Annotated in this window: 50 protein-coding genes and 1 pseudogene (2 of these 51 only partly in view); 16 read left to right on the forward strand and 35 right to left on the reverse strand. The window is 49.2% G+C overall.

All coding sequences use genetic code 11. From position 1 onward, the window contains the following. From FB479_RS27085 to FB479_RS27130, 10 genes are all read right to left on the reverse strand, one after another. A protein-coding gene (locus FB479_RS27085) for a peptide ABC transporter substrate-binding protein (RefSeq protein ID WP_142067337.1) crosses the window boundary here: on the reverse strand, nt 1-493 show its beginning. Its footprint begins 1,151 nt before the window's first position; 493 of the gene's 1,644 nt are visible here — the first part of the coding sequence; the start codon lies at nt 491-493; the stop codon falls past the left edge of the window. Nucleotides 494-716: 223 nt separating this feature from the next. Continuing rightward, a complete protein-coding gene (locus tag FB479_RS27090; RefSeq protein WP_106653888.1) occupies nt 717-998 on the reverse strand; it encodes a DUF2325 domain-containing protein in 282 nt (93 codons plus the stop codon). Nucleotides 999-1,032: 34 nt separating this feature from the next. After that, nucleotides 1,033-1,227, reverse strand: a complete 195-nt coding sequence (locus tag FB479_RS27095) for a YezD family protein (RefSeq protein WP_142067338.1) — start codon at nt 1,225-1,227, stop codon at nt 1,033-1,035. Nucleotides 1,228-1,464: 237 nt separating this feature from the next. After that, nucleotides 1,465-2,430 (reverse strand): ABC transporter ATP-binding protein, encoded by a 966-nt coding sequence (locus tag FB479_RS27100; RefSeq protein WP_304488799.1) that lies wholly within the window; start codon nt 2,428-2,430, stop codon nt 1,465-1,467. Continuing rightward, nucleotides 2,420-3,406 (reverse strand): ABC transporter ATP-binding protein, encoded by a 987-nt coding sequence (locus FB479_RS27105; protein WP_142067340.1) that lies wholly within the window; start codon nt 3,404-3,406, stop codon nt 2,420-2,422. The genes FB479_RS27100 and FB479_RS27105 overlap by 11 nt, the downstream gene beginning before the upstream one ends. Before the next feature lie 297 nt (nt 3,407-3,703). Further along, nucleotides 3,704-4,630: an oligopeptide ABC transporter permease gene (opp4C, locus tag FB479_RS27110; RefSeq protein WP_106653883.1), complete on the reverse strand. Its 927-nt coding sequence runs from the start codon at nt 4,628-4,630 to the stop codon at nt 3,704-3,706. A gap of 12 nt (nt 4,631-4,642) precedes the next feature. After that, a complete protein-coding gene (locus FB479_RS27115; protein WP_142067341.1) occupies nt 4,643-5,599 on the reverse strand; it encodes an ABC transporter permease in 957 nt (318 codons plus the stop codon). Between the two features lie 86 nt (nt 5,600-5,685). Continuing rightward, nucleotides 5,686-7,434, reverse strand: a complete 1,749-nt coding sequence (locus tag FB479_RS27120; protein ID WP_106653881.1) for an ABC transporter substrate-binding protein — start codon at nt 7,432-7,434, stop codon at nt 5,686-5,688. A 165-nt stretch (nt 7,435-7,599) separates the two neighbouring features. Then, a complete protein-coding gene (locus FB479_RS27125; protein WP_142067342.1) occupies nt 7,600-8,544 on the reverse strand; it encodes a phosphotransferase family protein in 945 nt (314 codons plus the stop codon). A 32-nt stretch (nt 8,545-8,576) separates the two neighbouring features. Continuing rightward, nucleotides 8,577-9,215 carry a TetR/AcrR family transcriptional regulator gene (locus FB479_RS27130; protein ID WP_142067343.1) on the reverse strand — a complete coding sequence of 213 codons (639 nt, stop codon included), beginning with the start codon at nt 9,213-9,215 and terminating at the stop codon, nt 8,577-8,579. Between the two features lie 119 nt (nt 9,216-9,334). On the opposite strand from FB479_RS27130, the gene FB479_RS27135 reads away from it, so the two are divergent. Beyond that, the gene (locus FB479_RS27135; RefSeq protein WP_142067344.1) at nt 9,335-9,706 is read left to right on the forward strand and encodes a hypothetical protein; all 372 of its coding nucleotides are present in this window, start codon (nt 9,335-9,337) and stop codon (nt 9,704-9,706) included. A gap of 381 nt (nt 9,707-10,087) precedes the next feature. Here the strand turns inward: FB479_RS27135 and FB479_RS27140 are convergent, their stop codons facing one another. The 4 genes from FB479_RS27140 to FB479_RS27155 form a co-directional block, all read right to left on the reverse strand. Continuing rightward, nucleotides 10,088-10,474, reverse strand: coding sequence for a VOC family protein (locus tag FB479_RS27140; protein WP_106653877.1), 387 nt, complete (start codon nt 10,472-10,474; stop codon nt 10,088-10,090). A 281-nt stretch (nt 10,475-10,755) separates the two neighbouring features. Then, nucleotides 10,756-11,547 carry an SDR family NAD(P)-dependent oxidoreductase gene (locus tag FB479_RS27145; RefSeq protein ID WP_142067345.1) on the reverse strand — a complete coding sequence of 264 codons (792 nt, stop codon included), beginning with the start codon at nt 11,545-11,547 and terminating at the stop codon, nt 10,756-10,758. A 168-nt stretch (nt 11,548-11,715) separates the two neighbouring features. After that, entirely contained in the window at nt 11,716-12,708 is a 993-nt protein-coding gene (locus FB479_RS27150) for an AraC family transcriptional regulator (RefSeq protein ID WP_142067346.1), read from the reverse strand. Nucleotides 12,709-12,856: 148 nt separating this feature from the next. Next, nucleotides 12,857-13,921 (reverse strand): CapA family protein, encoded by a 1,065-nt coding sequence (locus tag FB479_RS27155; protein WP_142067347.1) that lies wholly within the window; start codon nt 13,919-13,921, stop codon nt 12,857-12,859. 238 nt (nt 13,922-14,159) lie between these two features. On the opposite strand from FB479_RS27155, the gene FB479_RS27160 reads away from it, so the two are divergent. After that, nucleotides 14,160-16,754 carry a winged helix-turn-helix domain-containing protein gene (locus FB479_RS27160; protein WP_142067348.1) on the forward strand — a complete coding sequence of 865 codons (2,595 nt, stop codon included), beginning with the start codon at nt 14,160-14,162 and terminating at the stop codon, nt 16,752-16,754. Nucleotides 16,755-16,855: 101 nt separating this feature from the next. Here the strand turns inward: FB479_RS27160 and FB479_RS27165 are convergent, their stop codons facing one another. Continuing rightward, nucleotides 16,856-17,626, reverse strand: coding sequence for a 3-hydroxyacyl-CoA dehydrogenase (locus FB479_RS27165; RefSeq protein WP_106653872.1), 771 nt, complete (start codon nt 17,624-17,626; stop codon nt 16,856-16,858). Nucleotides 17,627-17,899: 273 nt separating this feature from the next. Here FB479_RS27165 and FB479_RS27170 point away from each other — a divergent pair, with 273 nt between their 5' ends. After that, nucleotides 17,900-18,988: a DUF418 domain-containing protein gene (locus FB479_RS27170; protein ID WP_142067349.1), complete on the forward strand. Its 1,089-nt coding sequence runs from the start codon at nt 17,900-17,902 to the stop codon at nt 18,986-18,988. 95 nt (nt 18,989-19,083) lie between these two features. Continuing rightward, nucleotides 19,084-19,557, forward strand: a complete 474-nt coding sequence (locus FB479_RS27175; RefSeq protein ID WP_106653870.1) for a GNAT family N-acetyltransferase — start codon at nt 19,084-19,086, stop codon at nt 19,555-19,557. A gap of 57 nt (nt 19,558-19,614) precedes the next feature. Here FB479_RS27175 and FB479_RS27180 read toward each other — a convergent pair whose 3' ends face one another. The 8 genes from FB479_RS27180 to adhP form a co-directional block, all read right to left on the reverse strand. Continuing rightward, nucleotides 19,615-20,637: a tripartite tricarboxylate transporter substrate binding protein gene (locus tag FB479_RS27180; protein ID WP_142067350.1), complete on the reverse strand. Its 1,023-nt coding sequence runs from the start codon at nt 20,635-20,637 to the stop codon at nt 19,615-19,617. Continuing rightward, entirely contained in the window at nt 20,627-22,153 is a 1,527-nt protein-coding gene (locus FB479_RS27185; RefSeq protein WP_142067351.1) for a tripartite tricarboxylate transporter permease, read from the reverse strand. The genes FB479_RS27180 and FB479_RS27185 overlap by 11 nt, the downstream gene beginning before the upstream one ends. A gap of 18 nt (nt 22,154-22,171) precedes the next feature. Continuing rightward, complete coding sequence (locus tag FB479_RS27190) at nt 22,172-22,645, reverse strand: tripartite tricarboxylate transporter TctB family protein (protein WP_106653867.1); 474 nt, start codon at nt 22,643-22,645, stop codon at nt 22,172-22,174. A 117-nt stretch (nt 22,646-22,762) separates the two neighbouring features. After that, nucleotides 22,763-23,080: an HD domain-containing protein gene (locus FB479_RS27195; RefSeq protein WP_142067352.1), complete on the reverse strand. Its 318-nt coding sequence runs from the start codon at nt 23,078-23,080 to the stop codon at nt 22,763-22,765. A 193-nt stretch (nt 23,081-23,273) separates the two neighbouring features. Then, the gene (locus FB479_RS31105) at nt 23,274-23,396 is read right to left on the reverse strand and encodes a hypothetical protein (protein WP_255438721.1); all 123 of its coding nucleotides are present in this window, start codon (nt 23,394-23,396) and stop codon (nt 23,274-23,276) included. Between the two features lie 3 nt (nt 23,397-23,399). Next, complete coding sequence (locus tag FB479_RS27200; RefSeq protein ID WP_106653865.1) at nt 23,400-24,683, reverse strand: helix-turn-helix domain-containing protein; 1,284 nt, start codon at nt 24,681-24,683, stop codon at nt 23,400-23,402. A gap of 563 nt (nt 24,684-25,246) precedes the next feature. Continuing rightward, nucleotides 25,247-25,627, reverse strand: a complete 381-nt coding sequence (locus FB479_RS27205; RefSeq protein ID WP_106653864.1) for a hypothetical protein — start codon at nt 25,625-25,627, stop codon at nt 25,247-25,249. A 318-nt stretch (nt 25,628-25,945) separates the two neighbouring features. Next, nucleotides 25,946-26,959 carry an alcohol dehydrogenase AdhP gene (adhP, locus tag FB479_RS27210; protein WP_142067353.1) on the reverse strand — a complete coding sequence of 338 codons (1,014 nt, stop codon included), beginning with the start codon at nt 26,957-26,959 and terminating at the stop codon, nt 25,946-25,948. A 259-nt stretch (nt 26,960-27,218) separates the two neighbouring features. On the opposite strand from adhP, the gene FB479_RS27215 reads away from it, so the two are divergent. From FB479_RS27215 to FB479_RS27245, 7 genes are all read left to right on the forward strand, one after another. Next, nucleotides 27,219-28,367 carry an iron-containing alcohol dehydrogenase gene (locus FB479_RS27215; RefSeq protein ID WP_142067354.1) on the forward strand — a complete coding sequence of 383 codons (1,149 nt, stop codon included), beginning with the start codon at nt 27,219-27,221 and terminating at the stop codon, nt 28,365-28,367. 10 nt (nt 28,368-28,377) lie between these two features. Beyond that, nucleotides 28,378-29,691, forward strand: a complete 1,314-nt coding sequence (locus FB479_RS27220; protein ID WP_106653861.1) for a sensor histidine kinase — start codon at nt 28,378-28,380, stop codon at nt 29,689-29,691. After that, nucleotides 29,660-31,096: a sigma-54-dependent transcriptional regulator gene (locus FB479_RS27225; RefSeq protein WP_142067355.1), complete on the forward strand. Its 1,437-nt coding sequence runs from the start codon at nt 29,660-29,662 to the stop codon at nt 31,094-31,096. The genes FB479_RS27220 and FB479_RS27225 overlap by 32 nt, the downstream gene beginning before the upstream one ends. Nucleotides 31,097-31,131: 35 nt before the next feature. Further along, nucleotides 31,132-32,367 carry a benzoate/H(+) symporter BenE family transporter gene (locus FB479_RS27230; protein WP_142067356.1) on the forward strand — a complete coding sequence of 412 codons (1,236 nt, stop codon included), beginning with the start codon at nt 31,132-31,134 and terminating at the stop codon, nt 32,365-32,367. 226 nt (nt 32,368-32,593) lie between these two features. Beyond that, nucleotides 32,594-33,106, forward strand: coding sequence for a YhcN/YlaJ family sporulation lipoprotein (locus tag FB479_RS27235; RefSeq protein WP_142067357.1), 513 nt, complete (start codon nt 32,594-32,596; stop codon nt 33,104-33,106). Nucleotides 33,107-33,273: 167 nt separating this feature from the next. Continuing rightward, the gene (locus FB479_RS27240) at nt 33,274-36,777 is read left to right on the forward strand and encodes a BadF/BadG/BcrA/BcrD ATPase family protein (protein WP_142067358.1); all 3,504 of its coding nucleotides are present in this window, start codon (nt 33,274-33,276) and stop codon (nt 36,775-36,777) included. Between the two features lie 31 nt (nt 36,778-36,808). After that, nucleotides 36,809-38,452 carry a 2-hydroxyglutaryl-CoA dehydratase gene (locus FB479_RS27245; protein ID WP_142067359.1) on the forward strand — a complete coding sequence of 548 codons (1,644 nt, stop codon included), beginning with the start codon at nt 36,809-36,811 and terminating at the stop codon, nt 38,450-38,452. Between the two features lie 58 nt (nt 38,453-38,510). Here the strand turns inward: FB479_RS27245 and FB479_RS27250 are convergent, their stop codons facing one another. Next, on the reverse strand, nt 38,511-39,386 hold the full coding sequence (locus FB479_RS27250) for an SDR family oxidoreductase (protein WP_142067360.1): 876 nt from the start codon (nt 39,384-39,386) through the stop codon (nt 38,511-38,513). Nucleotides 39,387-39,507: 121 nt separating this feature from the next. Between FB479_RS27250 and FB479_RS27255 the strand changes: the two genes are divergently transcribed. After that, the gene (locus FB479_RS27255) at nt 39,508-40,464 is read left to right on the forward strand and encodes a helix-turn-helix transcriptional regulator (RefSeq protein ID WP_106653854.1); all 957 of its coding nucleotides are present in this window, start codon (nt 39,508-39,510) and stop codon (nt 40,462-40,464) included. On the opposite strand, the gene FB479_RS27260 is transcribed toward FB479_RS27255, so the two are convergent. From FB479_RS27260 to FB479_RS27270, 3 genes are all read right to left on the reverse strand, one after another. Next, on the reverse strand, nt 40,433-41,626 hold the full coding sequence (locus tag FB479_RS27260; protein ID WP_142067361.1) for an MFS transporter: 1,194 nt from the start codon (nt 41,624-41,626) through the stop codon (nt 40,433-40,435). The genes FB479_RS27255 and FB479_RS27260 overlap by 32 nt on opposite strands. A gap of 205 nt (nt 41,627-41,831) precedes the next feature. Then, complete coding sequence (locus tag FB479_RS27265) at nt 41,832-42,611, reverse strand: helix-turn-helix domain-containing protein (protein ID WP_106653852.1); 780 nt, start codon at nt 42,609-42,611, stop codon at nt 41,832-41,834. A gap of 107 nt (nt 42,612-42,718) precedes the next feature. Further along, entirely contained in the window at nt 42,719-43,579 is an 861-nt protein-coding gene (locus FB479_RS27270; RefSeq protein ID WP_106653851.1) for a LysR family transcriptional regulator, read from the reverse strand. A gap of 137 nt (nt 43,580-43,716) precedes the next feature. On the opposite strand from FB479_RS27270, the gene FB479_RS27275 reads away from it, so the two are divergent. Beyond that, nucleotides 43,717-44,688, forward strand: coding sequence for a DMT family transporter (locus FB479_RS27275; protein ID WP_142067362.1), 972 nt, complete (start codon nt 43,717-43,719; stop codon nt 44,686-44,688). A gap of 91 nt (nt 44,689-44,779) precedes the next feature. Here the strand turns inward: FB479_RS27275 and FB479_RS27280 are convergent, their stop codons facing one another. From FB479_RS27280 to lplA, 3 genes are all read right to left on the reverse strand, one after another. Beyond that, entirely contained in the window at nt 44,780-45,670 is an 891-nt protein-coding gene (locus FB479_RS27280; RefSeq protein ID WP_142067363.1) for a GNAT family N-acetyltransferase, read from the reverse strand. 32 nt (nt 45,671-45,702) lie between these two features. Continuing rightward, nucleotides 45,703-48,177: a toxin Cry1Ac domain D-VI-related protein gene (locus tag FB479_RS27285; protein ID WP_142067364.1), complete on the reverse strand. Its 2,475-nt coding sequence runs from the start codon at nt 48,175-48,177 to the stop codon at nt 45,703-45,705. A 109-nt stretch (nt 48,178-48,286) separates the two neighbouring features. Continuing rightward, a complete protein-coding gene (gene lplA / locus FB479_RS27290; protein ID WP_142067365.1) occupies nt 48,287-49,276 on the reverse strand; it encodes a lipoate--protein ligase in 990 nt (329 codons plus the stop codon). A gap of 240 nt (nt 49,277-49,516) precedes the next feature. Here lplA and FB479_RS27295 point away from each other — a divergent pair, with 240 nt between their 5' ends. After that, nucleotides 49,517-51,274: a methyl-accepting chemotaxis protein gene (locus tag FB479_RS27295; protein WP_142067366.1), complete on the forward strand. Its 1,758-nt coding sequence runs from the start codon at nt 49,517-49,519 to the stop codon at nt 51,272-51,274. An 86-nt stretch (nt 51,275-51,360) separates the two neighbouring features. On the opposite strand, the gene FB479_RS27300 is transcribed toward FB479_RS27295, so the two are convergent. Together FB479_RS27300 and FB479_RS27305 are read right to left on the reverse strand one after the other, a co-directional pair. Further along, the gene (locus FB479_RS27300; protein ID WP_142067367.1) at nt 51,361-53,124 is read right to left on the reverse strand and encodes a sensor histidine kinase; all 1,764 of its coding nucleotides are present in this window, start codon (nt 53,122-53,124) and stop codon (nt 51,361-51,363) included. Then, complete coding sequence (locus FB479_RS27305) at nt 53,114-53,839, reverse strand: response regulator transcription factor (RefSeq protein WP_106653844.1); 726 nt, start codon at nt 53,837-53,839, stop codon at nt 53,114-53,116. The genes FB479_RS27300 and FB479_RS27305 overlap by 11 nt, the downstream gene beginning before the upstream one ends. A 198-nt stretch (nt 53,840-54,037) precedes the next feature. On the opposite strand from FB479_RS27305, the gene FB479_RS27310 reads away from it, so the two are divergent. Further along, on the forward strand, nt 54,038-55,027 hold the full coding sequence (locus FB479_RS27310; RefSeq protein WP_142067368.1) for a M23 family metallopeptidase: 990 nt from the start codon (nt 54,038-54,040) through the stop codon (nt 55,025-55,027). Between the two features lie 72 nt (nt 55,028-55,099). Here FB479_RS27310 and FB479_RS27315 read toward each other — a convergent pair. Continuing rightward, a pseudogene (locus tag FB479_RS27315) lies at nt 55,100-55,447 on the reverse strand (DJ-1/PfpI family protein); the annotation flags it as partial. Between the two features lie 177 nt (nt 55,448-55,624). Here FB479_RS27315 and FB479_RS27320 point away from each other — a divergent pair. Beyond that, nucleotides 55,625-56,332 (forward strand): ArsR/SmtB family transcription factor, encoded by a 708-nt coding sequence (locus FB479_RS27320; RefSeq protein WP_106653841.1) that lies wholly within the window; start codon nt 55,625-55,627, stop codon nt 56,330-56,332. Here FB479_RS27320 and FB479_RS27325 read toward each other — a convergent pair whose 3' ends face one another. Then, nucleotides 56,333-57,220 carry a DMT family transporter gene (locus FB479_RS27325; protein WP_106653840.1) on the reverse strand — a complete coding sequence of 296 codons (888 nt, stop codon included), beginning with the start codon at nt 57,218-57,220 and terminating at the stop codon, nt 56,333-56,335. It abuts the gene before it with no gap. Between the two features lie 95 nt (nt 57,221-57,315). After that, a protein-coding gene (locus tag FB479_RS27330; protein ID WP_185746427.1) for a GNAT family N-acetyltransferase crosses the window boundary here: on the reverse strand, nt 57,316-57,671 show its final stretch. Its footprint extends 802 nt past the window's final position; only the last 356 of its 1,158 coding nucleotides appear in the window; its start codon lies beyond the right edge, outside the window; its stop codon occupies nt 57,316-57,318.

The following is a 57,671-nucleotide window of genomic DNA, read 5'->3' on the forward strand; positions in this document are numbered from 1 at the left end:
CCTTTCCTTCGTAAAAGGCTCGGGCATTTTTGATCGGATAGTATTTGTAGGCGGAGCCGCTGGCTGTCTTCGGATTGAGCACGCGCATCCAGCCAAAGGCGAAGTCTTGAGCCGTAACCGGGTCGCCATTGCTCCACTTGCTATCGCGCAAAGTAAAGGTATACACCTTTTTGTCCTTAGATACTTGAATGTCGGATGCAACGGAATTGACTGGCTTGCCATCCTTGTCCAATCGAACGAGCCCGTCGTACAGCGAACGGATGAAGGCACCGGAAATCACGTCGTTGGACATGCCTGAATCAAGTGTTTCAGGCTCGGCGGCATTCATTCGCAAGGTCTGCTCTGCCGCAGGCTGCACAGTTGCCTGCTGTGCTGGCGCTGGTTGCTGCTGGTTGTCTGGTGCGGTTTGAGTCGGTGTATTGCCGCTGCTACAGCCTGCAAATAGTCCCGTAAGCAATACGAAGAGACTTGTCATGACAACTGGTCTTTTCATGCTGTACCCCCCTGTTTGAATCGGATTACCGAATATTGAATAAATATTCTGCAAATTTTATGCCATTCGTGTTTTCCGTTGTTCTTTTGGTGAGATTATTCAGTGCTGAATACTTTTACCCGGTTTGGTCCGACAAGTTTCTACCAGTAGTCTCTGTCACGCAAAAAAGAAGTATTCATCCTTGAATACTTCTATTCATCCGCGCATATTGAGGCTGTCCTCTCTAGCTTATCGCTGGTTCATACATGGCTACCGCATCACATGATCGTCGGCAAAAAACGATCGGGACGTGCTTTTGCTTCGCCAGCTTCTTCATATTTTTACTCAAGCTGTGACTCACGAAGTTAATAAAGACAAGAACAAGCTCCGTATCAGAAGGAATCGTCGCCTTCACATCGGATTTTTTGCGACCTGATACGTGATAGACATTCTGGAACCCTTTGTTCTGCAACAAGCTCTCGATTTCTGCTACCCGATCTCCTCCTACCACGAGAACGCCTGCCATAGTCCTTCCTCCTCTCTTTTTTCCACGCCTATTTCTATTTTCCGGTGCGCGCTTGCGAAATCTTTGTCTCAGGCTTTTCCGCCGGGAGTCTGTATTTTTCCGTCCGTTCAATCTGAACGACCTGTGAATCGTGAACCACAATATGTATGGAGCCGTATTCCAGACCGTCCAGTGCGCGCGCGATTTTCTCCAATAAGAGATCGTCTAGGGAAATCTCATTTTTTGCCATGGGGACCACCCTCCTGTTTCGCCAAAATTCTTGTATATGATTCATTTCCTTCGATTGACGGAAAGCTCCCTGCGCAACTAGACAGCTTGGTTGTCTTTGTCCTCGCGGGAGCTTTCGGTCGACCGATCAGCTAATTATTTAAAAACCGATGCATTTACTATGATATGAAAATTTTACCATACGACTCTGCTATCGGTCAATGCCCCGTGCAGTCCTTCGTTCCCCCATTGATTCCCGTTACACCAAATGACAGGCGACAAATCTGTCGGTGCTAACTTCGCGAAAAGCAGGCACTTCCTGTCGGCAAATGTCTTTCACATACGGGCAGCGCGTGTGGAATTTGCACCCTGCCGGAGGATTCGTCGGACTTGGCATGTCTCCCTGCAGGACGATGCGTTCACGCTTTTTCTTTGGGATCGGGAGAGGGACAGAGGAGAGCAATGCTTTGGTGTACGGATGAAGCGGCTCCGAAAACAATTCATCCCGAGGTGCCAGCTCCAGCAATGACCCCAAATACATGACGCCGATCCTCGTGCACAGATGCTCCACGACGCTCAAATCATGCGAAATAAATAAGTACGTCAGCTTCCTTTGCTCCTGCAACTCTGCAAACAAATTGATGATTTGGGCTTGGATCGACACATCCAGAGCAGATACTGGCTCATCCGCGACGATAAAATCAGGGTTCAGCATGATGGCCCGTGCGATACCGATCCGTTGTCGCTGACCGCCCGAGAACTCATGCGGATACCGATCGACATGATACGGCGCCAATCCACATAAAGCCATGACCTCTAAGACTCTTTCTCTGACCTCCGTTTGTGGGAGCAGCCCATGATCAAGCAGCGCTTCCCCCAGTGCTTCTCCGATTCTGACACGCGGATTCAGCGAGCTGTACGGGTCTTGAAAAATATATTGCATCTGCGGGCGCAAAGCTCGGAGCTCATGACGATTCAACGCGTGCACATCGATACCCTGGAAGCAGACTTCTCCCTCTGTCTTTTCCAAAAGGCGCAGGATGGTGCGACCTGTCGTGCTTTTCCCGCTGCCGGATTCCCCAACCAGCCCGAACGTCTCTCCTTTTCGGATGGAAAAGCTTACGTTATCTACCGCTTTTACATGACCGATCGTCCTGCCCAGAAGCCCTCCGGTAATCGGGTAATATTTTTTCAATCGGCGCACTTCCAGCAAATTACTGTCCACGGGCGATCTCCTCCTCATACAGCCAGCATGCGACCTTTCTGCCGTCTCCCCCATCACGCAAAGGCGGCTGTTTCACCCGGCAAATGTCCAAGCACTGATCGCATCGGTCAAGAAAATAGCAGGATTCACCGAGTGTCGTCGGATTCGGTACTTGACCAGGGATGGAATACAGTTTGGCTCTACGTTGATTCAACACAGGCTTGGAGCGAAGCAAGCCTTGTGTATATGGATGCTTCGGCTCCTCGAACAGCTCGACGACAGGAGATACCTCTACCACTTTCCCTGCGTACATCACGACCACATGATCGGCCATTTCCGCTACGACACCCAGATCATGCGTGATAAAAAGAATCGCTGTTTGGGCTTCGTCCTTGATTTTGCGCAGCAGATCGAGAATTTGCGCCTGAATGGTCACATCCAAAGCAGTCGTCGGCTCATCGGCGATCAACAGGCGAGGATTGCAGGATATTGCGATGGCAATCATAATGCGTTGCAGCATGCCCCCGCTCAATTCATGGGGGTACGATTTGGCGATTTCTTTTGCCCGCGGGATTCCGACCAGCTCGATCAACTCAACGGCTCTCGCTTGGGCTGCTTTTTTGCTTAGGCCTTGATGCTCCATGATCGGCTCCATGATCTGCTCACCGATGGTCAGTACGGGATTGAGAGACGACATCGGCTCCTGAAAAATCATTGCCAGCTCGTTGCCCCGAAGCTTTCGCATTTCTTCTTTGCTGACTTTTCGCAGATCACGGCCTGCAAACCATATCTCACCCGAAACGATACTGCCTACCGCCTCTGGGATTAGTCTCATCAATGACATGGCTGCCGCGCTTTTGCCGCAGCCTGACTCGCCTACGATGCATACGGTCTCTCCTTCATGGATGCGCAGATCGAGGGCATCGACTGCTTTGACCACGCCTTGTTCGGACTTGAAGTGCGTGCTTAGATTTTGGATGTCGACTAAAGCATTCATGCTTGGCTCACCTGCCTTTTCGTGTATAGAAGGAGCTGTAGTGGAGGGGGAGAAGTGATTTCCAGTCTACGCTTCGGCCTACGCCCCGCAAGGGGTCATGACTGTCCGCTTCGAGAAAAATGGCGGGAGCGCTTCAAACGTAGAAGTTTCAATGAAGTATTTCATAAGTGAAGCTTAAATTCCCCGCCATTTTTCTCTACGCTAGGGCGGGCTCCAGAGGCGCTTGGACTGGAAATCACTTCTCCCTACGCTGCTTTATTGTGAAAGTTGGTTCACGATGGTGATATCAAAAACTCATCAACGCTTCTGCTTCGGGTCCAAAGCATCCCGCAGCCCATCTCCCAACAAATTAATCGAGATCACGGTAGCAAAAATAGCAATCCCAGGAGGTACCCACAGCCACGGTCTTTTCTGAAAATCGATCAAGGTATTCGCTGCATCCATCATGTTGCCCCATGTTGGCGTTGGCGGAACGACACCGAGGCCGAAGTACGATAATACGGATTCACTCAGGATGGCACCACCGACGTTCAAGGTGGCAACGACAATCAAGAGTGGGGTCAGATTGGGCAGCAAATGGAAGAAGAGCTTGCGTCTGTCGCGCAGACCGAGTACTTCTGCTGCTTGCATGAATTCACTTTCGCGCAGAGTGAGCATCTGGCTACGGACCATTCGGGCCAAGCCGGGCCAGCCGATCAGGCTCAGCATGACCATGACGATGTAAATGCGGTAGTCGGTCGGGATTTTCCACTCGGAGAGGACTGCGCCCATAATAAACAAAAGCGGCAGACCAGGAATGGTCATAAGCACGTCTGCTACACGCATGATCACTTGATCGACCCACCCGCGGTAAAAGCCAGCCAGTGCACCGAGAAGGGCGCCAATGGAAACGGAGAGCACCATGGAAGCGATGCCGACTGTCAATGAGATTCGGCCAGCCTGCATCAACCGCGTCAAAATGTCTCTGCCCAAACTGTCCGTCCCGAGCCAATGAGAGAAGCTTGGCGGCTTGTTGATCATGGCCGTATTAATCTTGCCGGATGCGTACGGAGAAAAAAACGGACCGATGAAGCATACCGCTGCCATGACGAGTAAAAACACAAGTCCAAACATGGCCAGACGCTTCTTTTTCAGTCGCATAAACGCCTCGTGCCACAAAGAAGAACGCAACGCTACCTGCTCCGGTCTCGTCACCTCCGCTACTTCACTTACCGTTGATGCCATCGGTTTTCCCTCCTATTTCAACCGAACCCGCGGGTCAGCCACTCTGTACAGCAAATCAGCAGATAAGTTTCCGATGACGGTGAGAATCGCCAGGAACATCGTAAAGCCCATCAAGAGCGGGTAGTCCCGTACAGAAAACGCCTGCATGTACAACTGTCCGACACCGGGCCAGTTAAAGATTTTTTCCGTGATGATCGCCCCACCGAACAATGCTGGCAGCTCAAAGCCCAGCAGTGTAATGGCCGGCAGGAGCGCATTGCGCAGCGCGTGCTTGTGCAGGACTACTTTTTCCTTCAATCCTTTTGCCCGGGCCGTGCGCACGAAGTCTTGTTGAATGACCTCCAGCATGTTCGTTCGAAAATAGCGAGTCAGCGTCCCCACGCTCAACAAAGTCAGCACCGTCACAGGCAAAAACATATGCTGGGCCACGTCCCACGCATAGGCGAGCCCTGTTTCCTTGCTGCCGATCGTCATCATGCCCCCTGCGGGAAACAGCTTGGCATCAACGGCAAACATCTTGATAAACAGCAGCCCGACGAAGAAGACAGGCAACGACATCGCAGCAAAAACACCGATCGTCACGAGCGCATCGAACCAGGAATGCTGCCTCGCAGCAGACAGAACGCCGATTGAGATCGCAATCAGCCACGTAAAAAAGGTAGAGGTAATCGCCAGCAAAAACGAATTCCAGATATAATCGTTCAACAGCGACATCACCGGCTGCTGGTATTGCAAGGAATAGCCAAAATCGCCTTGGAGGGCGTTTTTCATCCAGATGAAATATCGTTCGACAACAGGCTTATCCAGTCCGTACATCGCTTTTAGCTCCAGCTTTCGTTCGGCTGTCAGCTTGGGGCTCGTATCAACGAAATCACCAGGCGTTAAGGCATACAGGAAAAAAATCAAAATGGATGCGCCGAAGAGCGTCAACGCCATGTAAAAGACCCTCTTCAGGAAGTAGGACGTCATCGTTGGCCTCCTTTCATGCTTGGGGAAAAAAAGAAAGCCCAGCCCCAGGGCCGGGCACAATATTCGTGAGTCAGTTACTCGACCTGCTACTCAATTTTGATGCCAGGCAGGCTGGTCGAAATACCCGTGAACGGATTCGGCTCCAAGCCCTTGATCTTGCCGTTGTGCGCAGACAAAATTTTGCGGTAGCCGAGGAAGATGTACGGTGGGTCATCGCTCAGCTCTTTATACAGGTCTTTGTAGATCGCTTTGCGCTTCTCGATGTCCAGCGTAGATAGACCTGCTTCCAGCAATTCGTCTACTTTGGCATTGGAGTAGCCATTCGTTCCCGTAAATCCGCTCTTGCCCTTTTTCGTCGAGAAGGCGTCTACACCGTCATCTGGATCGATCAGCATCGTGGTCGAGAACGAGGCGAGGTCGTGATCGCCTTTTTCCGTCCGTGCCAATACGGCGTTGTAGTCCATCATTTCCGCTTCAAACTGGATGCCCAGCTCTTTGTAGTTTTCTTTGGCAATCGGGATCAGAACCTCTCCCAGCTTTCCTTTGGTCGTGTAGTAATGCACGATCAGCTTTTGTCCGTCTTTTTCACGGATACCGTCCGCGCCTGGCTTCCAGCCCGCTTCATCCAGGAGCTGCTTCGCCTTTTCCGGATTGTAGGCGTATGGATTGACATCCTCCGTATATGCCCACGAAACAGGGCTGATCGGTACATTGGCGACTTGCGCGTATCCTTGGTAGGTCAGGTCCAGAATCTTTTGGCGATCCAGTCCGTAGATGAAGGCTTGGCGGACGCGCTTGTCTTTGAAAAATGGCTTGGAATGATTGAACTTGATATACGAATAGGCGCTGGATGTGTACAGATTGATATTCACGTATCCCAGCTCTTGCAGCTGTTCAATGTTATCCGAGTTGACGGTAAAGGAGTTGTAGTCCATTTCCCCTGTCTGGATAAACTGCAGAGCGTCGCCCTCGGTCGTCTTGTAGATAAAGTGCTCGACTTGCGGCTTGCCCGCATAATAGTGCTCGTTTGCGAGATAGCGGACTTCTTGACCAGGAATGTACGCCTCGAATTTGTAAGGTCCTGCTCCCAATGGCTTGCCGTGCAAGGTGCGGAGATACTCCAGATTGCCTGGTTTGTACTCCTTGCCGTAGTACGCCTTGGAGAGCACCTGCCCGCCTAACAGGACGAGAGACTTGGCGTTGACTTTCTCCGTCGTGATCTGGATCGTCTGTGGATCAATCACCTTGATCCCTTCGATGGTGTTCGCTTTGCCTTCCTTGTATTCACGTCCACCCTTGATACTTGCTACGAAAATGTCTGTTTCGCCGTCGTACGTTTTGTCGTGCAGAATCGTCAGTGTAAAGGCTACATCCTCTGCCGTCAGCGGTGAACCATCACTGAATTTCAGATTCGGTCTCAGATGGAACGTATACGTGAGCTGGTCAGGAGATACGTCCCATTTTTCCGCGAGCTTGGGTACTGGCTTTCCTGTCGCATCGACATCCACCAATGATTCGAAGATCGCTGAGGAAACGTTGCCATCGTAGCCGTTGTGGTAAAAAAACGGGTTAAACACGCCGCCTGGCTCCGTCAGTCCCGCAATGAATGTATCGGTCCTTTTGGCGGCTGCTTCCGGCAGCTTGGATAAATCCGTAGCCAAGTTGATGCCGTCTTTTATGTCTTGCACCTTGCTGGCAGCAGGTGCTGATGCTTCTGTTGACGGAGTCGCCGTTTGTGTCGAGGTAGCCGGCGCACTGCCTTCGGAGCTGCAACCTGTGACCAGTAGCGTCCCTAGCAGCAAAGTTGAAATGATTTGCGAAAGCCTTTTTTTCATGGTGATCCTCCTTCATATCCACTCACTCAGTGAAACCAGCTCCTCCGGTGGTCCGGTCGGATCAAAAGATAATAACTTATAATTCTTACCTGTTTACTATGAATTAGATTATAGGTATCGATACCGGATCGGTCAACAGTTTTTTCCAAATAAAAAAAGCCTCGATTATTCGAGGCTCTCACAAGTGGCATGTCTTTTATACGGAATGCCTAGTTTCTCACACGCCTGCATCACGAATAGAGAATGTCGCTCGCGCATGGTTTTCTCTATCTTTTTTTCCAATCCCCAATCAGATAGATTCGAAGCTGGCCGAAGTGCCGCACACAAATCCCAGTACGGGAGCTGGGTATAATCGAGTGTCTTCTTGACAGACTGATAGTGAAGCGTAAACGCATGCATGGCCTCCACGCCAAACGCCCACAAAATCTCCAGTCTGGCATTGCCGAGATCAGATAAGGGGTCACCGATCGCAGCGTCCTCCCAATCGATGACAGCAGCCAGTTTTTCTTCCTTCCACATCGTATTTCCCGGCCAGAAATCCCCATGCAAAAGCGATGCTGCATTTGCTTGGGGCAGCGGCCAAACGGACTCCAGCACTTCGCGAATCAGTTCCTCATCCAATGATTTGTCCAGGATCGCAGGTTTTTTGTGGAGCTTTTCCGTTATCGCTTCTTCTTGTTTCGGCAAATAAGTGCCCGCCAGCCTATAAGCGTCTACCGAATGGATGCGAGTCAGCACGATAGCTGCTTGTTGCAGAAAGCTGGACAAGTCGGCTGGCGCGGTGACTGTCTGTCCTTCTATGAATTCGATGACAAGGCACGGCGTGGGGAAAATATCGCTGGATGCTTCGAGATGATAGGGCGTTGGAGTCGGCAAGCCAGCGGACTTCAGTATTTGCAAAAGTTTGAATTCATCTGATGCGATCTGCGGATTTCGCTTGAGGTCAGCCTGACCGTGCTCGCGGACAACTACTTTTTTCTTCGTGCCGTCAGGGCTCTCTATTTCTAGCGCGGTGACCTGTGCAGAAATCCCGCCTTTTAGCTCCCAAGCACGAAGGAGCTTGGCTGACGGATTCATGTTATGTACCAGGCGTGTCCATTTCTCATCCATTATTTTTTCCCCCTTTATGCTCCACTGTCTGATTATCTGTACAGCCCTACCTTCATCATATCCATGTACGATTCTAATTCCGCAAAAAAGGATTGGACATGCTCGAAGCCTTTATCGCTAGCCTCGTAGTTTTCGCGGACGTACTTTTGCGTCAATGCCTCTACAGCCGACAGCAAAAAATGCAGCGCCTTCTGTGGATCGAACTGCGCTTTGATCAATGACGTATCGACTTGCTCCAGAAACAAGGGAAGATATCGCGCATTGAACTGGACCTCCCTGTCTTCGATCTCAGTCCGGCATTCCTCGGGATAGTCGAAAAAGGTCGCAACTGCCATTTGATAAATAGCTGGTTCCTCGGCAAAGAGCGCCATTTTTGCTTGATTAACATGAAGAAATCGTGCAAAAAAATCTTGCGGTGCCGCTTCCATTCGCGCCTGTATATAGACAAAAAAATGTTCGATACAAGCATCAACAATCGCCAGAAACAGTCCCTTTTTATTCCCGAAAAAGTGGAACAGCATCCCCTTTGATACGCCTGCGTTCTGGACCATTTGATTGGTGGAGCCTCGTTCATAGCCTTTCGCGGAAAATTCAACAAGAGCCGCTTCCAGCAGCTTTCGCTTGTTCGGCTCCAGTGTTTCATCCTGCCAGATTCCTTTTATGTCCGTCACCTTCTCTCTCCGATCTTCTTTTCCCTATCATAACGCATATTGACCAGGTGGTCAAAGTGGAGTTATACTTTCCTCGAAGACTTCATCATCCATATTCCACCACAAGGAAGTGATGCCTGATGACACGGACTTTCCCCGTATTCGCCCGTATCATCCTTGGATTGATTTTGCTTGGAGCAGGTGTGAATGGTTACATGGTCTTGGTTGGATTCGAGCCTATCTTCCCAACCAGTCCTGCTGCTATGGAGCTTTTACAAGGGTACCTACTGGTTTTGGTCAAAACCGTCGAAATCATCTGTGGATTGCTATTCCTGACCAACCGCTTCGTCCCACTGGCGCTAACCGCCACCGCTCCGCTTGCTGTCAACATCTTGACGTTCCACCTGTTTGTCGATCCCGACATGCTCGTTATGGGATTGATTGTCGCGGTTTTGGAAGTGTATTTGCTGTGGAGCTATCGTCGTAGTTTTCGTCAGTTGATGACGATGTAGACAAAAAGACACTATATTCCGTCTGTTGTGGTCGGGAGAAGCCCTGCCACATGTTTTCCAGTCGCCTGTATCCTCTCTACGTTCGGGCGGTCTCCTTCCAAACATGTGACAGGGCTTCCGGACAGCTGTGGATTCCTTCGTGTGCTTAAAACGTTTTGCAAGTTAACGCAGGGAAAGCTTCTGAAAGACTAATTCCTTTGGACCAAAACAGCTTAGAATCACTTTCAATGAACTAACGAAAAGCTACGTAGGAATTTCCAGTCCAAGCGCCTCTGGAGCCCGCCCCAGCGTAGACTGGAAATTCGCTTCTTCCCCCACTACAGCAACGATAAAAAGGCAAAAAGTTAGCCGGTACCAAGAGGTGTACCGGCTTTTCAAATATCATTTTTTCGGTAAATTAATCTGCCATGATATTCCGTAACGATCTTGAACCCAGCCGAACTTTTCACTGAACGGCAATTGTCCGAGCGGCATGAGTACTTGTCCATCCGAGGAAAGCTGTCCAAAAACCCGGTCAACCTCTTCCTCCGTATCGCAGTCAACAAACAACGAAATCGCAGGAGTAAAGGCATGATAGTCACCGTTCGTATTGTCGATGCACATGAAGGTCTGGTCTTTTAATGTAAAGGTAGCGTGCAGGACTTGTCCATTCTCGTGATGCATCACCTGCTTGATTTCGGATCGCTCAAAAATGGAAGTGTAAAACTTCATCGCTTCTTCTGCTTTTCCATGGAACATGAAAAACGTTGTGATGGCTTGCACTGACAACCACTCCTTTTCGTGAAGATAAGCGTCTACCTATTCATTTCCTTACGTCCATTCAATCATCCGCCACTGCTCTTTTTTTCTTTGCACAGCATAGTCGCTGTTTCTGCTAACAGAACGATTCCTGTCTCCATCTTGGCTATTCATCCTGCCATGAAAAAATCCAGTCAAAACACGAAAATGAAGTGTTCGACTGGATTGGGCTTCATAAAGTTACTGTGTTGCCCTCATCAAGAAGGAACCACGCAATTGTTACACCAATAATTGTCGAAGTGAAATTTCTATTAAAAAATAGTTGGTACCATGCCCCCGTCCATGCGAATTGGTGAACCTTTAAATGCGGTTGCATAAGGGCTGGATAGAAATGCTGCCAGCCTGCCTATTTCAAAAGGCTTGATAAATCGCTGTAATTCGGATTGGGGCAGGTGTGCAGCCATAAATTGATTCTCTTTTTCCGAAAATGCCATATCATCAGGAAACAAACCATCAATGATTTGATATACATTTTCGGAAAGTGTTGGTCCTGGCATGATTGTGTTGGAGGTAACTTCTGTTCCTAGCGTTAGTTTAGACAAGCTTTTTGACAGTGATAATAGCATAGATTTCGTCATGCAATACTGAGGCATTTGCCCTGAGGGCATGATCGCTTCTTCACTTGCTATAAAGATTATTCGTCCATAATTGTTCTTCAACATGTTAGGTAAATAAAATTTAGATAATCCATTAGCGGCAAGGACATTTGTTCGGAAATATTTTTCCCATACTTCATCGTCAACGTCTTCATAGGACATGATTTCATAAATACCCATATTGTTAACGAGAATATCCACATGGGGATATTGCTCAAATAAAGCTTCTCTTTGCTGCCTATCCACAATATCGGCCGTAGCATTCTGAGGAGAAGTATCCGGGAATTGCGCCTTCAATTCATTTATGGTCCTTTCTACCTCTCCATCATTCCGTCCATTTACGAGGACATTGACGCCCTCTCTGGCAAGCTCAATGGCAATTGCTTTCCCAATCCCTCTCGTCGATCCAGTTACGAAAGCAGTTTTGTTCCTTAATCCCATATCCATAACACTATTCTCCTTTGTTGTCATTCACGGCAACCTGACTAGAAGTTCATCTTGGAACATCCTTGTGCTCCGGATAGAGATTATCGTACTTTGTCTGGATCGTTGGGTAACTAGTGTACAACGCCAAATTTCTTGCTTAACCCGCCAAATATGGAGACCGGGAAAATACTAGCCCTGCTTGGAACGCCAATTTGAAGGTGTATCTCCTTCCCAAAGGCGGAAGGCCCGATAAAACGAGTTCTGATCTTCATATCCAACTAAGAAAGCCACTTCTTTTATATCGAGCTTGGGATCGGCCAAGTATTCTCGTGCCTGTTCATGTCGAGCCTGTGTCAACAGTTGCTTGAACGTTGTGCATTCATCAGTAAGACGGCGCTGCAAGGTACGATCGCTCATGCCCAGCTCGCTCGCAACAGCTCGAATATCAAGGCGGCCGCAGGTTAGACTTCGCTTCAAAATCCACTTGACCATCTCAGCAATTGAACGACTGCCCTGTTCATCCAATGATCGGTCCAATACAGGCGTCAAAATCTCCAGCAATTCTTTGTTGTACGAAAGAAAGAGGCGGTCCAAATCACGTCGATGGAGTGTTAATCGGTTATCGGTGGCACCAATCCGGACAGGGCAACCGAAGTAAGCTTCAAGGGCAGCTACATCCCCCATCGATTGAGAAAATTCCACGGACTGTGCAGTTAAAGGCTTGCCCGTGCCCCGTCGCCCAAGCTCTAGAAGAAAGGCTAGCGTGGTTCCTACCAGCACTGGTGGTCCGGGTTGCTCGCTCTGCATCCACTCCAATTCGATTGTACAGCGCTCGCCCTCCTCTGTTATGCGCAAACTTTCCGGAGGGCACAGTTGTTTGTACCGGGCCATTCGATTAAGAGCGTCGCGATAGTCACGAGCATGGTAGGTCGCTAAAACGGCCGGTGGGTATTGTGCTGTTTCAAAGGTGGTTGAAAGCTTGATGATTCCGATAGCCGAGTCACCAACTAGATCGGAGTACGCTTGCCAGATTCTGAAATATTGGGCAGTGGTGACGACAGCTGGTTCTGTAAGAATCGCGAGCGGCACGCGCGCTTTGTGAGCTAGGTCGTGGGGGGCAATCCCTAGTCGTTGTAATCCCGCCAAAAATCCCGCCGGGAACTTTATACGGTCTGATTTCATTACGTATGGATCTCCTTTAGTTGCTTACCTATTCGCTCCGGTTATGATTCATTATACATACGAGCATGATACTCGGTACTGGGGATGCTCATAGCCTATACGAACGAACAGTATGGTTTCACACGAAGAGAAATGATGCGGCGACTCGCTATCGGGGCTTAGACTCGCTTACTTCTCCCTTTTCGTCTATGCTCGCTCCATAGGAAATGCGGTTGAGCTTGTCGATAATCCTCTTTTTGTTTTTCTCGTCCATCGGAGCAGGCTGACCGTTTGTGAGCTTCACCGGGATCACGCGGCTCTTGCTCCCGTCTTTTGAAAACGTCAGTTGGACCATCACGGCTTCGCGACCTTTCGGATTGCGCGAGGTGGTAAACACAAAATTCCCTACGCTGTAGTAGATCGGCACCTTTTTATAAAACTCAACGCCCATGATCGAATGGCTGTGCGACCCGACAATGGCATCCACACCGCTGTCGATCAGCTTTTTCGCCATCTCACGCGCATATGGTTCTGGATAATCCTTATATTCCCGATTCCAGTGCATGACCGCAATTGTAATGTCTGACTCCGCCACTGCCTTTTTTACATAGGACAGCATCGGCTCATACGAATAGGCATGTGCGAGACCTGGCTTGTTTTTTCGGGCATACCAACGCTCATTTGGAAGGACACGGCTGATCCCGATGACTGCCACGCGTTTCCCCTTAATCGTTTGGATGTAGGGAGCGAATGCTTCTTCCTCGTTTTTCCCCGCCCCCACGTAACCGATCTTCGCCTTTTTCAAATGCACCATCGTGTCAGAGAGCGCGTCCATTCCGTAATCGAGCGAATGATTATTCGCCAGATTGACCACGTCGAAGCCCGCGTTCACGAGTCCCTTCAATGACTCTGGCTTCGCACGATAGGTATATTCCTTTTTCTCCGGACGTCCTCGCGTACTGACTGGTGTCTCCAGATTGCCAATCGTCAAGTCTGCCTGATTGAGAAAATCCGCTGTTTTTTGAAACGGATAATCTACGCCGTACCGCGCGATCTGATTCCCGACGCTCTTATCCAAAATCATATCCCCGACAAACACTACCTGAATGGAATCCTGGTCCTGCATATCTCCTTCGCTGCTCGCCTGGACAGCAGCAGATTCCGTTCCCATCGCAACACAGAGCATCACTGCAGCTACCACGATTACGGCGTGTTTCCATCGTCCTATCTTCATGCCCTCAGCCCATCTCTCTTTTTTGCTTCCATTCTAGAAGGCGTGGGATGTGAAGCCTGTTGAAGCATGTCTGGCTTCCGTGGAAATTTCTCGCCGAAAAGTGACGGGCATGCAGAAGATGGCGGTTTGGGGCGCCTGCTACTCGAGTTAAAATATTCCACTATTTTCCAAATGTCGATTTTTGCCGATAACAAGTATAATGGACACATAAGATTCTAATACATAGGACGGTAAAAACATGCTCCATCATTCCATTATGCTGAAAACCAAAACAGCAATGCCCGCCGCTCGGTCGAATAGCGTTCACAGGAGCCGACTGCTGCAAAAAATGGACGCTGGTCTGCAATGCCGACTAACCACGTTATACGCCCCAGCCGGGTATGGAAAAACGACCTTGCTCAGTCAATGGGCTCATCAGTACGGCGGTACCACTGTATGGCTCTCACTCGATGAGATGGATAATGACCTGATTCGCTTTTGGAGATACATCGTATTTACGCTGTCTGGATCTACCTTCACAGAACTCTCCGAGCGAATGGAACCAGCCATGAAAGCAACCAGTCATACCTCGATCTTTACCTTCATCGATTCCCTTCTCAATGAACTCGCTGCTACGTCGCAGCCCCTTGCTATCATTCTCGATGACTACCACGTGATCTCGGATGAGACGATTCACAGCAGTCTCGCTTATTTTCTGGAATATGTCCCGAGTCACGTCCATCTGTACATCGCCAGTCGCAACACGCTGCCTTTTTCTACAGTCAAATGGAACGTCCGCCATGAAGTATGTCACATTGAGGCGGGACAATTTCTTTTCAGTCATCAAGAGACGGACAGCTTTTACCGGCAGGTTCATGATTTACCTCTGACCGAAATGCAAATCGAACAGCTCGTGAAAAGTACGGAGGGTTGGGTCGCCGGCTTGCAGCTCGCTGCCATTTCACTCGTGAATACGGAGAACCACGATCAATTTTTTGCCGGATTTACCGGCTCTCATCGCAATATTTCGGAGTATTTGTTTCATGAAGTGATCATGCGACTTCCGGAAGTGGAGCGCAGCTTCCTGCTCAAAACCTCTGTGCTGGCGAGAATGGACGCTCACGTGTGCCACGCTCTGACTGGACTGACCCATTGCCAACAAATGCTGACCCACTTGCACCGCCAAAACATTTTCTTAATCCCGCTGGATGATTACGGGACGTGGTATCGGTACCATCACTTGTTTGCCGATTTTTTGCGCAGTCAATTGGAGCAGACAGCTCCCGGAGAAGCACGTGAGCTGCACCGACTAGCCAGTGGGAGCTATGCGGAACGCGGAATGATGGACGAAGCGATCGATCATGCGATGGCCGCTGCCGATTACACGTTGGCTGTAAGTTTATTGGAGCAACATATTCCGGTACTGCTCCAACGCGGCGAGTTTTCCAGCTTTCTCAGAACGCTGGACAGCATCCCTGATCACGCAACCTATTTCTCACCCCTTTTTCGCCTGATCTATGTGTTCCTCTCGGTTGCTTGCGGTTATACGGATCGGGCAGAGCTTGCCCTCGCCCAATTGGAGCAAAGCGTTGCAAGCCTGGAAGACTCGACGGAGCATCAACAGTTTTTGAGCGGGCTGTTTTTTGTGCGGGCGAATCTGGTGTTTGCAACCGGAGATTTTGAGAGCTGGATTGCCAGTTCATCACAGTTGAGTGGTGAGCTGCCTGAGAGTCCGTTGTTTTACCATTTTAATTACAACACGACAGAGCCCTTTATTCGGCGTACGCGATTCGGGTTAAAGGGGATGCTGTCCGATCAGACAGAGGCTGTCGGCAAGCAGTTCTCCGGCATACTCGAAGCACATGGTTGGAAGGATTCCTTGATCAACCTGTACGTCGTTCAAGCGTTGGCGGAGGGGCTGTATGAGGAAAACAGACTGGAAGAAAGCCTCGATCATCTTCAGCGAGTTCGTTTCGTTGCCTTGCAAAAGCAAATACCTGGCCTGCTCGTCCCCTATGCACTGACATACGCCAAGCACAAGCTGGTGGAGGGAAATTTTGCTGCGGCACGAAAAATCATTTCGGAGGCACGAGAGACGGTCGCGAGCTGGGGGGCTTCGTATTGGTTCAACCCATTACAAGCATTTCTCGCACACATCGCGATCCAGGAAGGGGACATCAATTTGGCGAAAACGGAGTTGTCCAAGCTCCCCCCTTCCATTTTGAATCAGCCTAGCATTCAGAGAGAATTAGAGGTTTTGACCTATGTCCGTTTGCTGCTCGCCCAGCAGCAGGAACAGGAAGCCTTGCGTATGTTAGCGATCCTAAAGCCATCCAGTATTCGCGAGGAGCTATTAATCAGTCAGGTAGACATCGCCATCCTGCAAGCCCTCGCCTACCAGCAGTGCGGCAACAAAAAGGAAGCGCTGGCTTTCCTTCACGAAGCGCTCTTGATTGGCGGAAACAACTGCTACGTCCGTAGCTTTCTCGACGAAGGAACGGCGATGTCTCACCTCTTGCACGATTACCAGCTCCGATTGAGAAAACGATCCCAACAACCTGGTCCGTCTGTATCGGCTGCGTATGTCAATCAACTGCTATCCCTTTTCCCTAAGAAAATGGAGAAAAGAAAAGCTCCTTTGATCGAGCCGCTAACCGGAAAAGAAATGATTATCCTTTCCATGCTGGCCAAAGGAGCATCCAACAAAATGATCGCCGATGAGCTAGGGAATACGCTCGGGACGGTCAAGGTGTATTTGCATCGGATATACGGCAAGCTCGGTGTCACCAATCGCACACAAGCTCTACTGAAAGCTCAAGAAATTTCACTGCTTGAAAATAGTCCTGTTGATTAACGGAACTTTTCGATATGCCCTCTTGCAAAAAAAGCGTCCAGCATGCGGGGCTCTCTGCCGAGGAAAACGTGTTGCATACTTTCATGTCAACACGTTTTCCCTTATTTCGGTGCCATCCTGATTGCCCCATCCAGCCGGATCGTTTCTCCATTCAACATCGGATTGGTGATGATGCTGTTCACGAGCATCCCGTATTCTTGCGGATTTCCCATACGAGCGGGAAAAGGAACAGTCGCACCCAACGCAGCTTTTTCCGAGCGCGGGAGCTGATCGAACATCGGCGTGTCAAATAGACCGGGAGCAATCGCCATTACGCGTATGCCATACCAAGCCAGGTCTCTTGCTAGGGGCAGGGTCATGCTTACGATTCCGCCTTTGGAGGCGCTATAGGCAACCTGCCCTACCTGCCCTTCAAAAGCCGCCACCGATGCGGTATTGATGACGACACCCCGCTCCCCCTGCTGGTTCGGCTCGTTTCCTGCCATTTGCTCCACCGCCAATCGAATGACATTAAAAGTACCGATCAGATTGACTGAAATGACTTTGCTGAAGGATTCCAGTGGATGTGGACCGCTTCGCGACAGTGTTTTTTGTGCCAAACCGATTCCCGCACAGTTGACCACGGCATGAATCGTACCGAATGTGCCAGCAGCCTGATCGATTGCATCCCGTACACTCACCTCACTCATAACATCCGTATGCACGAACAAAGCATTTTCACGCCCCAGCTCATTCGCCAGCGCTTGCCCCTTCTCTACCGTCAAATCAAGAATGGCTACTCTTCCCCCGTGTTGAACTACATTCCTCACAGCGGCTTCTCCCAAACCGGAAGCACCACCCGTTACAATGGCAACCACTTCCCGCATATCCAAGCCATTCTCTCCCTTCCTCTGCAATTGCATCCGCATTCAGAAAAAAGCTTTGCAAGTTGGGTACCAACCGAGTACCCCCTTGTCACACGTGGTTTTTATTCGAAACAAGCAGACTGCACCTTCTCAAATCCAGACAGGTATGAGACATCTGTGTCCGGGCAAAGGACAGTTGTGCTTATCCATCTCCAACATTTTAGGGCTTGCTATTTACAATCACCCCCATTATATTTTACTTACCGGTAAGTAAATAAAAGTGGAGAGGAAAGAACCCGGATGAAAGTGTCTTCTACCAGAGTCATTGGTCTCGATTTTGCGAGGGCGTGGGCCATGCTGGGCATGATGATCGTCAATTACGTCGTCATCTTGAACGCAGAGCATAGCGGACCTGACTGGCTTATCGCTTTATCCAGTTTGTTTCAAGGCAGAGCATCTACCGTATTCGTTGTTTTAGCAGGTATTGGAATTGCGTATATGACAAAAAAAGCGAGGACCTCAGGCGACCCGGCCCTCTTGCAGGCTAGCCGTCACATTCTTTGGAAGCGCTCCTTGTTTTTATTCGTGACCGGAATCTTGCTCTATCTCGGTAGTTGGAGCGGCGACATCCTGCATTACTACGGCGTCTATATGCTCATCGCCTCCTTCCTCCTCGTCGTATCGGGGAAAACGCTTCTTCTCGCTTTTAGCGGCATCCTGCTCACAGCCCAAACGCTACAATTGTCGTTCAACTATATGCAAGGGTGGGACCCGAGGCAACCATTTATCGAGTATCTTGATTTTTGGACGGTCGAGGGATTCTTGCGGAACTTGCTGTACAACGGCTATCACCCGGTATTTCCCTGGATGTGCTTTTTTCTTCTCGGCTTGTGGCTGGGTCGACTTAACCTGCTTGATCGATCTGTACGCAAAAAAATGTTGGGCTGGACAACTGCCCTGTTTGTCAGCTTGGAAGTTTTATCGTATGGGCTGATCAAGCTCTCTACTCCGGTCGTCGGAAGCGAGATCGCCCTATTTTTATGGGGAACGAAACCAGTTCCACCCAACCTGTTTTATGTGCTATCCAGCTCAAGCTCTGCTGTCATCATTATCCTTCTGTGCGTCAGCTTTGCGGAAAAATTCGCAAACAGCTGGTTTACGCAAACATGGGTAAAAACCGGACAGCTGACACTGACACACTACGTCAGTCATATCATTGTCGGGCTCGGCCTCCTCGCCTTGATTGGCAGATTCGAAAATCAAACGCTCGCTTTTGCGATGCTCTACGCCGTAGGATTCTTCCTCTTTTCCATTGTGCTCTCGCTCTTATGGAGGCGTTGGTTCGAGAGGGGACCTTTGGAGAGCATCATGAGAAAAATAAGTGGGTAACCATTCTGTGGGTTCATCCGTCTGCTATATAGGAGAATTTTGCTAATCATTCACACACCAATTTCGAAGTAGTCAGACGAACTGGAGATGATCTCATGAGTCCTATGGTTTTTTTCAAAAAGGCTGTCCCCGCGAACGCGGAGCAACTCACCCAAATTGCTATTCGCTGCTTCGCAGAAGACGTCCAAAAGTACGGAGAAGGCCCTGCCGGACATGACCAGCCCGACCAGCATATTTTGTTCATGCAAAAGGCCCATTACTATACGATCTTGCTGGATGACCAGATCGTCGGCGGTTTTTGCCTCATTCCAGTCGATCATGAGCATTTGGAGCTGGGGATCATCTATGTCGATCCTGATAAGCAAAACTTGCGTATCGGAAGCCAGACCATGCAGTTCATGGAAGCAGCGTACCCACACATCAAGAAGTGGACGCTCGATACCGGCTATGAAGCCGTACGCAACCAGCACTTTTACGAGAAATGCGGTTACAAAAAGATCGGCGAGACAGAGCCGAACGCAGCGAATGGTTTTTATAAATTCAGGTATGAAAAACGGATACCTAAATAGATAGATGGAAAAGGGAGAACAGCTACAGGCCATTCTCCCTTTTTTCTTTCGTTACCCCTATTTTCGAATGCCCTTCTTGGTCGCCAATTCCAAGTAGTACGTCGTTTCCGCCTGTGTTTCCTTCGTAAATGCTTCACTGGCCGCATATGCCCGCTCCACTTGGATTTCACTCAGTTTTTGCAAAAAGGCTGGATCCTTCTCCATCTTAGCAATCGCTTCTTCCCATTTGCGGATAACCAACTCTGGCGTTCCTTTAGCAAAAGACACTCCCGTCCACCAGAAAACCGACAACCCTTGAATCCCTTGCTCCTCCGCAGTAGGAATGTCAGGGAGGAATGGACTTCGCGTGTCACCGGATACGGCGAGGATTTTGACCTTGCCCGCTTGCAGCATCGGCATGATCTCCCCCACTGTATGTACCGCTAAAATCGCATGCCCTCCAGCGACTTTCGGGACGGAATCGGAGGCGCCTTTCGTCACGATCATTCTCGTCTTGGCGAAGTCAGCTCCGATCACATCCAGCCACTCCGCTACCCCAAAAGCGGAAAAACCTGCTGGCCCTACAGAAGTCCACGTTAACTGCTCCGGATTCGCGCGCACCCACGCGGAAAATTCAGCGAAATCTTTCCAAGGCGCGTCGGCTTTTACTGCAAAAGCAAGCGTTCCTTTGCCAATCCTGGCTGTATAGACTTGATCCTCGTTTGTAATCGGCGGTGTTTTCATCCCAGCAGCGAGCATCGTCGTATTGGATACATTGACAGCAAGCGCTGTGTAACCATCATTTTTGGCTTGCTTTAAAGCATACTCCGCTCCTACTGCCCCACCACCTCCCGCCTTGTTGACGACGACGATGGGCTGCCCCCATTCCTTACTCAAATAATCTGCTGCCGCTCTGGCCACGAGATCGACTCCTCCCCCGGCAGAATACGGCACAATATACTCCACCTGCTTCGATGGATAGGCCGACTCGACTGTCCCTTGATTTCCACATGCGCTAACGGCTGCCGCCAAAAGCAACGACATCATGACAGCCGCCCATTTTTTATACCCTCTCAATGACTCTTCCTCCCTACGCGACATCTACTCCCCGGTCTCGCTCTTCTTTCAGCCGTTGCTGTGTCCGGCGGTTCAACATCATGGAGATGATCAAAAGTGCTCCTGCTGCCAGCAAGATGGTCAACGATAAAGGCCGAAACAAAACAATGCTGAGATCACCCGAGCCCATCGCCATCGTTTGAATGAATGATTCTTCCAGAAGAGGTCCCAGAATGAAGCACAAAACCAACGGAACAACTGGCCATTTATATTTGGAAAAAACATACCCAAGTCCGCCAAACAGAAACGCTACCCACACATCAAACATGCTGTTCCGCACACTGTATGCCCCAATCGTGCAGAACATCAGGATGATCGGAGCCATGATGCCATATGGCACCCTCGTCAATTTGACCCACACCCATACCATCGGGAGGTTCAGCACGAGAAGCATCGCATTCCCCACAAACATCGAGGCGATGACCGTCCAGACAAAGCTCGCATTTTGTTCAAACAAAACAGGGCCGGGCGTCAATCCGTAGATCATCAAGCCTGCCAACAAAATCGCCAGTGGCGGTGAAGAAGGAATCCCGAGCGAAAACAGCGGGATGAAGCCCGCACTGCTGGTCGCATTATTCGCTGCTTCTGGTGCCGCCACCCCTTCGATCGTTCCCTGACCGAACTTCTCGGGATGCTTCGATAGTTTTTTCTCCATATCGTATGCCAAAAACGACGTGATCGCAGCGGAGCAGCCCGGCAGCAATCCAAGAAAAAAGCCGACAATCCCACCCCTCAGCATGGGCCCGGCACTTGCTCTCAAGTCTTCCTTTTTCGGGTAGACACTGCCTGGCTTGCCAATCAGAGTAGCTGTACGTTTTTCATCAATCCCTTTGAGGACTTCTGTAATCGCAAACAACCCGATGATGATGCTAATCATGTCAAAACCGCCAACCAATGCGGGGACGCCGTAATCAAAGCGTGGCATGCCAGAGGATGGTCCCAGCCCGACAAGAGCGAGCGAATAGCCGAATGCCCCCATCAAAAACGATTTGACCAATGATCCTCCTGATAAACTGACCATCACCGTGAGAGCCAAAATCATCAGCGCAAAATATTCAGGCGGTCCGAATTTTAGCGCTTGATCTGCCAAAATGGGAGCGAAAAAGACGAGGCCGATTACCCCCAGTACCCCTGCACCGAACGAAGCCACTGCGGATATCCCTAATGCCGGCCCCCCTCTCCCTTTTTTCGCGAGCGGATAGCCATCCAGACAAGTGGGGACTGACGATAGCTCCCCCGGGATGTTGAGTAGAATCGCTGTCGTCGAGCCACCGTACATGGCACCGTAATAAATACCTGCCAGCATGATCATGCCTTGTGTCGGCTCCAACACGGCTGTCACCGGAAGCAGAATCGCGATGGCAGAAGTGGGACCGAGACCTGGTAATACACCTACAAAGGTGCCAATAAGAGCGCCGAGTGCTGCCATGAGCAAATGCTCCGGCGTGAGGGCTGAAGTAAAACCAGCCAGTAATAGTTGGAACGTCTCGATGATCAGCACCTCCTTATCATGCTTGCTCTAAAACAAATCTCCTCCAGGCAGTGTGATATGCAGCGAGTAGATGAACACCACATACAGCCCCCCTGTCAAAAGGACCGAGTACACGATGGACGTACGCCACCTATAGCTGCCGATCAGTATAAAAAAGGCAAAGGAGACAAAGAGCGTAGCCATTGTGTAACCGATCGCGCCGAGCAGCCAGACATACAGCAACAGGAATAAAAAGCAAAGCAGCAGGCGCAGCCTTTTTCCAGGAAGAGGCGGTCCGGGATTTGGGGAAGAGACTTCCTCCGTCACACGGAATGATTGGACCAGCAGCACACCTCCGAGCATGAAAAACAATAAGCCGAGAATCGCAGGCAGCGTGTGATCCCCTACGTACAACGACGTCGAAAATGCCTCCAGACGATAGGCCTCGAACGATATGAAGACTCCAAGGATCATACTTAGAAGGGCACCGATAAAATCTGGCTGATTATCCGGGCGTCTCATGTGTATCACCTCAGCAAAAAAGCTACCATCAGCCTATGGCTCATGCGCCCATTGTGTGCGAAAACAGAAAAAAACTACCATACCCAGTCCGCACGGGACAAAGCATATGGTAGTCATCTAGATTTCGATTTGGTCGATCAGACGAATAATGGCATGGGCGACCTTCGCTTCATACGTCTCATTGCTTTCGAACTCGCTCCAAAGCTCTTTGATATCGTAGTTCGAAACATCGTCTATTCGCAGTCCGCAAAAGGAGGAACCATCCTGCTGCTGGGTCGTTTCCCGTTTTGCAGACTCGGAGGAGACATCGTGGATCATCAGCATTTTCAAAAGCTTCTCCATATTGGCCTGATTGCGGATCAAATGAGGCTCCATCCGCTTAACCACCATCCATAATTTTTGCGAATTGACCATCGTCGTTGTCACCATCTGCATTCGCTACCCCCACACTAGTTATAACTATATATAACTAGTTATAATTAATTATAACGAATTACTCAAGTGAAATTGTTGTCTTCCGACTGTTGTGGTCAGTTTTGTACGTATAAGAAATGCCCTCCAATTGGAGGGCATTGATTGTATGGTTCAGTATGTTGCTTATATTTCTACTGTCAGAGAAAAAAGATGATTACCAAGGCTCCGGCCAGCCGTATTGTATAATCGAATTTGTTTGCTTGGCTGGTTGTTCTACTAAAACTGGTAATGTAACGAAGGCGGTTAACATACACAAAGACAATATCCATTTCTTCATGACCTATACCTCCTGTTTGGATCTATGATTACTTCCATTATACACGTTTACCAATTTATGGAGTATATCTACAGGAAGATTTTTTTTCTGTGACACATAGAATTCAAAAAGAACGCTAAGACTTTTATCTGCTTGTTTTATCTCATTGATTGCGCGATAGTAATTCACGCTTTCCACAAGACTATCGATTCCTAAGTCTACTTCGCTTTGTTGAATGTAAAAGATGCCCTTCGTTCGGAAATACAGTCCCATTTGATTGTATTGATTCGGAGTAGTTAAATTCTCTGGCAAAATAGATGCTTCTGCCAAAAATAGTTCACGAATTTTCTTTACTTCTCCTACCTGTATATAAATCTCCAGCAAATCATTCGCGATCACAATCTTGTCATCTTGTGCTTGTTGCGCAAGACACTCTTGTAATACCGGAATGGCCTTATCAAATTTCCCTGTCTTTCCGTATAGTTTCCCCCGAATATGTCTGGCATGTTTATGTACTTCGGGATAATCGAACATTTCGTATCTCTCCAGATAAAAATGTCCCAATGTGTAGTCTTCCAGCTCAAAATAGGAAATGATGATCGCAAGAATGGCTGCTGCTTTTTGCTCACTCTGACTATGGTCGATTTCAAGTCCTTGTTTACACAGATGGATGCAATCTGAATAGAATCCAAGACGCAATGCATGGAAGGAAAATTTATAGTAGGCCAGAATTCGCTCATTGATATGCAGATAGGACGTATAGTGCAATAGCTCCTTGCCCTCTACATAGGTTTGATCTAGCTCACTTAAATTTTCACGTCGAATCATGTATCGTTGGAAAAGCGATCTTGCCAGATACAAAGGAATTCCATGCTCACGTGAGTAGTTACAGATCACGTCATAAAGAGCCAAGCGCAGTTCTTCATCCACTTCCGTTCCTGCGGTTTGATACAGATAGTCTAAAGTAAGAAATGTATTGCTTTTGGGACAATTCAGCAATTGCAAAGCTACTTTGTGGGTAAGAACCACATTCTTCTGTTGCATCACAGCCTCTAATAGAAACTGAAGTGTCGCTTCACGCTTAATTTTATGTAAATAGGGTACGATCGCTGTATAAAGTGGAATATCCAGTACTTTTGCCAGTTTCAAGACATGCTGCATATTTGGTAAAGTAAGTGCATCGGATTCTATCTTACTAATGGTTCCAGAAGCTACACCTGTTCTTTCTGATAACTCAGTCAGTGTTAAGTTTGCTCTATTTCGATATGCTCGTAATATGCCCCCAAAGGTCTTTCCCTCTGAAATCACAGCAAATACACCCTCCTGATGATTCCTTTTTATGGATATGATAGCACAATAAACCACGAATGATATAATCGATTTGAATCATTTTTTAAATAGATTACACTTTTTACTAGAGTGAAGGAAGGAGAAAATGGAAAACTATCTCTTTAGAGTGGGCAATACTATTACTAGGAGTCCATAAGGCAATTATCACTTATTTATTTCCAATTGAGTGGAGAAGATTTGGACCATGAAGTGATCGGGAAAGTTCCATGGCTTCATCAAAATCGAGTGGATAAAGCCTTTATGCAAGCCTAGCAATTGGTTTATTAAATGTTACTAAATTATTTTATGTTGTACTAACGAATTAATTTCATGTCAAACATAATTTGGTTAAGAATGACCTGATATGAAACTACACTCATCAATAATTCACTGTCATAACACCCAAGTATTGGTATGGGTATAGATCAACAGCAATCATATTATGCGTACATGAAGGCATTTACGAAAAAGCCGCTTAACCAAACAAGCGGCTTTTTATGGCTATCTACTTCTGTCTTCTTTAATACTATCCGTTCTTTCAATCATTTCTTAGAATCACGTTGTTGTCTATACGCATTTAGAGCATCCATCCAAATCGTAACGAGCTCTGCAAAATACTTTGTTTCAATGATCGACTCCAATTCCTCGCCAGTATCTATACCCGCTTCTAGCTGTTCCTCAACGTATGAGTTATAAATCCGAGTATAATCCCTCCGTATTTCGGAACTGTATAAATTCCCTGTCCCTTCTGATACTTCTTCTTCCCCGGAAACAACTCGTTGTATCCTATCTAAGATTAAGTTTTTTGAGAGTTCCGATCTAACCTGTCCCTCCAAATACTCTTCCACTAAGGAGAGGTGTTCCGGTAAGCAGATTCGTAGTTTATCAGCTTTTTCATCGAAAAAAATTTTGTAAGGTATCACAAGGATCCTCCCAGATTATGGTTCATAAATGGGGTAAGCTGTAGTAATCCTTCCCTCTTTGTCTAGCCACATTTCAATTTTAATGCCAAAGATTGCGTCAGCACACACTTCATAAATAGCGGTCATTACCTCATCTGCTGACCAATGTTTTGACAGAAGGTTGAGATAAGTATATGCTTTCTAGCATTTGTTGTCTTCCGACTGTTGTGGTCCTGTGAACCTCTGCCACAACCTCTTTCATTTATCCAAACAAATAAGCTGTCGCCAGGACAATGCTCGAGAAAGCATAGCCCGACAACAGCTTCACCTATCCTTCTACTACTCCATCGTCAAAACAACCCGACCATTGATTTGACCTTTTTCCAAACGCTCCAACACTTCGTTAATCTGATCAAGCGGCTGCGTCTCGATGATCGCGCGAACCTTGCCGCGTGCTGCAAAATCAAGCGCTTCTTGCATATCCTTGCGCGTCCCCACGATGGAGCCTTTCACCGTCACGCCATTCAACACCGTGTCAAAAATCGGTATCGGCAACTCAGCATTCGGCAAGCCAACAACGACAAGAGAACCGCCGCGTCGAACGGATTTGTACGCTTGTTCAAACGCTTTTTTAGTGACTGCCACACTGATTGCACCGTGGACACCGCCTACCTGCTCTTGAATTGCTTGTACGGGATCAACCTCACTGCCGTTTACTGTCACATCTGCCCCTAGTTCTTTTGCCAAGTCCAGCTTTTCCTTGTGAATATCGACCGCTACGACGTTGTAGCCCATCGCCTTGGCATATTGGAGAGCCACATGTCCCAAGCCGCCGATGCCGTAGATCGCCACCCATTCACCCGGCTTTACGTTTGCTACCTTCAATGCTTTATAAGTGGTTACCCCTGCGCACAGAATCGGTGCTGCTTCCACATCGCCCAGATCGTCAGGAATGCGCGCTACGTAAGCAGCAGGTGCTACGCAATATTCGGCATAAGCGCCGTCAGCGGAATAACCCCCGTTTAACTGCTGCAAGCACAATGTCTCCCAGCCAGTGAGGCAGTAGTCGCATTCGCCGCAAGCGGAGAATAACCACGGAATTCCTACACGATCTCCAATTTTCAGTGAGGTAACGCCTTCCCCCAGCTTTTCGACAACACCTACGCCCTCATGCCCAGGAATCAAAGGCAGCTTTGGCTTCACAGGCCAATCCCCATGTGCCGCATGCAGGTCCGTATGGCAGACACCGCACGTCTTGATTTTTACCAGAACCTCACCGTGCCCGACTTCTGGAATAGCGACTTCCTTTACTTCCAGCTTTTGATGGAATTCGTTGACTACTGCTGCTTTCATCTTGACCTTCCTCCTCTTTTTTCCCCTTCAGGCATGTGCGCAAAGGGCAGGTATTCTTCCCGCCTCCTACTAATTGCAAGCAATGTGCCAATATGAAAGCGCTTTAAAAAGCAGAAATGATGCCACTCCTCGTCTTCCGTGCAGCCGATATTGCGGCACATGAGCCGAAAAATCGGCCCACTTGCCAACCTTTTGGCCGAAAAAGGGTATTCATCCTTGCCTGCGGTATTACTACGTAGTGGAAAAAGGGGGAGTACGCATGCAAATATCCAAGTTCATGACGCCGGAAATCATTTTCGGGAACCAGTCTCTCGGCCAGGTAGGGGAAAGCTTGCGCCGATTGGGAGCTTCTCGCGTCTTTCTTGTCAGTGATCCTGGTGTGGCAAGCGCTGGCTGGATCGAGCGAATCATTTCTTACTTGCAGCAGCAAAAGCTCGACTACCATCTATGGACCAACGTGACAGCCAATCCGAAAGATTACGAAATTCATGCCGGGATTGCCGAATATCGCGCCAAGGAGTGCAATGCCATTCTCGGTGTTGGCGGAGGCAGTGCGATCGATGCAGCCAAGGCAATCGCTTTGTTGGCTACCAACGAGGGCAGCATCGTCCAATACGAAGGCGTCGATAATATCCAGCATCCCCTTCCTCCCATGGTGATGGTACCAACGACAGCGGGCTCCGGTTCGGAGGTTTCGCAATTTTCCATTATTGTGGACAGTACACGCAAGGTGAAAATGGCGATCATCTCCAAATCGCTCATACCCGATATCGCGATCATCGACCCGCAAACCTTGATGACCAAGGACAAGCTGCTCACTGCCAATACAGGTATAGATGTGCTGACACATGCCATTGAATCGTATATTTCGCTCGCCGCGACGCCGCTGACCGAGGTGCATTCGCTGCAAGCCATGCGTCTCATCGCCCAGCATTTGCGCCCATCTGTCGCCAGTCAATACAATACAGAGGCCAAGCAAGCGATGGCCATGGCGAGCCTTCAAGCCGGAATCGCTTTTTCCAACGCCATACTCGGTGCTGTGCATGCCATGTCCCATCAGCTTGGGGGATTCCTCGACGCTCCGCATGGCGAGGTGAATGCCATCCTGCTCCCCCATGTGCTCGAGTACAACTATATCGCGGCACCGGAAAAATACAGGCAAATTGCTGAATGCCTCGGGGAAAACACGGCGGGCTTGAGCACACATGCCGCCTCTCGTCTCACACTCAAAGCGGTCAAGGAGCTGGTAAGCGATCTGGAGGTGCCCCAATCGTTGTCCGCCATCGGGCTGCATCCAGAGCAAATTGACCTACTCAGTTCGCTCGCCGTACTGGACGTGTGCATGACGACCAATCCCCGCGACATGACCGTCCATGATGTCGCAACGCTGTTTCGCCAAGCCTTGTAGGAGGTTCGTCATGCATACCAAACAAGAGATTTTGGAAAAATTGACCGGGATTCAATCCTCGCGAAAAAGCTATTACAGTGAGCTCGTCTATCTGATCGAGGAGATGAAAAAGAAAAACAAGCAGCTCGCCGTCATTAACCAGCTCACACAAATTCAGATCAACGCCACCTGGCAACAAACAACCAGTTATATCGCCGCACAGCTCTCGCAAATTCTCGCGTTCGAGCATTTTGCCCTGACCATTGTGAAGGGAGGCATGCTCTCCTCCTATCTCGCCAAGTGGAAGGACGGGGATTGGCAATGCCATACGCTGACACAGACCGTTTCAGTGGAAGCCCCTGTGCTCACCGGGCAGGTTCACCTTACCCTTGCCGAAGTGCTGCCTGAGCATCACGCTACCTCTGTTCCGCTGCGCAGCCAATTGAATCAGACCTTTGGTTTTCTGACGCTCTTACGCCAAACAAAGCAGCTGGCAGATCGAGACGAAGCCGAATTGATCCAGCTCGTCGCCAGCCATGTCGGTGTCGTCGTAGAAAACAGCCTGCTTTTTCAAGACGTGAATGAAAAGATCAAAATCGAAGCCCAACTGATTCAATCCGCAAAAATGGCGGCGATTGGCGAGATGGCTGCGGGCATTGCCCATGAGCTGAACAGTCCGCTCACGGCCATCCTCGGAAACTCTCAATTGCTCATGCGCGAGATGACAGATGCCCCAGAGGCCCCTTTGATGAAAGACATCTATCAATGCGGGGTACGCTGCAAAAAGATCATTCAAAACCTGCTCACCTTCTCACGGCAGGAAGAGTACTTGTTTTCTACTACCTCTATTGACGAGGTCGTAGAGGACGTGCTCGGGCTGATTGGCTACCAGCTGTCTGTTTCCGGCTTGACCATAACCCGGGAAATGTCCGAGCCTCCTCTGCTGTTTCATGGAAGTCGTCATCAGATCGAGCAAATTGTGATCAATCTCCTGTTAAATGCACGGGACGCTGTGGCAGGCAGGGAATCTCCACACATCGTTATCCGTTCCTTCCTCGTACCAGAGGACAATAGCTCTTACGTAGGGTTATCCGTTTACGATAACGGCACAGGGATTTGTGCAGAACAGCTTTCGCAGATTTTTCAGCCCTTCTTCTCGACGAAGGAACGGACAAAAGGGACTGGTCTCGGGCTTTCCGTCAGTCTTGGAATTGCAGAAGCACACGGCGGGAAGCTGTTTGCTGAAAGCGTGGAGGGAGAGTACAGCAAGTTTACGATGCTTTTGCCACTGTTAGCTGACGAGGAGGACAACGATGGAGAAAAAACGGATTTTGATCGTGGATGATGAAACAGAAGTGACTACCTTTTTCACCTATTTTCTTAAGAAAAAAGACTGCGATATTATCGTCGCCAATTCTGGCAAGGACGTGGAACGGCTGCTTCGCTCGGATTCTACCGGCTTTCACGCTGCACTCGTGGACCTGAAGCTGCCTGATGCCGACGGATTGACGCTGCTCAAACAGATCAAGGCCGTATTTCCCGCCTGCGAAGTCTTGATCATGACGGGCTTCAGTACGATTAAATCGGCTGTGACAGCGATGCAATGGGGCGCGCGCGATTACTTGGAGAAGCCGTTCGACGATCTGGACAGTCTGGAGCAAGTCATCGACGCGGTGCTCTCCTCTGCCAGCAAACAAAGCGATCACCTATCCCAAGAAGCCGCCCAATATGGTATCGTGTATTCATCTGACAGTCCGATGGCCAATGTGACCGCAATTGCCAAAAAATTAGCAAAAAAGGCGATCCATGTGCTCATTGAAGGCGAGACGGGTACGGGCAAGGAGCTGATGGCCCGTTTTCTCCACGGAGCAAGCAATCGCGCCCAGCAGCCTTTTGTCGCTTTTAACTGCGGGGCAGTCCCGGAATCCTTGCTGGAAAGTGAGCTGTTCGGCTATGAAAAGGGCGCTTTTACCGGAGCCCTCAAATCTCGCAAAGGCCTATTCGAGCTGGCACATAACGGAACGCTGTTTCTTGACGAGATCGGGGAGGCTCCCCCTTCCATCCAAGTGAAGCTCTTGCGTACGCTAGAGACGGGAGAGTTCATGCGCGTCGGTGGCGAGCAGATCGGTCAGAGCAATATTCGCTTTATTTCTGCCACCAATCGCGATTTGGAGCATGAAGTCGAGATGAATCGTTTCCGCAGTGACCTGTTGTATCGTCTGGAAGGGATCAAGCTGTCGATTCCTCCTCTTCGCGAACGGATTCAGGATATCCCCACCATCGCGCACTACTACTTGCAAAAGCGCAGTGGAGGGCCGTGCGAAATCGACCAAGATGCCATCGAGCTCTTGCAGCGCTATGATTGGCCCGGTAATGTCCGCCAGCTGATCAACGTTCTGAATCAAACCATCGCCTTGCACGAATGCGAACGACTGCGTGCCGAGCATTTGCCAGCGAATTTGCGAAGCCGCACGGTACAGGTGCATCCACCCACTGTCCCCAAACGGATCGAGCAGGTCATCGATCACGAATGCGAGCGTTTTGTCGATACGATACTCCGCCTTGTCACCTCTGTAGACGGGATCGACTTCGATTATTTGATCAAACGTATCAAGCAACTCGAAGGCGAGATCGGGCGAACGATTATCGAAAAGGGCTTGACCGAAACGAATGGAAACAGACAGCTTTTAAGCAAAAAATTAAACATCACCAAACGGACGATTCGCTACATTTTGAATGAAAAAGCATAACGTCTGCATTGGCGCATCTAGGAGGCATTCACGTCGTGGTTCCCGAAAAACCTTTCTCGACCCTGAAAAAAATCCCTGCTGACTTCTCTCTATCTGCCGTTATTGTTGGACTTATCGCCACGATGGTCTCCTATGCAGGACCATTGCTGATCGTCTTTCAAGCTGCTAAAGGTGCCGGACTCAGCGATGCTGTCCTCGCCTCTTGGATTTGGGCCATCTCGATTGGGAGCGGCTTGACGTGCATTGTGCTCAGCATCTGGTTTCGCACCCCGATCATCACTGCTTGGTCGACGCCAGGGGCAGTTCTGTTAGTCACCAGCTTGACGGTATACTCTTTTCCCGACGCAATTGGCGCGTATATTTTTTCGGCCGTGGTCATCACACTCGTCGGTGTTTCCGGTTTGTTTTCCGTCTTGATGAAATACGTCCCGCAGTCGATTACGACCGCCATGCTCGCGGGGATTCTTCTGTCTTTTGGCGTAGAGGTCTTTGTTTCCATGCAGCACCTGCCTGTATTGGCTCTGCCGATGATCTTTTGCTATCTGTTCGCCAAGCGCTGGTCCCCACGGTATGCTGTCGTGCTTACGCTTTTGGTTGGCTTGGTTGTCGCCTTTCTTTTGGGGCGTTTGCAAATGGACAATGTCCAGATGTCCCTCGTCCAGCCCGTCTTTACGATGCCGACGTTTTCTCTCGATGCGATCATCGGCTTGGGAATTCCATTGTGCATCGTCGCGCTTGCCTCTCAGAACGCTCCAGGAATTAGCGTCTTAAAAGCAGACGGGTACGATACACCTGCTGGACTGCTCGTAACGACTACTGGCATCGCTTCGCTCTTGCTTGCTCCTTTTGGTTCACCGGGAATCAATCTGGCGGCGATTACAGCTGCCATTTGCACGGGAAAAGAAGCTCATCCGGATCATACCAAGCGCTACATTGCCGGGATTGCCTGCGGGGGCTTCTACTTAATCTTCGGGATGTTTGGCGCTACGATGGCTTCGGTATTCGCTGCCTTGCCCAAAGAATTGATCGCCGTCATTGCTGGCTTGGCTCTGTTTGCTTCACTTAGTTCCAGCCTCGCACAGGCGATGAGCGAAGCGAAAGAACGGGAATGCGCCTTGGTTACATTTCTCGTCACGATTTCCGGTATTTCCATTGGCGGGATCGGCGCTGCCTTCTGGGGCTTGATTGCAGGGGTAATCACTCATCTGATTTTGAATGGCAATGTGAAAAGCTGGTTTGTGAAAAAGAAGAATACGCAGCCGTTGGCTTAAATAAAGGTGTGTTCCAACGATGCATCATGCTACAAGTTAAACCAGGGCAGGAACCTTAGATGGCTTCCTGCTCTTTTTGTTGTTCGCCCCATCTTGGCTCAACTCCTAACAGTTTTCAGTACGCCCTAAACCGTTTGTGCCGAAGTTAATCAATGAATTTGGCGAATGGGATACGAAGCATGAAACCATAATAAGGGCATATTGCTGGAAGGAGTGACGCACAATCATGAAAAGAATGACATGGCTATTCATCATTTCCATAATGATGGCTGGCTGCCTGAACAATAACCAAGGCCAACAACCAGGGGCTCAAACACAGCAAGCTCAAAATCAACAACAAAACCAAAATCAACAGCAAAATCAAAATCAACTGCAAAACCAAGCTCAACCGCAGGGTAATTTGAATAATCGCATTCAAATTGCCAATCAGGCGGCAGAAAAAATTACAAAAATAAACGGTGTGACGCAAGCGAATGTGCTGGTTACACAAAGAAACGCCTATGTAGCTGCTGCAGTGAATACGAATCAAGGTCAACTCACCCAAGAGCTCGAAGATCAGATCTCCAAGCAAGTCCGCGCAGCCGATCCAAACATTCAAAACGTGTATGTGTCCACCAATCCGGAATTTGTTGATAGTGTCAATCGGTATGTGACAGATGTAGGACAAGGAAGACCGGCTGCTGGCTTTTTTGAAGAATTTAACGAGATGGTCCAACGGGTTTTTCCAAACGCCCGATAACGAACCGGTCTTTACAAATGAATCCTTGCCGGTATTCCTTAACGTACAGGATACCGGCGTTTTTTATATCAATCTCAACACTTCCATTTAACACTGTAACCATGTTGTATATGTTGCTTCCATTATTCGAATAATGTATTAGAAGAATTTGGAGAAGGAATGATGATATGGACAGCACAGATCAATGGTTAGATTCTGTCATTCTCGGCATTGATGTCGGCTCGACAACCGTCAAAGCGACAGTGGTAAACCCGAACAACAAAGAAATTCTGTGGTCAGATTATCAACGGCACCATACAAAGCAGGCGGAAAAGGTTCTGGAGCTATTGGTTGCCATTGGAAATCAGTTTCCTCACATTCCTCAAAAAAACATTCGTGTATTTATTACAGGCTCTGGCGCAGGTCCGATTGCTGAGCACATCGGAGCGAAGTTTGTTCAAGAAGTGAATGCTGTCACGATGGCCGTGGAACAACTTCATCCCGATGTAGGGAGTGTCATCGAACTGGGAGGACAGGACGCCAAAATCATTATTTTTAAGGAAAACGAGGAGACAGGCAACAAGCAAGCCCTTACGTCCATGAATGACAAATGCGCATCTGGCACGGGTGCCACGATTGACAAGTGCATGATAAAAGCGGGCATGCCGATGGATGAAGTGGGCCGACTGCATTTTGATGATTCCAAACTGCACCATGTGGCAGCCAAATGCGGTGTGTTTGCGGAAACAGACATTGTCAATCTGGTAAAAAGCGGAATTCCCTCCGCTGAAATCATGTGCTCCCTTGCCGATGCGATTGTGATGCAAAATCTCTCCGTTCTCACCCGCGGCAATACGTTGCGCCACCGTGTCCTTTTACTAGGCGGTCCTAATACATACTTGCCCTTCCTTCAAGAATGCTGGCGAAAACGGATTCCGCAGACCTGGCAAGAGCGCGGATACGAATATCCTCGAGACATCCCGATAGAAGAACTGATCTTTGTTCCTGACAATTCCCAGTACTACGCCGCTTACGGTGCCGTCATTTACGGAATGCATGAGCCGGCTGGCGTTGGCAATTACACGGGTTTGGAAGGACTGAAGGAATTTATCGCGAACGGTCGGAAGGCAAAACTGGGTGAGAAGGCAGGCCCCCCGCTTATGCGTTCGGAAACCGAACAGGAAGAATTCCGCAGAATGTACAGCATACCCACATTTACATCTGCGAGCTTCACGCCGGGACAAAAGGTACGCGCCGTAATCGGTCTCGATGGCGGCTCTACTTCATCCAAAGCGGTTCTCGTCGATGATAGCGGAACCATCTTACTGAAGGAGTACCAATTATCAAAGGGCAATCCCTTGGAAGATACAAAGGAAATGCTGAAGAGGCTTCGAGACAGGGTGAGTGAGCAAGGAGCCGAATTAGAGATCATCGGCTTCGGGGCCACAGGCTATGCTGCCGATGTTCTGGAAAAAACATTGAAGGCGGATGTCAACATTGTCGAAACCGTTGCTCATATGATGAGTGCTGTCAACCAATTTGGCGATGTCGATGTTATTTGCGACATCGGTGGACAAGATATCAAGGTCCTCTTCATGAAAAATGGAGACATCCGCAATTTCAGACTGTCTAACCAATGCTCTGCAGGAAACGGAATGTTGTTGCAAGCGATGGCAGACCAGTTCGGCATTCCCGTTCAAGAATATGCGGATACAGCTTTCCAAGCTGACCTTTCCCCTACCTTCTCATACGGATGTGCCGTTTTTCTCGATGCCGACCGTGTCAATTTCCAAAAGGAAGGCTATTCGAAGGAAGAGCTGTTGGCCGGCCTCGCTTTGGTTTTGCCGAAAAACGTTTGGCAATATGTCGTGCAAATCCCTCGCATGTCTGAACTGGGACGCAAGTTCGTTCTGCAAGGCGGCACGCAATATAATCTCGCTGCGGTAAAAGCACAAGTCGATTACATCAAGCAGCGCGTTCCTGATGCAGAAGTTTATGTTCATCCCCATCCAGGAGAAGCGGGAGCAATCGGCGCCGCGATGGAAACGCTGCGTGTGGTCAAGCGCCGCGGCTATTCTACCTTTTTGGGTCTTGAATCAGCGATTAACCTGTCCTATTTGAGCCGTAACGATGAATCTACTCGCTGTACATTCTGCCCGAACCATTGCAGCCGTACGTTTATCGATTCCGAGACACCGGATGGGCAAACGGCCAGGTATATCTCCGGTTTTAGCTGTGAGAAAGGAACGGTGGAGGACAAGGAAGCCGTGATCCAGCTCACCAAGAAGCGACAAGAGCTGAAGAAGCACTATCCGAATTTGGTGGAATATGAAGCCGTACGCATGTATCAGCACTTTTACGACCCAGAGCCGCTCCCCCAAACGGATACACTAGTAGAGGATGTTCGGTTCAAACGAAGCTGGTTAGGATGGGGGGGCACGCGGAAGGCTTCCTATCAACGTCCATTCCAACGCTCTGCCCCGGCGGCAATGGAACGAAGAAACCAGATACGCATCGGGATTCCCCGCGTGCTTAATATTTGGTCCACCGCCCCTTTTTGGCGCACCTACTTCGAAACGCTGGGTGTAGATAAAAACAATATTGTTTTCAGTGACTTTACCAGTGAAGAAATGTGGCAAGAAGGCGGAAAGTACGGTTCTATCGACCCTTGCTACCCGTCTAAGGTGGCGCAAGCCCATATCCACAATTTGCTGTTTAAGCACCATGAGAAAAAGCCGCTTGACTCCATCTTTTTCCCATGCATCACCCATATCCCGACGCATCTGCAAAATGTAATGGATTCATCAAGCTGTCCCATTGTAGCAGGAGCACCTAACGTGATTAAGGCCGCCTTTACAAAAGAAGTCAACTTCTTTGAGACGAGAGGAGTCACCTATCTCGATCCAGCCGTTACCTTCACCGAGCTGAATTTGATGAAAAAACAGTTGTATGAAGCGTTCAAAGACTTTTTGCAAATGACAGAGGATGAAAGCGATTTTGCCGTGCAGCAGGGCTGGATCGCGATGAATCTGTTTGATGCCGAGATGCAGGAAAGAGGAAAAATGATACTGGAACAGGTGGAAGCGGATAATCGGCTCGCGATTCTGATGATCGGCCGTCCCTATCATTCCGATCCTGGCATGAATCATGGTGTTTTGGAAGAGTTTCAAGTATTGGGTTATCCGATTCTCTCCATGCGCTCCATTCCGAAAGATGAAGAGTGGCTGCACCGCTTTTTCCAAGACGATCTGGAGAGCGGACGTGTGGAGTATGCATTAGAGGTCAGTGACGTGTGGCCGGAAAACTTCAGTTCCAATTCTGTGCAAAAAGTATGGGCATCCAAATTTGCCGCCCGTCATCCCAATGTGGCCGTACTTGACTTATCCAGCTTTAAATGCGGACATGATGCGCCTACCTACGGGCTTATAGACTCGATCATTTCGACGGCAGGGACGCCTTACTCCGCCTTGCACGATATTGATGCCAACAAGCCAAGCGGGTCGATCAAAATTCGCGTGAAAACCTATGCCCATAGCTTGGGACTCCATGAAGAACGCTTGCATGATCTGGCCCAGAAAAAGGCGGAACTGCAACAGCGTTTAGAACAGAAGCGACTGGAGCTTTCCAGCTTGCAAACAAAAGAGCAAACGAACTCCTACGAGCAAAAAAACCTTTCTCAGACCGGCAACTAAACGTCCAGAAAAAAGGAGCGACAACCACCAGATGACTACAAGCAAGGTGCTTCCCAACGAATCGGAGACAAAACACTCAACTGATGAGAGCAAGTTGCTTCACTTTCAAGCAGAACAGGAACTTGCGTTAGGTTTGGAACAGGCAAAAAGAACACAATGGTTCGATCCGGTACCGCGTCAATTTTTAATGAAAGATAAGGCAACCACAACGATCCTCTTTGGTGGACTTACCATGGCGCACGATTTTCTGGTTGAGGGAGTATTGAAAGGATTGGGCTATACGGTGAAGCACATGGATTGCCCGGATACCGAGTCACTTCGGTTTGGCAAAGAGTTCGGAAACCGCGGGCAATGCAACCCGACGTACTTTACCGTAGGCAATCTGATCAAGTATCTGCATCATCTGCGCGAAGTCGAAGGAAAATCAAAAGAGGAAATCGTGAGCAACTACCTGTTTATCACCAGCGGTTCTTGCGGCCCATGCCGCTTTGGCACCTATGTCACGGAGTATCGCAAAGCCTTGCGTGATGCCGGATTTGACGGATTTCGCGTTCTTTTGTTTCAGCAGCAGAACGGTCTGAAACAGGCAACAGGCGGCGAGTCGGCTCTGAAATTGGACACCTCGTTTTTTGCCGGTTTTCTCAAGGCGGTTCTCCTGGGAGATATTTTGAATGCCATCGCTTATCGGATTCGTCCCTATGAGGTGGAAGCAGGCTCCACCGATGCCGCTCTCGCACGCTGCAAGCAGTTCTTGTACGATGCCCTGCATCAACGCAAGTGGCTGATTCCCGCGCTGATCAGATGCCGCAAAGAACTGGAAGCAATCAAGGTAGACCGTACACAAGTCAAGCCGAAGGTGAGCATCATCGGCGAGTTTTGGGCGATGACAACAGAAGGTGACGGCAACTATCAACTACAGCGATTTCTCGAACAGGAAGGGGCCGAGGTGGAAGTACAATCGATTACCGCGTGGATTCTTTTCCTGATTTGGGAAGGACGCTATGACACTCAAAAGCGGATGAGACTGCGTGGAGAAGATTCAGGCCGCTACGGCTTGGAAGGGAAAAACCCTGTGGTACGTCTGCGCATGTTGGCTATAGCTGACCGTGCCATTCGAGTCCTGTTCCAGGTCTACGCGAAGACGATCGGGCTCAATGGTTATCATCTGCCCGACATGGACGAGATCGCAGAGGTATCCCACCAACACTACAACAACCATGTCCGCGGTGGAGAAGGTCATATGGAAGTAGGGAAGCTAATCTTAAACGTCGCCAAACGGAAAGTAAACATGACCCTCTCCGTCAAGCCATTCGGATGTATGCCGTCTTCTGGCGTCTCCGATGGTGTTCAATCATTGATTACTGAAAAATACCCCGATGCCATCTTCCTTCCGATTGAAACAACGGGAGATGGAGCGATCAACGTATACAGCCGCATACAGATGATGCTGTTTAAAGCAAAACAAGCTGCGCAAAAGGAGTTTGACGATGCTTTAACCAAAAAAGACATCACGGTTGAGCAGCTTCGGAGCGCTAGCATTTCAACAAGTACCCATCCATTGCGAAAAAGCCGTCATGTCGTGGCTTGTACGGCGGCAAACATGGTATATGGCATGCGCGGTTTTATGAACTGGTATTCACTCCGACGAAACAAGGAGGAAGTAAAAGGGGTATAAAACTTTTAAGGAAAAACGGCTCTTTCGAACTGATTCGAAGGAGCCGTTTTGTATGTTCTTACCGGTAAAGTCCTTGTTTCTCGGCGTAATTTCCCCAATGCGGGCGGCTACCGTCTCTATCCGTAAAAGGATACTCGTCCGACAAGCCCCATGTACTGACTGTTTTCCCCGTTTTTTCTGCGACAGCCGGGTCCGAAGCAAGCGCAACCACTGCTCGACCGATGTACGCAGGTGTTTCCGACATGATGAAGTGCTTATCTTGCTTCACTGCCTCTCTCCACGTCTCTTCTGTCACGCCAAAATGATCGAGCATCGCTTCCGAGCGTAGGAAGCCCGGCGTTAGAGCCAATGCGGTAACCCCGTGTGGGCGCAGGTCCTCTGCCATCGACGCAGCCAAATGAATCGTCGAGATTTTTGCCAAGCTGTAGTACAGATTGCCGCGGTACCGATAGTCGATTCCGTCCGTAATCTCGATGATCAACCCTTTTTTCTGTGCCACCATGAGCGGAACCGCATAGTGACTGGTGATCATATGCGTGCGAATGGCGCGCTCTTGCATCAATAGGCCGTCTGCCAATGGCTGCTCCCAGAACGGCGTTCCCCAGTGAGTCAACGGATCTCCACCCCAGATGTCATTGACCAAAAGATCGAGCTGTCCATTTTGCTCCGCCTTTACTCGCGCAAAGAACGCTTTTACCTCTTCTTCCTGCGTATGATCGACTCGCACAGCGATCCCGATTCCCCCGCTTGCCGTCACGAGCTCTGCTGTCTCTTCGATCGTCTCCTGTCGTGCCATATCAGAGTGCTGACCACGCACCGTGCGTCCCGTTACATATACCGTCGCCCCTGCTTCTCCCAGACTGACGGCGATGCCCCGTCCTGCCCCTCTTGTGCCGCCTGCTACCACCGCTACTTTGCCTTGTAATGGTTTCATTCGTAATGCCTCCTTATATCGATTCATGCATCAAGAATAACGAAGTAAATATGACAACCGCTGTCATATTCGTTACGATACAATCAAAGTAATTTTGTTTTTATTTCTAGGAGGGCTTATTATGCGGGCAGATCGACTCCTTACGATCTTGTTGCTCTTGCAAAACCACGGTCGCATGACTTCCAAGCAATTAGCAGAAAGGCTGGAGGTGTCCGAGCGAACCGTTCATCGTGATATGGAAGCTTTGAGTGCGTCGGGTGTTCCCGTCTATGCGCTGCGCGGTGCAGATGGGGGCTGGGCTTTGGCAGAAGGCTATCGCAGTAATTTGACCGGAATGAAAATAGATGAGCTGCAATCACTGCTCGTAGCCTCCCCTGCTGCCTTGTTGAATGATCTCGGACTCCATGAAAACTATGAAGCTGCTTTTCTCAAACTGCTGTCCGCACTGCCAAAAACCGTTCAGCAGGACGCCATCCACGTACGCCAACTCCTTCATATCGATGGGGCTGGCTGGCATGAATCGACGGAGACGTTTCCGTTCTTATCGGTGGTTCAAGATGCCGTATGGCTTTCCCGCAAGCTGTTCATTCGTTACATGCGCGAAGATGTGACAGTTGAACGCATTGTCTGCCCGTTCGGACTCGTCGCCAAGCGCAGCATCTGGTATTTGGTCGCCAAAGTGGACGAGGACATGCGGACGTACCGGATTTCACGACTTTTGGATGCACAGCTGTTAGATGATGGCTTCATCCGCCCAAGTGATTTCGATCTCGCTTCCTATTGGGAACAATCCACCTTGGACTTCAAATCCAGCCTCCCACGTTATCCTGCGCGGTTACTCGTCAAAAAAGAGACGTTGCCAGCTGTAAAACAGGAGCGTTATATAAAAATAGCTTCCACCCAAGCCGCAGCAGACGACTGGATGGAAGCAGAGGTTGAATTTCATACACTTGCGTCAGCATGTTCGCTGGTGCTCAGCTTCGGCCCGCACATTCAAGTGTTGGAGCCACAAGAGCTGAAACGTGAGGTCGCAGAGCAGGCGCATGCTATACTTCGCCTGTATGAGGGCCAGAATTAGCAAGGACTTTTGTTTCTCGTCCGCAAACGAGCAGGACGATTGTTCCCACGATCAGCACTGCGGTAAACATACTAAAAATGAATGTGTAGCTGTAATGATGCGACGAGTAGTAACCGACGAGATACGGCGCGATAATACTGCCGATTCTTCCGACGCCGGATGCCATACCAGAACCGGTAGCGCGCAGCGGTGTCGGATAATTTTCCGGCGTGTACGCGTACAAAGCACCCCAGGCCCCCAGATTGAAGAAGGACAAGAAGGCTCCCGTCACCAACAGCTCCATGGTGCCACTGCTTTGTCCAAAAGCAAAGGCCATCACTCCGGTCATGAACAAGAAGGTTGCCAGCGTCCATTTCCGTCCCCATTTTTCCACGAGGTAGGCTGCCGCGAAATAGCCTGGCAGTTGGGCCAACGTCATGATCAGTACGTACTGGAAGCTTTTGATCATCGTAAAGCCTTTGTCGACCAAAACAGATGGCATCCATAAAAACATGCCGTAGTACGAGAAAGCAATTGCGAACCAGACAACCCACAGCGTAACCGTCTCTGTGCGATGGGACGTCAACAGCTTTGCAACAGGAATCTTCTCGGCTTGCTTTTGAAACTGCGGAGATTCAGGAATGCTCTTCCGGGCAAACAAAGCGTACACGACAGGCAGCGCTCCGATCATGACAGCCACGCGCCAGCCATAGTCCGGAATGATGAAATACGCTATGACAGCCGCCGCGATCCAACCGACCGCCCAAAAGCTCTCCAACAGCACAACCGTACTTCCTCGCTTCTCCGGTGGCGCAAACTCGTTTACCAGCGTCGAGGCTACCGGCAGCTCAGCACCCAAGCCGAGTCCCATCAGGAAGCGGAACAGCAGCATGGTTGCAAAACCAGTTGCGAAAGCGCTCGCAAAGCTCGCCAAGCCAAACAAGACCAAGGTCAGCAAAAATACTGGCTTGCGGCCAATCCGGTCAGCCAAATAGCCACCTGCAATCGCCCCAATCGCCATGCCGACGAGATTGCCCGTTCCTAGCAGCCCGGCCTCTTCCCCTGTCAAACCCCATTCCTGTCGTAATGCCACCATAATAAAAGATAAAAGTGCAACATCCATGGCATCGAACATCCAGCCAAAACCGGCTGCCCAAAAAACTTTTTTGTAAGGCTTTGACATTCTCGTTCCCTGCTTTCCTTTCTTTTGCGCATGATATTTGCGCCTAGTTATCATTTCGCTTTTTCGTCCAATATCCTGCTCGCAGAAAAAAGTTCGACTATTGTGATAGTAGCCTTTCCCAAGAAGCTCCATTCTAACCAGACCATGACGAAAAGGCAGTCCGATGATTCGTAAGACCGCCGAATAACAAGAGACTATTTTTTTTTTATTGAGGAAGCCGCTGAATGAATCTGTTCATGAGCAAAGAAAGAGAAATCAAGATGGGAGGGTCGTCCGGATGAGGCACATGAAGAGTTACTTGCTGATGAGGGACGATCGTAGTTGGTGTGACAATGATTGGTTTCTTGGAACGTGTGCGCAATGTCTCGTACGGCAAGAGAAAATCCATCGCCTGCATGCCCCAGGCAACAGACGTCGCCATCAAGTAATACGTGCCCGGTTTGACATTGGTAAAACAAAAATTGCCTAGTGAGGGAAGCAATGTTCCGTATAAAGGAAGACCTTCTGGAATCGGCTTGGCAAACAATCCAATCAAAATGACGCCTTGAAAAGGCTCTGTGGACTCGATTGTTCCTGCAATGGTCATCGGTCGCTCGGGGGCCGGATGTAACCGAGTCCACTCTGTCAGCTGCTGCAAGGAACGGAGACGGTCTTCCGCTAGCTGCGCCGTTTCTCGAAATTCGCTAGGCGATACCCCGACACGCTCTGTAAAACGGGTGGAGAACGTCCCCAAGCTCTGCTGACCAATTTCCAGACCGATGTCGCGAACACTCATATTCGTGCGTAGCAGTAAATCCTTTGCCCGTTGGAGTCGCATGGTCGATACGTAATAAAGTGGCGGGAGCCCGATTCTTTCTTTAAAAATCCGCGCAAAATGATACTGACTATACGCAACATGATTCGCCAGCCGGGAAAGTGGTAAAGGCTCGTCTAAATGCCGATGTATATAAGCAATCACTTCGTCAATTTCAGTATACCTGTCCATCAATCGAGCCGCTCCCTCCTTCTTCTGCACAGCCAAAGACAGAACATTTGTTCTGAAATAAAATTTACCATATTTTTCTCATCGATGGAAGGAGTAATTTGCATCACTTACGCTTTCGTTTTCTGCAACCGGATTTCGTTCAGAAACGCTTGCATCGTGTTCGTTACAAATGAATCTTTTCGGCGAATAAAAACGGTTGTCACCTCATGATAAGGCTCCGGGATGCGATGGATATGAACCGTTCCGCTCTCGACCAAGTGGTGTACTGCCGACTTCGGCAAAATGGTAATGCCAATCCCCGCTGCTACGCCCCCGATAATGGTCTCAAACGTTCCGAACTCCATCACTTTTTTCGGAATCAGGCCCTCTACCTTCATCCAGGTCTCTAACCGTTCCCGATACCCGCACCCCTTTTTGTAGAGCAAAAGAGCTTTCCCTGTGATATCACTGGCAGTGAAGGAACTGTTTTTCGTTACCAACACCAGCTCCTCTTGAAACACTTGCTCCTGCTCGATCAAAGGATGGTTGATCGGTCCACTCACGAACGCTCCATCCAGCGCGAGATCCAGCACTTTTTGCAGCAAATTCTCCGTTACCCCAGCCTTGAGTGAAATATCGACATGGGGATACTGGCTGCAATACGAGGATAACAACCCCGGAAGGCCATTAATCGTCTCAACCATCCCGACTTCCAACACCCCGGACGGCTCAGACGCCCGATGAAAGTACTTTTGCATTTCTTCGAATTTGGCGATGATCTCTCGCGAATATTCAAGCAGGCGCTTCCCTTCTGTATTTAAGGTCATGCCTCGCTTGTTGCGATAAAACAAAGGTGTCCCCAGCTCTTTTTCCAGCAGCTTGATCCGCGCCGTCACATTCGACTGAACGTAGCTCAGCTCGGCTGCGGTCTTGCTCACGCTGCCCAAAGTGGCAACCATCTGAAATATTTTCAAATCATTGATCTCCACGTTTCTCTCCCTCCTTTCATCTATCACTGAAAATGATACATAAAGTTATTATCAATCATTATACTAACATATTTTCATCCAGTATGATGTGGTAAGTCAACTTTGTCAGCTTCAGATTGAAAAGGAGAAATCGCATAATGAACAAGCAACTACTTTTGGGGTCTATTTTCTGCATGGTCGCCAGTATGTCATGGGGGGCGATGTTTCCGGTTGCGCACATCGCACTGCAAGAGATCGATCCATTTTACTTCTCATTTCTTCGATATTTTTTCGTAACGATGATTTTGTGCGGTTTGCTCTGGGCAAAAGAAGGCTTGTCTGCGTTTCATTTTGAGGGGCGCGGGAAGTCTCTGCTGTTTTTTGGAACAATGGCGTTTACCGTCTACAATATGGGAGTATTTCTCGGGCAGGATTTGATGGGAGAGCCAGGCACGATTGCAGCGTCCATTATGGAAGTGCTCATGCCGATGATCTCGATTGTCCTTTTGTCCATTACGACTAGAAAGCTGCCGCCGTACTATACGTTGGCGACGATTCTGGTAGCTTTGGTCGGTGCTGTCCTTGTTATTACCAATGGCAATCTTACCTTCTTTACTACAGCAAGTGAGCATTTGATCCCGTTGTTCTTCATTTTCATCGGTGTCGTGGGTTGGGTTGTTTACTCGATCGGCGGCGGGCGTTTTAGCACGTGGTCTACACTTCGCTACTCCACGTTGACGTGTCTCTTGGGAACAGGAGTGAATTTCGTGATTGTCACGACTGCCTCCCTCTTTCAATGGCTTCCGGTTCCTACCGTCGAAACTGTGATGTCCATCAAGTACGAAATGGCGTTCATGGTTCTTTTACCCGGCTTTGTAGCTCTTCTGAGCTGGAATGCAGGCATTAAGCTGCTTACTCCGCTCAACGGCATTTTGTTTATCAACCTGGTTCCGATCACGACCTTTGCCATGATGGCGTTTCAAGGTTATGAGATCAGCCGTTATGAATTGTGCGGCACCTTGCTCGTGATCCTTGCCCTGATCGGGAACAACCACTTCCAAAGAAAGCAACTGCAATACCGTTCCGTCACCAAGCAACAACCGAGTGGAAGAAAAGTTCCGTCCATGTAGTCTAAAAAAGGAAGGATAGAAATTCAGGAAGCCCTGAATCTCTATCCTTTTTTATATCTCCTGGCTCTCTCATGATGACAAGCATACATTTTTAACAGAAGTGATCCGAATATTGTCCGACTAGCACCTTCGTCGTTTCAATCCAGAGCTTCCGGTGCAAAATTGTCGGACCCAATCTTCTTTCCATAAACCGCAGCATTGACTCGTTGTCATGCTCGACAAAGCACATGCCAAAAGGAAACGTTGGCAGCGCCTGTTCAATCGTTTTCATCAACAGCGTAATTCCTCTTGCCTGTTGCTGATACTTCTCCTGGACGAACATCGTTTTGTACAAAAGCAGATTACCAGCCATTCGCTGTACGATCACCCAGCCAATGACTTTCCCCTGATAGCGCAAGCCTGTACTGTAATCGGGATCGAATTTTCCTTCTTCAAAAAACGGAGACAATAGCGACGTGTACCATTGCCCTTCTCCCTGTTCAATTTCCAGTCGCTCTGCTGGTGTCAGGTCTTTCCAAGGAAAGAGGGTAAAATCTTCGGGGAGCGTCAGCCTCTCCACCCACTGGCACTCACCCAGCCGCATTGAGCCGAGTGTGTACATATAGGTTTTGACCTTTGGCAACTGCCAGCCTTCCCTGATCGCTATTTTGGAGAGCCATGAAAAATCTTGTGCTTTGATGAAGCCAGCGAACTGACCATCGCTGATGCCTTGCTCTCTCATCTTTTGCTCAGCGTGCCACAGCAGCTTCATGCCCATTCCCTGCCGTTGATGCCCCTCTGCTACAACAAGCTCGATGATCTTGGCCTGTCCCTCGTTTATAGCGGATCGCCCCAACACGATGCCCGCAGGCTGATTGTTATTAGAAGCCCCAAATCCCCAAACGGATGAGCTGTTGATCTGGTCCAGCCACTCCAAGTGCTTGGGGTGCACCAACGATTTATACGCCCGTGCAGTGCTAGCAGTCAGTTCCTCTAGTTGCAATGTTCGTACCTCCTCGATGGACTTTGGCTTATTCATTGCTTGGGTTTTACAGATGCTGTTGCTCTACCTTGTATGAGATTCCCGGCCTTATCCCTCATGAAGCCTGGTTCAAAGGAAACCTTGCTGTGTTCCGTGATGAAAGACCCGAACGTGGTGTAAAACGTATCCTGAAACGTTACCCGAATGGTGTTTCCTGACACCTGGAATCTGGCATACCCTGTTACCTCTCTCATGTCGTCAAAATTCCCGGAAGGTGAGAATAACAACCGCAAATTGGGATTTGGGTCATTACGAAGTGGTTCTGACGCCGACAATGTATAGGTTGTTCCCTCTTCAGTGACGTCTGGGGACAATTGTGGGTTAGTAGCATCAAACCCGACACCGATCTCCTCTGTATCCAGCAAATCTTGGCCGCGATACAGCTTGAACACTGCATAAGAGTTATCATCTTCTGTAACCGTTGGCTTGGCCTTGATCGTCACGCCATAATCTCCATGGTTCATTTCCAGTAAAGACCCGTCGACCTCGACTGTGATGTATTCCTTTTCATTGATCACAAAACGGTCCAACTGGTTGTCATATTTGTACGAGAGAGGCTGGTTTTTTACAGATACCTCAAGATATTCGCTTAATACCCTTTTATCCATTGCCGGCTCCCATTTGTCGGCAATCGTAACTTGACGCGTCTGAGTCGGAGCAATCGGCAGCTCGATCTTTGCATCTGGCAAACGTTCCATGCGTGGAATGTTGAACAACATTTGTGCTTTTGCCACATACGACATCCAGTGTGTTTTTTCTGGACTTTCACTCAGAAGCTCGACCTTGGAAGAGGCCGCATCGATCATTTCCTGAGTGACCTTGGGCCTCAGCTCGATCATATCATTCGTCGTATAAAGGCCCTCAACTGCCTGCTTCACTTCCTCCAGCAGATTGTTCCCTTGATCAAATAGCTCCTGTGCTTTTTGAATGCCCGCTAACAGCAATACCTTTGTCTCCGAACCATCTTTTAGTTTCGCCACTTTCGCCTTCGCTGCATCGATCGTGCTCTGTGTCACTTCCGGTTTTAGCGCTGTCTGGGTTTCATCGGTGAACAGGTCACGAACGGCTTTTTGGGCTTCCTCCAGCAAATTGTTCCCGTTATCTAAGAGTGTTTGAGCTTTCCCGATATCAGCAAGCAGACCTGACTTTGCCGATACACGATTGTCCAGCCCCTCGACCAGCTTTTTCGCATCATCGATCTGTTTCTGGGTCGTTCCTGCCCGTAGTTCTTCTTTCTTCCCATCCGTAAACAGCTCTTCGACTGCTCTCTTGGCTTTCAGAAGAGCGGGGATCGGCGGAGGATCGATTGGCGGCGGAATCACAATGACGGGTTCTTTGAATCGGATGGAAAAACTGTCACTCGTGACATCTTTCTGTGCACGCTTGATGTGTCGCTTGTCGATCGTGAAGCTGACCTCTTTCACATTGTCCGTAGCGGTATGCTTTTTGGCTTGTCCAATAAACAAAATGGTGAGCTCGTCGTCACTCTCTTGTTTAACCTCAATATCCAGCCCGTCAGGCAGATGATGTACCTCGATATCATCGGCAGACAGTTCACCAAGGAACTTGCCGTTAGACAGCTTGAGCGTTTGTTTTGCCGTGATGCTGCCATCATTTGCTCCTGCCTCTTCTATCACCGTCTCGCTGACAGAAAGCGCGGGCAAATCAGGCAGCTCGGCTCCATCTATGGCTATCTCAAAGACGGCTTCCGCATCGTCCATTTTTGCCGTAATTTCTACCAAACCTTCTTTCTTTGCTGTTACCTTGCCCTCAAAGTTGACGAAGGCAATTCGTCTATTGCTAGAGCTCCAGAGCAGCTCCCGTCCAGAGACGATGCGATCATGATCATCCCAAGCAACCGCGACCAGTGTCAGCGTCTTGTCCGTTTTCTCTTCCGTAGACAACTCTGCATCTTTTGCCATCGCTACCAGCTCGATTCGCTCTGCTTTTGTCCCTTTCTCAGCGATCACGAATGGTTCAAATTCCTCTTCTTCGCCGTCATACTGCAAGCGCAGGGAAACCGTCTGTTCTTTTTTCGCGGCACGAATCGGTGAAAAACTGAGCAAAACAAGCTGTTCTTCCTCTAACCAGACGAAGCTTTTGATTTTGATCCAAATGGGATTTCGATCATCTATAGCGGACGTCAAACGGAAATCCTTTGCAGCAGGTGCCTTGTCTGGAGCTGTCTCCAATCGATAGGCAATAAAGCCGTTGGTCGCTGTATGCCCCTCTGACTCTAGCAAGGACTCCCATGACTGGTTCTCTTCTTCTACTACTTCTTCTGATGCCTCTCGTACTTCCTCATCTGTTTTGTCTTCTGCTACTGACGTGCTGGCTGTCCCGATTGTCTGGATTTCTTTAATCGGATAGGAAACGGCTGCATAGGCGTTGCCGACAAAAGAAAGCAAAAAACCAGTGGAAACAACGGCTGTCAGGATTGTTTTGGCTTTTGGCTGCTGTTTGCCCATATGTAAATACCCCCTCTTTTTCTTTTGTATGACAAAATCATGCAAACTAATGCTATCAGAGGAGGAAATGAAAAAAACCTAACAAAAGTTAGGTTTTTGACGTTCTTTTTTAGACGAGTAACAGATCGACAAAAGACGCTTGATCCAGATTCCCGAAAAACTCCTGAAGATTGATGTCGGCGAGTCGCTCACTGACTGAGGAGCGGTCGTACGGCGTATCTCGCAGCACTGCTTCAAGCTCCGCCACATCACGTACACCGAAGAAATCTCCGTATATCTTCGCTTCTTTAATTTTGCCTTTCTCAATATCAAGCTGAATCTCCACGGTGCCGATATCGAAACGTTTGGATTGACGGTAATTGCTTTTCGGTGACTTGCCGTAGTTCCACTCCCAAGTCTGGTAACGGGAACGGGAAAGCTCGTGAATGTTCTCCCAATCCTTTTCAGTCAGTATGTATTCTTCGATCTCCCCTTCTCCAAAAATCGAACGGAGAATCGCCAGACGGAACTCTTCAATGGTCATCTTCGTCCCCAAAAACTCCGAGATGTTGGCGACGCGGCTGCGAATAGATTTGATCCCTTTCGACTGGATCTTCTCTGCGTTTACCTTTAGAGCAGACACGACGTTTTCCATTTCCGAATCAAAAAGCAGCGTGCCGTGGCTGAACATGCGTCCTTTGGTCGAATACTGCGCATTGCCAGAAATTTTCCGTTCCCCGACCTGTATGTCATTTCGTCCTGTCAGCTCTGCTTCTACCCCTAATGTTTTCAAGGCTTGTACCACAGGAGCCGTGAATTTGCGGAAATTGTGGAAGGACTCGCCGTCATCATTCGTAATAAAGCTGAAGTTGAGATTGCCCAGATCGTGATAAACAGCACCGCCTCCAGACAGTCTGCGAACGACGTGGATATTGTTTTCCTCTACATAAGCCGCATTAATCTCCTCAATTGTGTTCTGGTTTTTCCCGATAATAATAGAAGGTTCATTGATATAAAACAGCAAGTAGTCGTCACTGTTGGGCAAATGCTTCAGGGCGTACTCCTCAATCGCCAAATTGATGCGCGGATCTGTTATCCCTTGATTATCGATGAATTTCATTAGATAGCCCCCATCCGTAAGCGTTCTATCTTCCTATCATACCATTTCCTGCTGGTCTGCACTGCTTTCGAATCTGCTCATATATGCGGCTACGTTTACTTATCTTATTTTTTTTGTAGTTTTTTTGAAAATCCTCTATAAAAACGTTTTCAAATTGTCGATAAAGGACGTAAGTCTAGGGCAATCATCTTGGTGTTTTCTTTTCTAGATGAAATACTATGGATCAACGAGGTGTTCTTTATGAAAACAGCCAAGTTCTCCCGTTCAAGCTCTCTACGTACCAAGCTCGTCCTGTTATGTCTCCTGCTATTGGCGCTTCCTTGCCTTAACATCGGAATTCAGGGCTATTATTCTGCAAGCTACAGCTTGGACGACTTGGGCAGCCGCATCTTAAAAAACAACGTGAACTTGACGATTGAAATGATTGATGTTCTCCAGAAACAGGTCGAAGCTGGGAAAATCAGCAAAGAAGATGCACAAGAGCAAGTAAAAATTCGGATCCTCGGGCCAAAGCAATCGGATGGAACCCGCTCGATTAACAAAAATATCGATTCCGGTGCCAGCGGGTACATGTTCGTTCTGGATGAGAAAGGTGTCATGCTCGCCTCTCCTTCTATTGAGGGGAAGAATCAATGGGATACAAAAGATCCTGACGGTGTCTTTTTTACCCGAGAAATGATAAAGCGCGGTCAGGAAGGTGGCGGCTTTACATACTATCAGTGGTCAAAGCCAGCGGAGCCAGATGTTCTCTATCCGAAAATCGCTTATTCCAAGCTAGACCCTCACTGGGGATGGATCGTAAGCGCAAGCAGCTACATGGAAGACTTCAATGCCCCTGCCGAAAGTGTACTGTCTGATTTGCTGATCGTGCTGGGACTCTCCTTGATCGTCGGATTCTTCGTCTCGTGGTATGCCTCCGGGTTCATTTCCAAGCCCATCTCCTTGGTTGCTGAGCGCGTGAAAGAAATTGCCGGTGGAGATCTGTCCGGGAAAGACATCGTGGTAAAAAACCGTGATGAAATCGGACAATTGGTACATGACGTGACCCATATGACAGATCATCTGCGCCAGCTCATCTCTCGTGTCCGCATCAGCTCTCTGCATGTTGCTTCTACCTCTGAGGAGCTGACAGCGAGTGCAGAACAGACGAGCAAGGCAACCGAGCAAATCGCCGTCACGATGCAAGAGATCGCCATCGGAGCAGAGGATCAGTCCAAAACGATCGATGGAACGGTCAAGACGATCAACGACATGTCCTCCCGTCTGCAACAAATTGCATCCAGTTCCGAACAAGTCTCTCTGACAGTCGATACAGCGAACATGCTGGTCTCAAGCGGCAATGAAGCAATTGGCGGTGCCATCGCTCAAATGAATTCCATCAACACGACTGTTCTCGAGTTGGCAGAATCAATCAAAATGCTTGGTCACCGCTCTTCGGAGATCAGCAATATTGTCGAGGTCATCACCTCGATTGCCGAACAAACGAACCTGTTGGCGCTAAACGCTGCGATCGAAGCGGCCCGTGCTGGAGAGCATGGACGTGGATTTGCTGTCGTCGCCAATGAAGTACGCATCTTGGCTGAGCAATCAGCAAAATCTACTCAGCAGATTAAAGACCTCATTAGCGCGATTCAAGTCGACACGAACAAAGCCGTATACGTGATGCAGACGACGACATCTGAGGTTTCGGCTGGAATCGAAGTCGTACATGAAGCCAGCAAGGCCTTCCAGGAAATTTTATCTGGAACGACAGAAGTAGCACGTCAGATTCAGCAAGTTACAACTGCTACTCATCACATGACAACCGGAGCGGAGCAAGCTGTCCATTCCATTGAAGCGATTGCCTCCACTGCGGAGACAACGGCTTTCGGAACACAAAACATTTCGGCTGCCGCTGAACAGCAATTAGCCTCTATGGAGGAAATTTCGTCCTCTGCTGCTTCCTTGTCAAAAATGGCGGACGAGCTGCATGAATCGATTCAGCAATTTAAGGTGTAACCATCATCTCTGAAACGAAAAAGGCTGCCTTTGCTGGTCACCCCTGACCTCGCAAACGCAGCCTTTTCGATTCAATAAAAGCCTCTTTAAGCCCGAGGCGGTTGCTCCGCTTCCCACGTAATCGAAATCGTCGTCCCCTGCCCGACGGCTGTTTTCACCTCGATTGAACCACCAAACGCTTCCACTAATGCTTTTGTAATGACCATCCCAAGGCCTGTGCCTTCCGTCCGGGACTCGGTGTCTGTGCCACGATAATACCTCTCAAATAGTCGATCAGCTGTTTCTTCATCCATCCCACTACCATTGTCGTTAAAAATAAGCACAGCTGTAGATGGCTGGACTGCCTGTACGCTGATGGACACAGTCGTACCGCTCTCGTTGTGAATCAAAGCATTGGCAACCAGATTATCCACGATACGCTGAAACCAAGGCTTGTAGACGAGTATGTAAACAGGTTCGGTAGAGGGGATAAAGCGGATGCAGCCTTCCGGATACAACGGATGTTTTGCTGCTTCCGTAATGGCTTCAGCTGTGCAAACATTCAGGTCAACGAGCTCGACTGTAGGGGCACCTTGTCCGTTCCTCAATCGATACGTCAGCGCCAAGTCGTTGATCAAGTCTTCCATATACGCTGACTTGTCCAAAATAATTTTGGCGAAAGCATGTACCTCATCTGTCGTCCACGTATACGCGGTATTTCCTAACAGATGCGCGTACCCTTTGACAGAGGACAGCGGCGTTTTCAGATCATGGGAAACGCCTGCGATCCACTCATTTCTCAATTGCTCCGTTTCTTGCCGAAGCTTTTCGTTGCGGTTAAGCGTTTGCGACAAGGAGTCCATCGAATCGATCACATCTTGGAAGATAAGGTATTTGCGCTTTTTCTTCCCTCGCTTGTCTTGGCTGAGCGGAACACCATCCGCATTGGCAGGCTCCTCGTACTTTCCTCCACGCAGAAAGGTCAGCCATCGTAAAACGTGAACAATCGGTGCGCCAAATCGCTGTCCGAACAAGTAGGACACAATCCCGAAGACGAACATTGCCGACAAGAGCAACATACCCATCCCGATGAAAAGGGCCTTACTTTCCGGTGTCAAAAGGGGCTCTTCCCCGGGAGTCGTTCCTGGCAACGGAAAACTGAGTACCCAGGTTTGACCGCTGTTTTGATCATAATGCGATACAATTGTTGCTCCGTAGCGATCCGGGTATACCGAGCGCAACGCCAGTTCTTCCACTGAGAAATCCTTGATCGCTTTTGCAGGCTTATTGAATGAAGCCAGCTCCGCTCCCTTCGGATCAAGGAGCTGCACCCAGCCCGATTTACTCTTCAGTTGATTTTGGATGCTTGGAGGAAGCATAATCTCGTGATTTTTATGTACAGCCTCCTTAATCACCTGCTGCAAGAAATCGTCATCGCGATTCGTCCTCCCATACAGCAAGGTGTGAACTACGCCGTCTTTCTCCTGTATCCATAACGATAGCTGATACGGAAACGGGCTTTTTCGGAGCCAATAAGCGGTTAATTGGCCGGGACCGTAGTAGCTGGGTACGTCAGCCGGGGTAAAGAAAGAGTCGGTGACATAACCCTTTTCATCAATCCGCTGAAGCCACCCACCGCTATCTCGCACCTGCTCCAGCAGCTTCGGGTCAAAACGGACATCCTCTCCCTCTACTTCAATGGTCTGGATCAACCGCTGCAAGCCGACACTCTCAAATTCACGTGAGGACTGTACTTTTGACATTTCTTCAAGCGTCCAATATAACGTAAACCCAGCAAGTACAAAGAGGATCAGGCCAACCAGCACCAGCCACATGATCAGATGGAGCGCAATTCTGCTCTTAATATTCATAAGGAATGCCCTTTTTCACCATTTTGTACCCGAGTCCCCTAACGTTCACCAAAAACTCCGGCTGCGCTGGGTCGGGCTCGATACGCTCCCGAATCCGATGGATATGCACCATGATGGTGTTGTCGTCACGTAAGCTATTCACGCCCCACACTCGTTCGTACAGCTCGCTTTTCGAAAATATCCGATTCGGATTTTTGCACAAAAATAGCAACAGTTGAAAAACAAGGGACGGACAAGGAATGACTTTCCCCTCCACATAGAGCTCCCCTGCTGCTTCATAGACTTGAAAACGACCAAAATCATAGACCCCATACACGGGTGCTGTCGGTACGGTCGGGTTCGTTTTGCGCGTACGGCGAAGCAATGCCTTGATGCGTGCGACGATTTCCATCGGGTTAAAGGGCTTCGTCACGTAATCATCCCCGCCAACGGCAAATCCGGTCAGCTTGTCAAAGTCGGTATCTCTCGCACTCAAGAACAAAATCGGCGCTTCCGTCAGACGGCGGATGAATGGACAAGCTTCTATGCCGCTCATGTTTGGAAGCGTTACGTCCAGGACGATCAGATCATAGCTTTTTCGTTCGCATGCGCAGAGCGCCTCTTCGGATGTTTTCACCTTGTCGATTGAGTGGAACCCTTCTTTGTGCAGTACGGTCTCAAGCAATTGGAGAATGGCTTGTTCATCGTCCACGAGAAGGATAGCTGCATCTTTCACGATCACTTCGCTCCTTTTCCCGCTTTTGCGTTATCCTCCATTTTATCATGCGTACTGTCAGCACGCGCCCGCAACAACCTTAACGGAATCATAATTTTGCCGCGATCGATTTAAGCATCCTGTAAGCCAGCGTTTCATGTCCGATAAGAATGGCTTTCTATAATGGAGCTAGCGCTAGAAAAAGATAGGAGTGGCGACATGAAAAAAGTATGGATTTTACTTGGTGTGGGAGCAATTCTTTTGACAGGATGTGCTGGGCAATCAGAAGCAACCTCAATATCCGCTGCTGCTGAATCCCCCACAAAGAAAGAAGAAGGTGCAAAGACGATGACTGTTCAAGCGGAATCTTTTGTGCAAGCTCTCCATGACGGAAAAATAGAGGATGTGTATGATCAAACAAGCTCGTCGTTCAAACAGCAGGTTTCAAAAGCACAATTTGTAGAAGGGTATACCGCTTTTAGCAAGGGGGTGAAATCATGGAATCACCATTCCCACACGTCCGTAAACGGCAGCTATTCTGACACCTGGGTGGATCAGGACGCCAAACGGGGCCTCGTCCTTACGACGGATGAAAAAGGGACCATTACGGGCGTTTTATTAAAGCCGCTGCAAAGCTACCCTGACACCGACAATGCTTTAACAAAGCTGGTATATAGCGCACCGTTTACAGGTGAGTGGTATGTGTTCTGGGGAGGTCAGAATGTCCTTTCGAACTATCATTACGAGGTGGAGAGCCAACGCTATGCATACGATCTGATTCAGGTCAAAGACGGATTGTCCTACAAGGGTGATCCTTTGAAAAACGAGAGCTACTATGCGTTCGGGCAAGAAATACTCGCGCCACAGGCAGGAACAGTCGTGCATGTCGTCCATGATATCAAGGATAATGTCCCTGTCGGAGCAATGAACGCGCAGCAGCCTGCTGGCAACGTCGTCATCCTCGATCATGGCAACGGAGAATTCAGCTACTTCGCCCATTTGAAGGAAGGCTCTGCCAAGGTGAAGTTTGGCGATCATGTGGAGAAAGGAGATTTGCTTGGGCTATGCGGAAACTCCGGCAATTCCAGCGAGCCTCATCTGCATTATCAGGTCTCTGACGGCAAAGATTTGTTCCATAGCAAATCCATTCGCGTGCAATGGGAGGACGGATTGAATCCGCGTCAAGGTGAAAGCATTACCGTGAAATAAATCGTATAGCTGTTAAACAGTGGCAGTCCATCCCTTTGCCTTATATTCAAAGAGATGGACTGCCGCTTTGTTTTAGAGGACAATATCATACTCCATTGTCTTGGCAGTTTGTTCTGCTACGTCCGCGTCTACTACTCGTTTGATGATGTAAAAGGACATATTGATACCCGCTGAGATCCCAGCAGATGTCACGATATTTCCTTCATCTACGAATTTTACTCCTTTTTGCACAATGACTTCTGGAAATTCCTTTTCCATTCGATCGAGACTAGCCCAATGAGTCGTTGCCTTTTTGCCCGATAATAAGCCTGCTTTTGCAAGTAAAAAAGCTCCTGTGCAGACAGAGGCCATCAGCTCCACCTGCTGCATTTGCTTCCGAATCCATTTGATCACTTGCTCATTATGTACTTCTCGTTCCCTCGTCAAACAAAAAAATTCCTACTTGCCATTGCTTGGTCTCCATGTGGATCTCCCCCATTTCACGTTTGGATATATTTTACAATAGCTTTTTGCGAACATCTCTAGTTTTTTTAGCTGTAAGATTCTGCTAGAGTCATTGATAGAAGATTAAAAATGATGGAGGAGGTCCGCTGTCTGATGAGTACCAGCCCGAATATTATAGAGGTCGCGTCCCTCATAGGAGAACCATCCCGCGTCTCCATCCTGGTCAGCCTGATGAACGGCAAGGCACTCCCCGCCAGTGAACTCGCACGAAACGCAAAAGTCACCCCCCAAACAGCAAGCACGCATTTGGCAAAGCTGGTGGAAGGCGGTCTTTTAGTCAGCGAGTCGCACGGCCGACATCGCTACTATCGTCTGGCCAGCCCTGAAGTCGCCCATGCCCTGGAATCGTTAATGACTATTGCTGCACCTAAGCCTGTTCGTTCCTTGCGCGAGTCCGACCAATTGCGAGCCGTCCGCTATGCTCGCACCTGCTACGACCATCTCGCAGGCGAAGTGGGCGTTGCCCTGACGCAGAAAATGCTGGAATTGCAATTGATCGAGGCATCCGGTCAAGACTACGTGCTCAGTGATGCGGGAAAAACCAAGCTGCAATCACTCGGCGTAGACCTTCAGGCCAAGCCGAAGAGCAGGCGTCGCTTTGCCCGTCCGTGTTTGGATTGGAGCGAGCGTCGCCACCACTTGGCAGGCAGCCTCGGGGCCTCACTCACCAACCGATTATTTGAGCTTGGCTGGATCGAGCGAGTGCCAGGAGGGAGAGCAGTCCGTGTCACGCCTTTAGGCAGCTCTGGCTTTATGACCGAGTTCGGACTGCATGTAGATGAATGCAAAAAGCACAGCTAGCTACTCTGCCAGCTGTGCTTTTTCACTTACTTGCCTTCGCGGGGCAAACGTCCAGTTCACGAGGAAAATCCCTGCGAAAATCAACAATCCTCCCGCATACACATGCCATTGCACTACCTCACCCAGCAACACCCAGCCCGACAAAACACCGAAGAACGGAGCGAGGAACAAGAATGCACTCGTTCTGCCCGGATCTCCGTGATTCAACAAATAAAACCACGTCGCAAACTGCACAATGGAAGCCATAATCGCGAGCCATAGGACGACGAACACAGCGGTCGGTGTGATAATCAGCTTCGGCGTTTCCAACGTGAACCCCATCACGAGGAGAAGAATTCCTCCGAACAACATCTGATAGGCTGTCATCACCCATACATTGAAACGGACTCCCCACTTTTTGACGAGAATCGTGGCAATTGACCACGCAAGGGCGGACCCGATACCAAACAGCGTTCCCGTCTCCCATTGCAGATGGAAGCCAAGCGTGATGAACACCCCAACCAGTCCAATCAGAACCCCCATCCATTGCGTCAGCCGATAGGATATGCCTAGAAGCAACGTTCCCCATATGACCACGAGCAGTGGGTTCATAAACGTCAGGATCGAGGATTCACCCGCTGTGATCGTACGCAGACTTAAAAAGATACACCCCATGACGGCGGCCGTCTGCAAAAATCCGATCAAACACAGCTTTCCCCAGTCACCCACCGACTTCGGGAGCGGCTTTTTCCATACCCATGCTCCCATGATCAGTCCTGCCAGGGTAAAACGCAGCCCTACCAGCAGCAATGGTGAAAAATAGGCCAATCCAATCTTTCCTACCGCAAAAGACGAGCCCATCAATGATGTCGTCACGACGACAAGTATTCCGAACAAAATTCGATTCATGGCGTTGTTCCCCCGTTTCAGGCAAGCTACTTGTTTCTTCTTACATGTAGTGTACCTGACGGATAGTTCGATGAGGGTCGAAGCGTGCAAATGGTTTACAGTTGGTACTTCTCCACCATTTTGATTCCGATATGATTCAGCAAGACAGCGAGCACTTTCCAGACCGCTTGACGATAAAACGGGAGATGCTTGACATACACCGCAGTATATTCCGGTTCTCCCTCGGCTCCCCTGTCCGCTTTGAATGCGCCTACGCCCGCACTTTGATGGAGCAGGATGCCTTTGCTCTGTGCTTCTTGTACCAAGAGGCATGACAGCATCCGATATAGCCCGGTCTCTTTGGGGAGCGTCGTATCATAGCCGAATAGCGGTGTCGTCATCACACCATTTCGCTCAAAGTAGCCAAGAATGCCGTCCAGTCGTCCGTCTTTTTCCAAGCCGATGAGGGTCA

Origin of the sequence: Brevibacillus sp. AG162 (assembly GCF_006715575.1) — a bacterium.
Classification (GTDB): domain Bacteria; phylum Bacillota; class Bacilli; order Brevibacillales; family Brevibacillaceae; genus Brevibacillus; species Brevibacillus brevis.

Bases quoted from the DNA above. Each gene is read 5' to 3' on its own strand.
- FB479_RS27170 (WP_142067349.1), top strand. From the start codon at position 17,900: ATGAAAGTGTCTTCTACCAGAGTCATTGGTCTCGATTTTGCGAGGGCG.
- FB479_RS27255 (WP_106653854.1), top strand. From the start codon at position 39,508: ATGCGGGCAGATCGACTCCTTACGATCTTGTTGCTCTTGCAAAACCAC.
- FB479_RS27260 (WP_142067361.1), bottom strand. From the start codon at position 41,626: ATGTCAAAGCCTTACAAAAAAGTTTTTTGGGCAGCCGGTTTTGGCTGG.
- FB479_RS27320 (WP_106653841.1), top strand. From the start codon at position 55,625: ATGAGTACCAGCCCGAATATTATAGAGGTCGCGTCCCTCATAGGAGAA.
- FB479_RS27145 (WP_142067345.1), bottom strand. From the start codon at position 11,547: ATGGATATGGGATTAAGGAACAAAACTGCTTTCGTAACTGGATCGACG.
- FB479_RS31105 (WP_255438721.1), bottom strand. From the start codon at position 23,396: ATGAAGAAATGGATATTGTCTTTGTGTATGTTAACCGCCTTCGTTACA.
- FB479_RS27220 (WP_106653861.1), top strand. From the start codon at position 28,378: ATGCATACCAAACAAGAGATTTTGGAAAAATTGACCGGGATTCAATCC.
- FB479_RS27115 (WP_142067341.1), bottom strand. From the start codon at position 5,599: ATGACGTCCTACTTCCTGAAGAGGGTCTTTTACATGGCGTTGACGCTC.
- FB479_RS27240 (WP_142067358.1), top strand. From the start codon at position 33,274: ATGGACAGCACAGATCAATGGTTAGATTCTGTCATTCTCGGCATTGAT.
- FB479_RS27105 (WP_142067340.1), bottom strand. From the start codon at position 3,406: ATGAATGCTTTAGTCGACATCCAAAATCTAAGCACGCACTTCAAGTCC.
- FB479_RS27300 (WP_142067367.1), bottom strand. From the start codon at position 53,124: ATGAATATTAAGAGCAGAATTGCGCTCCATCTGATCATGTGGCTGGTG.
- FB479_RS27180 (WP_142067350.1), bottom strand. From the start codon at position 20,637: ATGTCGCGTAGGGAGGAAGAGTCATTGAGAGGGTATAAAAAATGGGCG.
- FB479_RS27095 (WP_142067338.1), bottom strand. From the start codon at position 1,227: ATGGCAAAAAATGAGATTTCCCTAGACGATCTCTTATTGGAGAAAATC.
- FB479_RS27245 (WP_142067359.1), top strand. From the start codon at position 36,809: ATGACTACAAGCAAGGTGCTTCCCAACGAATCGGAGACAAAACACTCA.
- lplA (WP_142067365.1), bottom strand. From the start codon at position 49,276: ATGAAATTCATCGATAATCAAGGGATAACAGATCCGCGCATCAATTTG.
- FB479_RS27325 (WP_106653840.1), bottom strand. From the start codon at position 57,220: ATGAATCGAATTTTGTTCGGAATACTTGTCGTCGTGACGACATCATTG.
- FB479_RS27190 (WP_106653867.1), bottom strand. From the start codon at position 22,645: ATGAGACGCCCGGATAATCAGCCAGATTTTATCGGTGCCCTTCTAAGT.
- adhP (WP_142067353.1), bottom strand. From the start codon at position 26,959: ATGAAAGCAGCAGTAGTCAACGAATTCCATCAAAAGCTGGAAGTAAAG.
- FB479_RS27295 (WP_142067366.1), top strand. From the start codon at position 49,517: ATGAAAACAGCCAAGTTCTCCCGTTCAAGCTCTCTACGTACCAAGCTC.
- FB479_RS27215 (WP_142067354.1), top strand. From the start codon at position 27,219: ATGCAAATATCCAAGTTCATGACGCCGGAAATCATTTTCGGGAACCAG.
- FB479_RS27155 (WP_142067347.1), bottom strand. From the start codon at position 13,921: ATGAAGATAGGACGATGGAAACACGCCGTAATCGTGGTAGCTGCAGTG.
- FB479_RS27250 (WP_142067360.1), bottom strand. From the start codon at position 39,386: ATGAAACCATTACAAGGCAAAGTAGCGGTGGTAGCAGGCGGCACAAGA.
- FB479_RS27090 (WP_106653888.1), bottom strand. From the start codon at position 998: ATGGCAGGCGTTCTCGTGGTAGGAGGAGATCGGGTAGCAGAAATCGAG.
- FB479_RS27160 (WP_142067348.1), top strand. From the start codon at position 14,160: ATGCTCCATCATTCCATTATGCTGAAAACCAAAACAGCAATGCCCGCC.
- FB479_RS27235 (WP_142067357.1), top strand. From the start codon at position 32,594: ATGAAAAGAATGACATGGCTATTCATCATTTCCATAATGATGGCTGGC.
- FB479_RS27175 (WP_106653870.1), top strand. From the start codon at position 19,084: ATGAGTCCTATGGTTTTTTTCAAAAAGGCTGTCCCCGCGAACGCGGAG.
- FB479_RS27285 (WP_142067364.1), bottom strand. From the start codon at position 48,177: ATGGGCAAACAGCAGCCAAAAGCCAAAACAATCCTGACAGCCGTTGTT.
- FB479_RS27120 (WP_106653881.1), bottom strand. From the start codon at position 7,434: ATGAAAAAAAGGCTTTCGCAAATCATTTCAACTTTGCTGCTAGGGACG.
- FB479_RS27125 (WP_142067342.1), bottom strand. From the start codon at position 8,544: ATGGATGAGAAATGGACACGCCTGGTACATAACATGAATCCGTCAGCC.
- FB479_RS27135 (WP_142067344.1), top strand. From the start codon at position 9,335: ATGACACGGACTTTCCCCGTATTCGCCCGTATCATCCTTGGATTGATT.
- opp4C (WP_106653883.1), bottom strand. From the start codon at position 4,630: ATGGCATCAACGGTAAGTGAAGTAGCGGAGGTGACGAGACCGGAGCAG.
- FB479_RS27195 (WP_142067352.1), bottom strand. From the start codon at position 23,080: ATGCAGATGGTGACAACGACGATGGTCAATTCGCAAAAATTATGGATG.
- FB479_RS27310 (WP_142067368.1), top strand. From the start codon at position 54,038: ATGAAAAAAGTATGGATTTTACTTGGTGTGGGAGCAATTCTTTTGACA.
- FB479_RS27150 (WP_142067346.1), bottom strand. From the start codon at position 12,708: ATGAAATCAGACCGTATAAAGTTCCCGGCGGGATTTTTGGCGGGATTA.
- FB479_RS27265 (WP_106653852.1), bottom strand. From the start codon at position 42,611: ATGGACAGGTATACTGAAATTGACGAAGTGATTGCTTATATACATCGG.
- FB479_RS27225 (WP_142067355.1), top strand. From the start codon at position 29,660: ATGGAGAAAAAACGGATTTTGATCGTGGATGATGAAACAGAAGTGACT.
- FB479_RS27275 (WP_142067362.1), top strand. From the start codon at position 43,717: ATGAACAAGCAACTACTTTTGGGGTCTATTTTCTGCATGGTCGCCAGT.